Origin of the sequence: Collinsella sp. AM41-2BH (assembly GCF_003468085.1) — a bacterium.
Taxonomy (GTDB): Bacteria; Actinomycetota; Coriobacteriia; order Coriobacteriales; family Coriobacteriaceae; genus Collinsella.
On sequence record NZ_QSGH01000002.1, the window covers coordinates 114704 to 172374 of the forward strand.

The 57671-nt window shown below is 56.8% G+C and carries 53 protein-coding genes and 1 tRNA gene (1 of these 54 cut by a window edge); 13 read left to right on the forward strand and 41 right to left on the reverse strand.

The genetic code is table 11. The features are described 5' to 3' along the window. Positions 1-134: 134 nt before the first annotated feature. Positions 135-572, forward strand: a complete 438-nt coding sequence (locus tag DW899_RS01875) for a universal stress protein (protein WP_006235921.1) — start codon at positions 135-137, stop codon at positions 570-572. Positions 573-793: 221 nt separating this feature from the next. Here the strand turns inward: DW899_RS01875 and DW899_RS01880 are convergent, their stop codons facing one another. From DW899_RS01880 to purH, 4 genes are all read right to left on the reverse strand, one after another. Continuing rightward, positions 794-1837, reverse strand: a complete 1044-nt coding sequence (locus DW899_RS01880; protein ID WP_117799807.1) for a sensor histidine kinase — start codon at positions 1835-1837, stop codon at positions 794-796. A 9-nt stretch (positions 1838-1846) separates the two neighbouring features. Beyond that, positions 1847-2518: a response regulator transcription factor gene (locus DW899_RS01885; RefSeq protein WP_117799808.1), complete on the reverse strand. Its 672-nt coding sequence runs from the start codon at positions 2516-2518 to the stop codon at positions 1847-1849. A 180-nt stretch (positions 2519-2698) separates the two neighbouring features. Next, a complete protein-coding gene (locus DW899_RS01890) occupies positions 2699-3406 on the reverse strand; it encodes a hypothetical protein (protein ID WP_233524937.1) in 708 nt (235 codons plus the stop codon). A 247-nt stretch (positions 3407-3653) separates the two neighbouring features. Continuing rightward, positions 3654-5261: a bifunctional phosphoribosylaminoimidazolecarboxamide formyltransferase/IMP cyclohydrolase gene (gene purH / locus DW899_RS01895; RefSeq protein WP_117799809.1), complete on the reverse strand. Its 1608-nt coding sequence runs from the start codon at positions 5259-5261 to the stop codon at positions 3654-3656. Between the two features lie 265 nt (positions 5262-5526). On the opposite strand from purH, the gene DW899_RS01900 reads away from it, so the two are divergent. Next, positions 5527-6168, forward strand: coding sequence for a GNAT family N-acetyltransferase (locus DW899_RS01900; RefSeq protein ID WP_117746832.1), 642 nt, complete (start codon positions 5527-5529; stop codon positions 6166-6168). 452 nt (positions 6169-6620) lie between these two features. On the opposite strand, the gene DW899_RS01905 is transcribed toward DW899_RS01900, so the two are convergent. Then, the gene (locus DW899_RS01905) at positions 6621-8567 is read right to left on the reverse strand and encodes a DUF2207 domain-containing protein (protein ID WP_158566547.1); all 1947 of its coding nucleotides are present in this window, start codon (positions 8565-8567) and stop codon (positions 6621-6623) included. Positions 8568-9074: 507 nt separating this feature from the next. Between DW899_RS01905 and gluQRS the strand changes: the two genes are divergently transcribed. Continuing rightward, positions 9075-10256: a tRNA glutamyl-Q(34) synthetase GluQRS gene (gene gluQRS / locus DW899_RS01910; RefSeq protein ID WP_369832230.1), complete on the forward strand. Its 1182-nt coding sequence runs from the start codon at positions 9075-9077 to the stop codon at positions 10254-10256. A gap of 51 nt (positions 10257-10307) precedes the next feature. Here the strand turns inward: gluQRS and DW899_RS01915 are convergent, their stop codons facing one another. The 11 genes from DW899_RS01915 to DW899_RS01960 form a co-directional block, all read right to left on the reverse strand. After that, positions 10308-11033 (reverse strand): metallophosphoesterase, encoded by a 726-nt coding sequence (locus DW899_RS01915; protein ID WP_117799811.1) that lies wholly within the window; start codon positions 11031-11033, stop codon positions 10308-10310. Then, positions 11030-11668, reverse strand: coding sequence for a metallophosphoesterase (locus DW899_RS01920; protein ID WP_117799812.1), 639 nt, complete (start codon positions 11666-11668; stop codon positions 11030-11032). The genes DW899_RS01915 and DW899_RS01920 overlap by 4 nt, the downstream gene beginning before the upstream one ends. Positions 11669-11677: 9 nt before the next feature. Beyond that, on the reverse strand, positions 11678-12433 hold the full coding sequence (locus DW899_RS01925) for a metallophosphoesterase (protein ID WP_117799813.1): 756 nt from the start codon (positions 12431-12433) through the stop codon (positions 11678-11680). Between the two features lie 129 nt (positions 12434-12562). Beyond that, the gene (locus tag DW899_RS01930; RefSeq protein WP_147349712.1) at positions 12563-13003 is read right to left on the reverse strand and encodes a hypothetical protein; all 441 of its coding nucleotides are present in this window, start codon (positions 13001-13003) and stop codon (positions 12563-12565) included. A gap of 21 nt (positions 13004-13024) precedes the next feature. Next, positions 13025-16375, reverse strand: coding sequence for a CAP domain-containing protein (locus DW899_RS01935; protein WP_158551204.1), 3351 nt, complete (start codon positions 16373-16375; stop codon positions 13025-13027). Positions 16376-16461: 86 nt separating this feature from the next. After that, positions 16462-16692 carry a hypothetical protein gene (locus DW899_RS10435; RefSeq protein WP_117797533.1) on the reverse strand — a complete coding sequence of 77 codons (231 nt, stop codon included), beginning with the start codon at positions 16690-16692 and terminating at the stop codon, positions 16462-16464. A 149-nt stretch (positions 16693-16841) separates the two neighbouring features. Then, positions 16842-18737 carry a hypothetical protein gene (locus tag DW899_RS01940; protein WP_117799815.1) on the reverse strand — a complete coding sequence of 632 codons (1896 nt, stop codon included), beginning with the start codon at positions 18735-18737 and terminating at the stop codon, positions 16842-16844. Continuing rightward, positions 18721-22671, reverse strand: coding sequence for a hypothetical protein (locus tag DW899_RS01945; protein WP_147349713.1), 3951 nt, complete (start codon positions 22669-22671; stop codon positions 18721-18723). Before DW899_RS01945 ends, DW899_RS01940 begins: the two co-directional genes overlap by 17 nt. Before the next feature lie 126 nt (positions 22672-22797). Beyond that, on the reverse strand, positions 22798-24567 hold the full coding sequence (locus DW899_RS01950) for an AAA family ATPase (RefSeq protein ID WP_158566548.1): 1770 nt from the start codon (positions 24565-24567) through the stop codon (positions 22798-22800). A 60-nt stretch (positions 24568-24627) separates the two neighbouring features. Then, positions 24628-24834, reverse strand: a complete 207-nt coding sequence (locus DW899_RS01955; RefSeq protein WP_117637090.1) for a hypothetical protein — start codon at positions 24832-24834, stop codon at positions 24628-24630. Between the two features lie 44 nt (positions 24835-24878). Continuing rightward, entirely contained in the window at positions 24879-25616 is a 738-nt protein-coding gene (locus tag DW899_RS01960; RefSeq protein ID WP_118237164.1) for a hypothetical protein, read from the reverse strand. Positions 25617-25885: 269 nt separating this feature from the next. On the opposite strand from DW899_RS01960, the gene DW899_RS01965 reads away from it, so the two are divergent. Next, entirely contained in the window at positions 25886-27529 is a 1644-nt protein-coding gene (locus DW899_RS01965; RefSeq protein ID WP_117799819.1) for a hypothetical protein, read from the forward strand. Positions 27530-27601: 72 nt separating this feature from the next. Here the strand turns inward: DW899_RS01965 and DW899_RS01970 are convergent, their stop codons facing one another. From DW899_RS01970 to DW899_RS01980, 3 genes are all read right to left on the reverse strand, one after another. Further along, positions 27602-28363: a hypothetical protein gene (locus DW899_RS01970; RefSeq protein WP_158566549.1), complete on the reverse strand. Its 762-nt coding sequence runs from the start codon at positions 28361-28363 to the stop codon at positions 27602-27604. A gap of 30 nt (positions 28364-28393) precedes the next feature. Continuing rightward, complete coding sequence (locus DW899_RS01975) at positions 28394-29218, reverse strand: hypothetical protein (RefSeq protein WP_117799821.1); 825 nt, start codon at positions 29216-29218, stop codon at positions 28394-28396. A 113-nt stretch (positions 29219-29331) separates the two neighbouring features. After that, positions 29332-29658 carry a hypothetical protein gene (locus DW899_RS01980; protein WP_117799822.1) on the reverse strand — a complete coding sequence of 109 codons (327 nt, stop codon included), beginning with the start codon at positions 29656-29658 and terminating at the stop codon, positions 29332-29334. Positions 29659-29767: 109 nt separating this feature from the next. On the opposite strand from DW899_RS01980, the gene DW899_RS01985 reads away from it, so the two are divergent. After that, positions 29768-31927 carry a hypothetical protein gene (locus tag DW899_RS01985; protein WP_117799823.1) on the forward strand — a complete coding sequence of 720 codons (2160 nt, stop codon included), beginning with the start codon at positions 29768-29770 and terminating at the stop codon, positions 31925-31927. A 161-nt stretch (positions 31928-32088) separates the two neighbouring features. Here the strand turns inward: DW899_RS01985 and DW899_RS01990 are convergent, their stop codons facing one another. From DW899_RS01990 to DW899_RS02010, 5 genes are read right to left on the reverse strand one after another with little or no spacing between them, the layout of a single operon-like run. Further along, positions 32089-33225 (reverse strand): restriction endonuclease, encoded by a 1137-nt coding sequence (locus tag DW899_RS01990; RefSeq protein ID WP_117799824.1) that lies wholly within the window; start codon positions 33223-33225, stop codon positions 32089-32091. A gap of 1 nt (position 33226) precedes the next feature. Continuing rightward, on the reverse strand, positions 33227-34054 hold the full coding sequence (locus DW899_RS01995) for an McrB family protein (protein WP_199569846.1): 828 nt from the start codon (positions 34052-34054) through the stop codon (positions 33227-33229). A 59-nt stretch (positions 34055-34113) separates the two neighbouring features. Beyond that, the gene (locus DW899_RS02000; protein ID WP_147345470.1) at positions 34114-34749 is read right to left on the reverse strand and encodes a hypothetical protein; all 636 of its coding nucleotides are present in this window, start codon (positions 34747-34749) and stop codon (positions 34114-34116) included. A gap of 33 nt (positions 34750-34782) precedes the next feature. After that, positions 34783-35826: a DNA adenine methylase gene (locus tag DW899_RS02005; protein ID WP_117799827.1), complete on the reverse strand. Its 1044-nt coding sequence runs from the start codon at positions 35824-35826 to the stop codon at positions 34783-34785. A gap of 2 nt (positions 35827-35828) precedes the next feature. Then, positions 35829-37451: an N-6 DNA methylase gene (locus tag DW899_RS02010; RefSeq protein WP_117799828.1), complete on the reverse strand. Its 1623-nt coding sequence runs from the start codon at positions 37449-37451 to the stop codon at positions 35829-35831. Positions 37452-37980: 529 nt separating this feature from the next. Between DW899_RS02010 and DW899_RS02015 the strand changes: the two genes are divergently transcribed. Next, complete coding sequence (locus tag DW899_RS02015; protein WP_117799829.1) at positions 37981-38583, forward strand: helix-turn-helix transcriptional regulator; 603 nt, start codon at positions 37981-37983, stop codon at positions 38581-38583. A gap of 352 nt (positions 38584-38935) precedes the next feature. Here the strand turns inward: DW899_RS02015 and DW899_RS02020 are convergent, their stop codons facing one another. From DW899_RS02020 to DW899_RS10520, 3 genes are all read right to left on the reverse strand, one after another. Continuing rightward, the gene (locus DW899_RS02020) at positions 38936-39337 is read right to left on the reverse strand and encodes an HNH endonuclease (RefSeq protein ID WP_117799830.1); all 402 of its coding nucleotides are present in this window, start codon (positions 39335-39337) and stop codon (positions 38936-38938) included. A gap of 63 nt (positions 39338-39400) precedes the next feature. Beyond that, on the reverse strand, positions 39401-39553 hold the full coding sequence (locus DW899_RS10515) for a hypothetical protein (protein WP_158564416.1): 153 nt from the start codon (positions 39551-39553) through the stop codon (positions 39401-39403). A gap of 269 nt (positions 39554-39822) precedes the next feature. Then, positions 39823-39981 carry a hypothetical protein gene (locus DW899_RS10520; RefSeq protein WP_158566550.1) on the reverse strand — a complete coding sequence of 53 codons (159 nt, stop codon included), beginning with the start codon at positions 39979-39981 and terminating at the stop codon, positions 39823-39825. A gap of 165 nt (positions 39982-40146) precedes the next feature. Between DW899_RS10520 and DW899_RS02030 the strand changes: the two genes are divergently transcribed. After that, a complete protein-coding gene (locus DW899_RS02030; RefSeq protein WP_147349714.1) occupies positions 40147-40410 on the forward strand; it encodes a hypothetical protein in 264 nt (87 codons plus the stop codon). 72 nt (positions 40411-40482) lie between these two features. Here the strand turns inward: DW899_RS02030 and DW899_RS02035 are convergent, their stop codons facing one another. The 7 genes from DW899_RS02035 to DW899_RS02060 all read right to left on the reverse strand — a co-directional run bounded on the left by DW899_RS02035 (position 40483) and on the right by DW899_RS02060 (position 46023). Next, the gene (locus tag DW899_RS02035; protein ID WP_117799833.1) at positions 40483-41253 is read right to left on the reverse strand and encodes a hypothetical protein; all 771 of its coding nucleotides are present in this window, start codon (positions 41251-41253) and stop codon (positions 40483-40485) included. Positions 41254-41255: 2 nt separating this feature from the next. Next, positions 41256-41474, reverse strand: coding sequence for an HNH endonuclease (locus DW899_RS10875; RefSeq protein ID WP_346972609.1), 219 nt, complete (start codon positions 41472-41474; stop codon positions 41256-41258). Further along, entirely contained in the window at positions 41438-41875 is a 438-nt protein-coding gene (locus tag DW899_RS02040; RefSeq protein WP_117799834.1) for a hypothetical protein, read from the reverse strand. Before DW899_RS02040 ends, DW899_RS10875 begins: the two co-directional genes overlap by 37 nt. A 108-nt stretch (positions 41876-41983) precedes the next feature. Continuing rightward, positions 41984-42796: a hypothetical protein gene (locus DW899_RS02045; protein ID WP_117799835.1), complete on the reverse strand. Its 813-nt coding sequence runs from the start codon at positions 42794-42796 to the stop codon at positions 41984-41986. 74 nt (positions 42797-42870) lie between these two features. After that, positions 42871-43473 (reverse strand): ClpP family protease, encoded by a 603-nt coding sequence (locus DW899_RS02050; protein WP_117799836.1) that lies wholly within the window; start codon positions 43471-43473, stop codon positions 42871-42873. A 109-nt stretch (positions 43474-43582) separates the two neighbouring features. Further along, complete coding sequence (locus tag DW899_RS02055; RefSeq protein WP_117799837.1) at positions 43583-45067, reverse strand: VirD4-like conjugal transfer protein, CD1115 family; 1485 nt, start codon at positions 45065-45067, stop codon at positions 43583-43585. Between the two features lie 38 nt (positions 45068-45105). Beyond that, positions 45106-46023, reverse strand: coding sequence for a hypothetical protein (locus DW899_RS02060; protein ID WP_117799838.1), 918 nt, complete (start codon positions 46021-46023; stop codon positions 45106-45108). Between the two features lie 290 nt (positions 46024-46313). Here DW899_RS02060 and DW899_RS02065 point away from each other — a divergent pair, with 290 nt between their 5' ends. Continuing rightward, the gene (locus tag DW899_RS02065; RefSeq protein WP_117799839.1) at positions 46314-47750 is read left to right on the forward strand and encodes a hypothetical protein; all 1437 of its coding nucleotides are present in this window, start codon (positions 46314-46316) and stop codon (positions 47748-47750) included. Positions 47751-47819: 69 nt separating this feature from the next. On the opposite strand, the gene DW899_RS02070 is transcribed toward DW899_RS02065, so the two are convergent. Together DW899_RS02070 and DW899_RS02075 are read right to left on the reverse strand one after the other, a co-directional pair. After that, positions 47820-48710, reverse strand: a complete 891-nt coding sequence (locus DW899_RS02070; protein ID WP_199570243.1) for a nucleotidyl transferase AbiEii/AbiGii toxin family protein — start codon at positions 48708-48710, stop codon at positions 47820-47822. A gap of 15 nt (positions 48711-48725) precedes the next feature. After that, positions 48726-49400, reverse strand: a complete 675-nt coding sequence (locus tag DW899_RS02075) for a type IV toxin-antitoxin system AbiEi family antitoxin domain-containing protein (protein WP_199408775.1) — start codon at positions 49398-49400, stop codon at positions 48726-48728. A gap of 503 nt (positions 49401-49903) precedes the next feature. On the opposite strand from DW899_RS02075, the gene DW899_RS02080 reads away from it, so the two are divergent. The 3 genes from DW899_RS02080 to DW899_RS02090 are packed head-to-tail and all read left to right on the forward strand — an operon-like array spanning position 49904 to position 52529. Next, positions 49904-50446: a DUF4342 domain-containing protein gene (locus DW899_RS02080; protein WP_117799840.1), complete on the forward strand. Its 543-nt coding sequence runs from the start codon at positions 49904-49906 to the stop codon at positions 50444-50446. A gap of 18 nt (positions 50447-50464) precedes the next feature. After that, a complete protein-coding gene (locus tag DW899_RS02085) occupies positions 50465-51250 on the forward strand; it encodes a response regulator transcription factor (protein WP_117799841.1) in 786 nt (261 codons plus the stop codon). Next, positions 51234-52529 carry a cell wall metabolism sensor histidine kinase WalK gene (locus DW899_RS02090; protein ID WP_117799842.1) on the forward strand — a complete coding sequence of 432 codons (1296 nt, stop codon included), beginning with the start codon at positions 51234-51236 and terminating at the stop codon, positions 52527-52529. Before DW899_RS02085 ends, DW899_RS02090 begins: the two co-directional genes overlap by 17 nt. 295 nt (positions 52530-52824) lie before the next feature. Here DW899_RS02090 and DW899_RS02095 read toward each other — a convergent pair whose 3' ends face one another. Together DW899_RS02095 and DW899_RS02100 are read right to left on the reverse strand one after the other, a co-directional pair. Next, positions 52825-53199, reverse strand: coding sequence for a VOC family protein (locus DW899_RS02095; RefSeq protein WP_117799843.1), 375 nt, complete (start codon positions 53197-53199; stop codon positions 52825-52827). 11 nt (positions 53200-53210) lie between these two features. Next, the gene (locus DW899_RS02100; protein ID WP_055252380.1) at positions 53211-53498 is read right to left on the reverse strand and encodes a PTS sugar transporter subunit IIB; all 288 of its coding nucleotides are present in this window, start codon (positions 53496-53498) and stop codon (positions 53211-53213) included. A gap of 163 nt (positions 53499-53661) precedes the next feature. Between DW899_RS02100 and DW899_RS02105 the strand changes: the two genes are divergently transcribed. Continuing rightward, on the forward strand, positions 53662-54285 hold the full coding sequence (locus tag DW899_RS02105; protein WP_117799844.1) for a hypothetical protein: 624 nt from the start codon (positions 53662-53664) through the stop codon (positions 54283-54285). Positions 54286-54316: 31 nt separating this feature from the next. Next, positions 54317-54401: transfer RNA gene (locus tag DW899_RS02110), tRNA-Leu, on the forward strand. Positions 54402-54704: 303 nt separating this feature from the next. On the opposite strand, the gene DW899_RS02115 is transcribed toward DW899_RS02110, so the two are convergent. From DW899_RS02115 to eno, 3 genes are all read right to left on the reverse strand, one after another. Continuing rightward, the gene (locus DW899_RS02115) at positions 54705-55706 is read right to left on the reverse strand and encodes a hypothetical protein (protein ID WP_117799845.1); all 1002 of its coding nucleotides are present in this window, start codon (positions 55704-55706) and stop codon (positions 54705-54707) included. A 21-nt stretch (positions 55707-55727) separates the two neighbouring features. Continuing rightward, positions 55728-56498, reverse strand: a complete 771-nt coding sequence (locus DW899_RS10745) for a hypothetical protein (RefSeq protein WP_233539869.1) — start codon at positions 56496-56498, stop codon at positions 55728-55730. A 186-nt stretch (positions 56499-56684) separates the two neighbouring features. After that, positions 56685-57671 carry the 3' portion of a phosphopyruvate hydratase gene (eno, locus tag DW899_RS02125; protein ID WP_099432260.1) on the reverse strand. Its footprint extends 303 nt past the window's final position, so only the last 987 of its 1290 coding nucleotides appear in the window; its start codon lies beyond the right edge, outside the window — the gene reads right to left on this strand; the stop codon is at positions 56685-56687.

A 57671-nucleotide genomic window follows, 5' to 3' on the forward strand; every position in this document is an offset into this window, starting at 1 on the left:
TTCACAGAATTGCGAGCGGTCAAACCCAAATCCTTGGGTATAACTGCAACAAGATAAAGTGTCCGGCGGCCAACGCGCCCGCGCCCGCCCGATGCACGAGCCCCGTGCCCGTGCGATAGACCAAGGAGGAAACCATGAACGAGGGCTACACCAAGGTATTTGTTTCACTCGACGGTACTGAACAGCAGGATTTTGTGCTCGCACGCGCCATCAAGGTCGCCGCGAACAACGGCGCCAAGCTAATCATCGGCCACGTTATCGATTCCACGGCGCTCGAGAGCGCCGGTTCCTATCCGGTCGATCTGGTCAACGGCCTAGAGGAGGCATTTAAGAACTCCATCGCCAAGCAGCTCGAAGAGGCCAAGGCCAATCCCGACATTCCCGAGGTCGAAGTCATGATTCGCGCCGGCCGTATTCGTGAGACGCTCAAAGACGAGATGCTCGACGTGGTCAAGCCCGACCTGGTGCTCTGCGGCGCCCGCGGCCTGTCCTCGATCAAGTATGCGCTGCTGGGTTCGATTTCGACGTTCCTGCTGCGCAATACGGACTGCGACATTTTGGTCGTGAAGTAGCGTTGCTCCCACCGGCCGCGGGGCCTGCGGGGTTTCCACGGGCACGTCCTCGCCGCGTTGCGGCTGCGGGATGTGCCCTTAGGAAACCCCTCCCGGCCCCGCGGCCTTCGCAGCCTTACTTCAGCGAGTTGGCTGATAAAAGATAGCGTGCCGCCCCGTTTGGGGTGGCACGTTTTGTTTGGGCTGCACGTTTTTGTTTGGGTGGGCGTCTGCCGCGTGCGTTACTCGAAATATTGAAACTTATTCGTTGAAAACGCGAATGTTACGACGAAGCCTTCGCCGGGCTCGGATGCCGCGGTGACGTCGATGCCCATCTTGGAGCACAGGCGCGCCACCAGGTAGAGGCCGATGCCCGTTGCGCGCTTGGTGGTGCGGCCGTTGTCGCCGGTAAAACCTTTCTCGAACACGCGCGGCAGGTCGGCCGCGCTCACGCCGCAGCCGTTGTCCGCGACGGTAAGCTCGATGCGTTCGCTCGCCAGGCCCTCGTCCAGCAACGCGCCCGAAAACACGATCTTTGCGCCGTCCTCGCGCGCATATTTGATGCTGTTCTGAATAAGCTGGCCTAGAATAAACTCGAGCCACTTCTCGTCGGTAAAGACCTCAAAGTCGAGGTTCTCGCACACCGGAGCCACGTGCGCCGCGATAAGCTCGCGCGCGTTGGCTTTAATCGCGCCCGTCACCAAGGTCTTGAGATCCCAGCGACGAATCAGGTAGTCGCGCTCCACGACTTCCGAGCGCGCGTAGTACAGCGCCTGGTCGATATAGCGCTCCACGCGAGCCAGCTCGCGACCCAGGTCATCCACACGCGACAGGTCGTCTTCGCTGCCATCCAGGTTTTCCAAAATCAGATGGGCCGCCGCCAGGGGCAGCTTGGCCTCGTGGACCCAGCTCTCGATATAGTCGCGATAGTCATCGGTCTGACGCCGGCCTTCGGCAACCTCGTCGCATGCCGCCTTGCCCACCCGGCGCAAGACCTCGTACTCGAGCTCGCCCTCGGCATAGGTCGGGCATTGCACCATCTCCTGCACCCATGCGGGACTCTCGAGCTCCTCTGCCGCGCGCTCCAACTGACGCAGAAAACGGCGACGGCGAGCGTACTCGATCACGATGCCGAGCATACCGAAGATAAAGGACACGCCAACCGCCACGACCACGATAGAAACGGGTGCGCCGGCGACCGTCAGCACAAAGTAGCTCAGCAGCACGCCGCACGTCCACACGGCGACGGGAAGCAGTGCATCTTTAAAGAACTTGCCAAACGACATAGCCGGCCCCTAGACCGAATAGCCTTGGCCGCGATGCGTGGTCAAATACCCCTTGATGCCGATTTTTTCGAGCGTGGTGCGCAGGCGGTTGATGTTGACGGTGAGCGTATTGTCGTCCACGAAGGCGTCGGAGTCCCACAGGTCCTGCATGATGGCCGAGCGCGAAACGATCTTGCCCGCGCGGCTCAGAAGCAGCGAGAGGATACGCAGCTCGTTTTTGGTGAGCTCGGTGCTAGTGCCGGTTTGCGTGTTGGTGACCATGGAGCGGGCGAGGTCGAGCTCCAGCCCCTTGTGGACGAGCGTGCTGCGCTCGCCCGCCGCCGTGGTGCGGCGCATCAGCGCGTTGATGCGCGCCACGAGGACGCGGGCGCTATAGGGCTTGGAAACGAAGTCGTCCGCGCCGAGCGTCATGGCCATGACCTCGTCGATCTCGGTCGTGCGCGACGTGAGGACGATGATGGGAACCTCGGATTCGCGGCGGACTTCGTGGCAGATATGCTGGCCGTCTTTGACGGGAAGCGTCAGGTCGAGCAGTACCAAGTCGGGTGCAGCGGCCAGGATGTCACGCGAGACATGCTCGAACGACTCGCAGGCCTCGACCTCAAAACCGGCACGGGCAAGGATATCGGCAAGCTCACGACGAATGGGCTCGTCGTCCTCAACGATATAGATCAGCGCCATGGATTCCGTTCCCCCCTCTTGGTTGTCTTACTGCCATTATTGCCGCGAAGTCGCCGGTGCGCGCCTCGCGCGGCATTAAGATGACAGAACTGTTCGCGAACGAAAGCGTTCGAATCGCCCCTCGCTCGCAGCGGGCGCGGGGATCAAATGATTAAATAATCCCCGTCCCAGAAAAATCATTTAGCGGCGGGCGCGGAGCTTTTCGTAGCCTTCGGCGAAGAAGGCGACCGTGGCGGCGTCGGACTCGGCGGCATCGGTATCGTCGGCGGGGACCACGCCGTGCTCGTCGCTCACTAGGAACAGCGCGCCCTTGAGCTGAGCGGGAATGTCCACGCGCGCGACCGGGATGCCCTTGGTCTGGGCCAGCTGCTCAATAAGGGTCGCCGTGCCGCACAGGCACTCGTCCGCCGGCGCCACAAAGGCAAGCCTCCCGTCGTTGACGGCGGCAAGTAGCTCGGGCGCCACGCCGGTCTCGTCGGCCTCGGAGCGGGCCTCGGCGGAGCGGGCACGCAGCGCCTTGGCCGACGTATCGGCTAGCGGCTCGTACTCCCCCACCGTCATGGCAGCGTTGCCGTTGATGTCGATCACCAGCATGAGTACGCCGTCGCGCGCGGTGTAATCGCCCTCGGCAAGCGACCACTCAACGTGCTGTTTGGCCCAACTGAGCATGTTATGGGTAAGCGGTTCGCCCTGCACCAGACGCTCGGACAGCGCGCGGATGTGACGGTTGAGCATGGGCACCTTTTTGTTGGACATGCGCCAGCGGCAGATAAGCGCGGGCTTGTCGAGCGTGAACTTCTCGACCGCCTCCTGATTGGCGCAAAAGTCCTCGTACGCACGCTGATCCTCGGCATTGCCAAACAACTCGGCATCATCAATCTGGGGCATGGTTGTACCTTTCGTGTTAGTCATTCCGTCCTCTTATACCAAAAAGACGGCCCTCCAAACGGAGCGACCGTCTTTTGCAGAGATTATTTTGACGATATGGTCAGGCGACCGAACAGTTTAATGGGATAGAGAAACATCCCATTAAGGGTTTTCCAAGTGCCCGAGATTGCCCCGAAAGAGGAGCGCCGCGTACTAAATGTACGCAAGCGACGGTTTGAGGGGCAAGGTCGGGTGCTTGGGAAAGCCTCTAGTGCCTAAAATGCCTAGCTCCGGTGAAGACCATCGCAATACCATGCTCGTTGCAGGCCTGGATGCTCTCGTCGTCGCGTTTGGAGCCGCCGGGCTGGATGATGCAGGTCACACCATGTTCGGCAAGCACGTCGACGTTGTCGCGGAACGGGAAGAACGCGTCGCTTGCGCAAGCAAAGCCGCCCTTCTCCACGCCCTCGCGCTCGCAGAAGTCCTCGGCGCGCTCGCAGGCAAGCAGCGCGGAGTCAACGCGGTTGGGCTGACCCGGGCCCATGCCAATGCCGGCCTTACCCTTGGAGACCAAGATGGCGTTGGACTTGACGCCCTTACAGACCTTCCAGGCAAACTCGAGCTCGGCCATCTCGGCGTCGGTGGGCTTGCGGTCGGTGGGGAACGTAAAGGTCGCGGGATCCTCGGTCACGTGGTCGACCTCCTGCACCAGCATGCCGCCGTCGATGGAGCGCAGCTCCACTTGGGCACCGTGGTCCACGCCGCCGGTAGCCAGCACGCGCAGGTTGGGGCGCTTGGCCATGCGCTCGAGCGCCTCATCGGTGTAGCTCGGGGCGATGATGACCTCGACGAACTGCTTGTTCTGGTCGGCGAAGTGCTCAACCAGCTCAAAGGGAACCTCGCGGTTGCAGGCGATGATGCCGCCGAAGGCGCTCTTGGGATCGCAGGCGAAAGCGCGGTCGTAGGCGGCCGTGATGTCCTCGGCAACGGCGGAACCGCAGGGGTTCTGATGCTTGAGGATCACGCAGGCCGGCTCGTCGAACTCGCGGACCAGGTTCCAAGCGGCGTCGGCATCCAGATAGTTGTTGTAGCTGAGCGGCTTGCCCTGGATCTGCTCGGAGCCCACGAGCGGGAACTGCGAGCTCGCGGTGTTCTCGCAGCCCTCGGCAAAACGATAGACCGTGGCCTTCTGCTGTGGGTTCTCGCCATAGCGCAGGTCGTCGACCTTTTCCAGCGAAATCTCGAGCTTGGCAGAGGTGTCCGCCACGTCGCTTGCCTGGGCGGCAAGCCAACGGGAGATAGCCGTATCGTAGGCGGCGGTAGTCTGGTAGACCTTCACCTGCAGGCGACGACGGGTGGCAAGCGTGGTGCAGCCGCCGGTCTCGCGCATCTCGGCAAGGACAGCGTCATAGTCGGCCGGGTCAGAGATGACGGTAACGCTCGCAGCGTTCTTAGCGGCGGAGCGCAGCATGGAGGGACCGCCAATGTCGATGTGCTCGATGGCGTCCGCAAAGGTGACCTCGGGGTTGGCGACGGTCTTCTCGAACTCGTACAGGTTGACGACGACCAAGTCGATCAGCTTAATGCCGTGCTGAGCGGCCTCCTGCATGTGCTGCTCGGAATCGCGGCGGGCCAGCAGCGCGCCGTGAACCTTGGGGTGCAGGGTCTTAACGCGGCCGTCCATCATCTCGGGATAGCCCGTGAACTCCTCGATGGGGGTTACGGGAACGCCCGCGTCCTCGATGGCACGAGCCGTGCCGCCCGTAGAGATGATCTCGACGCCAAAGTCATCGACCAGCGTCCGTGCGAAATCGACGACACCCGTTTTATCGGTAACCGAGATCAACGCGCGTGCGATCTTCACATCAGATCCCATGCAGTCCTCCTGTCTGGTACGCCGCCGTGCTCTGTGAGTCGGTGATACGTCGATCTGTAGCGCTCGCGCAGCGGCATTGAAAATACTGATTCAATGTAGCGCATCGAGCGCATCGATGCACCCCGCAACGGGCGCATGTGCAGAAAAAGTTTGCGCGCGGAGGGGATGGGCACGGTGAGTTCATGGAACACAGGGGCACCATAATTAGATGCCAATAGCGTGGTAGAACTGTGCTCGATATGCATCCGCAAAAGAAAGAGGCACCATGGTCTCGCGGGTTCTCTACCGACCGTTTGATACCGAAGACTTCGACGCCATCGCGCTGATTCTGCAGCAGCTTTGGCATAACAATTCGGATAACGATGAGTACAACCGCCTTGAGGCCGCGTGCGACCTCGCCTATTGCCTTTCGTCATCGACGTTTTCGCAGGTTGCCGTAATCGACGGTCAGGCGCGTGGCATTTCGCTCGCGCGTGCGGGACAGAGCTCCGGCGCCACCGTTAAGGAACATTGGATGGATACCGAACGCGCGCTGCTATCGCAGATGCGTGAGCTGGAGCCTGATGCCTGCGCCGAGTATCTCTCGTTTGTGCGTGCAACCATCCGAACCAACAACCGCCTGCTCGAGAGCAGCCCGTTGCCGCACGACAACGAGGTCACGCTGCTTGCCGTGGATCGCGATGTCCATGGCCTGGGCGTTGGCACGGTTCTGCTCGATGCCGCAGTCTCGCACCTGTCCTCGCTTGGAGCGACGAGGGCGCACCTGTACACCGACTCCAACTGCTCGTGGAAGTTCTACGAGCTGCACGGCTTTAAGCGCACGGCCACGCACCGCGCCAACCGCGAAGAGCGTCGTCACGACATGCCGCGCGAAAGCTTTCTCTACGAACTCGACCTAACAGCCTAGCCCAAGCAGCCACACCTAGTCATTTAAGAACGTCCCCAATGACTGATCCCCAACAACCAGTCATTTAAGTCTGTCCCCAATGAGTGGCCTAGGGGGTTTGTAGATAGCCGTGGTCAAAATACATCAAATATGAGTAATGTTACCTTTTTAGTGGTAGCGATTCGGGGCATTTTTGATGCTTATAGGCATGACGACCAGCTGCACGAGCTGACGTAACTCCCCAAATATTCAATAAAATGGACTCCTAACGAGAAGTACTCTCATTAGGAGCCCATTATTATGTGCAAACATATGTGACCAACGCAGCAACAGTACTCATATTTGGCATTTATTGTCCACTGCCCCTTGCGCGAAGGTCCGCAGCGGAAAGTTTGACCCGTTTCGATGCACAAAAATGGGATGAATCTTCCCTGGCAACCGCCCAGAAAGATCCACCCCAAAGCAAGCGCTCGCTAGAACGTTCCGCCGCCGCCTCCGCCGACGCCGCCGCCTCCGCCGCCCGAGAAGCCGCCACCACCGCCGCCACTCGAGCTATCGGAGCTCGAAGCCAACTCGCGGATGGTCTCGTGATACACATCGTTGAACGAATCGAGCGGAGACTCGTTGCCGTAGTGATGGTAATACCACCAGTAGCAGGGGTAGTTGTCGTAGAAATCATCGCTGTTGCGCAGGTCCGCAGGCACGGCCTCGGCCAGCTGTCGCAGCACTTCTTTCGAAACGCCCAGGGCAACGCCCATCACCAGCAGCTTGTTCCACAGCACCAGATCGCCCGGGACGGCTTCCTTTAGGCGTGTGAAATCCTCGAGCCAATGCTTGAGCGCCTTGCAGCGAGCCGCCACCTCGGCGCCCTCCGGCGTGTAACGGCGGAAGGTGCAGCTCAGGACAAAGCCCACGATCGTAACGGGGATCGAGATCATAGCGGCACCGACGTTGGCGTCCGCAAAGTCGGTATAGAACAGAGAGCCCAGGATGCCAAAGACAATGATGATGCCGAGAACCAGGCCGGCCACCATCGCAATAGTGCCATCCGATGCAATAAGCTCGCGCGCCTCCAGCTTGCCCTTAACCGTGCTCTGATAGTCCTCGAGCTTGTCGCCAACAGATGTGGTGCGCTCGCTAGCGTACTCCTCCAGCTCGCTAAACGTGCGCGAACGGACTCCGTCCTTATCGGGCTTAACGCCGGCGAAGAAGACCTTGAGCACATCGCGATCGATGCCGTCCTTCTTGGCAGCCTTCCAGGCCTCGTCGGTCACTGTGATGCGATACGTCTGCTCCTCTTTTTCGCGACGGAGCAGACCCTTCTTCTTGGTCTCGGTCGCTTCTTCCAGCTTGATCACGCGGTCGTCGGTGAGCTTCATAAGCGTGGCGATATATGCCTGATCGGGCACGTCGTTCCAGCTCATGAGAGCTGCAAGCACAGCGGGATGGTCGGCCGAGGGCACATCGCGGAAGTACTCGTCCTGGAAGAGCGGCTTGGGCTTGGGCCTGCGCAGCTTAAGCATCACGATCACACCAGTATAGGCAACCGCCACGACAACACACACCACGGCAATCGCGCCGGCAACCGCACGCGCGTGCTCACGGCGAGCGTTAGCCTCGTCGGCCCATTCCTTCTCTTCGCTCAGAATCGTCGACATGCGCTTTTCGCCCGAGACGGCAAGCTGCGGCACCCAGTCGCTGGGGAAGGCGATGCGTGCCTCGGCGAATTCGCCCTCATGCACGCAGGGAATGGTATAGGTGACCATGGGCTCGTCCGCATCGAGCGACACGTCGCCCGTCAGCGGGCCGTGGCCCCATGCGCGGAAGTTATCGCCCTTGACGGCAGCCGTCCCGGCAGCGGCATTTGCAAAGTAGACTTCCATCTCGACGTCATCGGAGTCCGCCGACCAGCCGTCGCCGACGAATTTCCAGTAAAGCTCGGCGGTATCGGCCCAGTTCATAACCGCACCGGTCATGGTGTAGCTCACGTAATAGATCGCGCTGTCGCCGCTCTCGTGGGGGCTGAACACCTTAATCCTTACGCCGTCACCGGCCTGCTCGACCGTGTAGACGCCAGAATCGCCCTTGTTCGCGCTATCGACTTTGTTAAACGCGGTGTCCTCTTCCTCGACACTCAGCACGTCAACGCCCGCCGTGCCGCCCTGCTGGTTGGTGCCCGTATTGATCTCCCAAAACACGCCGTTGATGTCGTCGTCGAAATCAAACTGGCGTCCCTCGACAACGGTCAGCGATCCATCGGCCTCGACCGTGGCACCGATATAGGTTTGGGTCATGGAGTAGCCGTCGGCGTGCGCGGCGGCAGGCAGCAGCAACAACGCAAGCGCAACGAGCGCGCAGACGGAAGCGAATCGCGCAAACAGGCGGCGCTGCCGGCTGACTTTGGCGGCGAGGGTGTTCATAGGCACATCCTTTGTCTGTGATACCAGTAACGCCATTGTCCCACGTTTACGGGCGCACATGACGAACATCTAGGCCAGCGGAGTATCAAACGGGACGAAAGTCACGCCCGCGGCCGGCACCTGGGGACGTTCCTTATCTGCCGGCAATCTGGGACACTCCTTGGCATGACCTGCGCCAGCAATAGATACCACTTCACAGCTCCGTCACAGGTGTAGCGGCTTTGTGTGGGCGCGGTGCGCGCTGATTGAGCCACCAGTCGAGGGGCATAAAGCAGTTGAGCGAAAACGGTTTGCCCCTTTCCCGTTCGCTCGAGGATCATGTCCCCCTTTTCCGCGGAAACCCCGGCAGTTGCGAAGAGCTGCCGGGGTTTCTGTTGTCTAAGGTGCCAAGTTGATGGACAGGAATCAAGGCACCGAGCCTGCGACCCGCCATACGCAATGCGAGACCTCGGCAACTTGCGGACCACAGTGATGCCCCCCATCGCGCTCCGCGCTATACTCGTCCGCATGGATATCAAAACACGCAACATAGCAACGCCCACCGCGGACGCGCCAACGACGCCGCCCGCCTCCGCCCCCGCACCTGTCGTGGGTCGTTTTGCCCCGTCGCCCTCGGGCCGCATGCACCTGGGCAACGTGTTCAGCTGCCTGTGCGCGTGGCTTTCGGCCCGCAGCCAGGACGGCAGCATCGTGTTGCGCATCGAGGACCTGGACGATCGCTGCAAGCGCCCGGAACTTGCCGCTCAACTGATTGACGACCTGGCCTGGCTGGGACTCGAGTGGGACGAAGGCCCCTATTACCAGCACGATCGCCTGGATCTGTACGAGAGCGCCTTGCGCCGGCTGCAGGACGCCGGCCTCACCTACCCCTGTTTTTGTACGCGCGCCGAACTCCACGCAGCAAGCGCGCCGCATGCCAGCGACGGCACGCCCATCTACCGCGGCGCCTGCAGAGGCCTTTCTGCCGAAGAGATCGCCCGCCGCAGTGCCCTGCGCGCCCCGGCCACGCGCCTGCGCGTGCCCGACATCGACGACCTCGCGGGCGACGTGATCGAATTCGTGGACCGCACGTACGGGGCCCAATGCGAGGCGCTCGCCACCGAGTGCGGCGATTTTTTGGTGCGCCGCAGCGACGGCGTTTTTGCCTATCAGCTGGCCGTGGTGGTCGACGACGCTGCCATGGGCGTCACCGAGGTCGTGCGCGGATGCGACCTGCTGGGCTCCACGCCGCGCCAGGTCTATCTGCAGCATCTGCTGGGACTTCCCACGCCGCACTACGCGCACATTCCGCTGCTCATGTCGCCGGATGGCCGCCGCCTTTCCAAGCGCGACCGCGATCTGGACCTGGGCGAGCTCCGCACCCGCTTTGGCACACCCGAGGCACTGCTGGGCTGGCTCGCCGGGCAAACGGGCATCGCGCCGGACACCACGCCGCGCTCTGCCGAGCAACTGGTCGAGCACTTTAGCTGGGACGTCATCCACGCACACCGGGAGAACATCGTTATGGATGAAGGGACAAGCATGCAACAGACGGCAGCCCACCCTGACGAGTGCCTCGATAGCGACATTGCCAAAGAATCAACAACGCATCTTTCACCAGAGGGGTTCGATGCATTTTGCGAAATACTCGACTCCCCCATACCTGAAGCCGCGAGCACGTTACTCAAGCGCAAGTCAGCTTGGGAGTAAATCCCTAAGTAAGCCGGTTTTGCTTCGTCACGAAGCCCATGCGCCCCATCCCTACGCAACATCCCAGGGCTGGAGTTCGTCGCCCAGGCGAACGATGCAGTCGTAGAGCACGGTGTGGCGCTCGGCCGGGTTGGCATCCCGATGAAAATGCCCGTAATACCAGCGCTTGTAATCCAAGCGGTCTTCCAGCTCATCGAAAAATGCCGTAAGCCGATCAACGGCGGGGTAATTCCAGCCGGGTGCCGGATAAAGCGTGGATGAAAGCATCCGCGTAGAGCAGGTGTGGGTGATCACGTAGTCGACCTTCCAACCCACGCTGTCGAGCTTTGCCCGCGCTTCCTCAAAGTTGCGCTCACCCGGCAGCTCCTGCGGCCACCAGCTGGAATACGGGATGCGGTATTCCTTGTCCACACTCGTGGCACCGCCCATAGTAAAAATCGTTGAGCCGTCGAGCTCAAAAACCTCGCCGCGCGTTAGACGCCGTATGGGAGAGGTATCCGACAGGCGTTGCGTCAGCCCGCCGTGCCACAACTCCATGGGGCGCTCCGCCCAATGATCGTAGCGTTCGTGGTTGCCGTCGACGAACAGCGCGGTATAGGGGCGCGACTCTAGCCAGGCAATATCGGCGCATTCCTCGACAGAAAAATCCCACGGAAAGCCAAAGTCGCCCGCGATAATCAGATAGTCGTCGCTCGTCAGACTATCCCCAAGCTCCCAATCGCGGAGCTTTTGCATGTCGAGACCGCCGTGAATATCACCCGTCACATAGACCGTCATCGGATCACCACTTCCCTCTTATAGGCTTCGAGATCGCGCTCGATCTGCTCGTCGCCCGTGACGTTGACCCACCACGGCCATTTAACGCAACATACCGGCTCGTTTACCTGCGCAAACCACAACTTGAGCTCATCCAGACTTACTGGGGCGTAGCCGTTAGCGTCCACGCCCACGTCATAGCGCAGCAGCCCCTGTCTGAGGTTGAACTTGTTGTACACGCCGCCGCAGCTGTGGATATGTCCGTGAAGATGCCACCCGCCGTGCGACATGCCCTGCCAGTCGACCATGGGATAGTGGCTCAGCACGATTTTTTGGCAGTCGATCTTGAGCACGCAAATGGGCGGCTCGACGATAAAAGCGTCCGCCACCGCAGGCTGCGTCCAGTCTTTGTCGTGGTTGCCGGGCAGCAGATGGACACGCTTGCAGACAATGCTTTTGCGCAGCTCGTAGGCATCTTGGACTGTCATCTTAAAGCTAAAGTCGCCCAGGATGTAGAGCTCATCATCCGCAGCAACCTTGCCGTTAATGTTGGCGACCATGGCGTCGTTCATCTGCACAACAGTCGACCAAGGCCTATTGCTAAACCGTAGCATGTTCTCGTGCCCAAAGTGCGTATCGCTGGTAAACCAGATCACGGGGACCCCCTAACGCTCTTGCTCGGAATAGTTGCTCGTCGTCTCGCCGAATCCGTCGGCACATCGCGCTTCGATCCGCACGATATCTTGGTAGATAAGACGATGCTTGTCATCACGCCATTCATCGTTATGGTAATGGCCAAAGAACCAGGTGCGGTAGTCAAGCCGCCCGTCGAGCTCGCCCAAAAAGGCCTGCAGCGAATCGTCGTAGAACTCGCGATTGCACTCCATGCACAGCTCGTCCGCCAGATCGGATGGTGCCTCGTGAGTCACAACATAGTCGACCTTCCAGCCCACGCGATCGAGCGAGGCACGGCAGCGTTTCATCTCGCTCTCACTCGGCATTTCCTCGGGCCACCACGTCTTTCCCTCACGGCGCCACTGCTTGTCATGGCTCGCGGCGCCACCCATGGCGAGCACCGTGTTCCCCGCGATGTCGAACACCTTGCCGCGCATCAGGTGCAGCACGTGCGGGCGAGCCTCGTGAACGAGGCCCCCATTCCACTCTCGAATCGGCAGCCCCGCCAGCAGATGATGGTTCTCGTGATTGCCGTCGACAAAGCACGTGGTCCAGGGCTTGGACTCAAACCAATCGAGCCAGTATTTGTCGGTGTTCGAGCCGCTCCATATAAAACCAAAGTCGCCGGCAACGATCACTACGTCATCGCGCGTTAGCGTTCGACCCAGTGACCAAGCGCGCGACGAGAAGCGGCTCGCCCCGTACTCGGCAACACCGTGAACGTCTCCGGTAACGAAAATGGACATCAAGCGGCACCTCCGTGCTGTGCGACTCTAGACAAATCGATGGCAGAAATTGCGGATCAGCCCCGGCATCCGCACCCCTTAGGGCTTACCCCTCGTTCTTCCATCCAAACGGATCAAACACCCAAAAAACTAGATCGAGCACACTGTTGGCGGGCAGCATGTTGGGCAGGGCGTCTTGCCTCGCTTGAGTGCGGCCGCTAATGGTACGCTGGTTTTAATGGCGTTTTGAGGAAGGCTTTTGCACCCCGTAGAACGGTGGTAAATCTTGCCGTTCTTAGTGACGATTACCTTGATTTTTGAGGTATCCACACTGCGGGGCTCGATGGGCGCAGCCACCTCTTGACGAGCTGGCGCTGTTTTCCAAGGCTTGCCTCTCGAAAAACCAAAATCGCAGAATCGATTGATATAGCTGTCGAAACATCCATCGAACAGCAACCCCGTTGCCAGACCCGCCATGAATCCGCAGGCGATCGCGGCCTCTCCTCTTATTTGCATATATCCCTCCTTAATCAATCTTGAAGAAAAAGGCGGCGCGCGCCGCAGAGCCCATGCCCCTGCGGTGCGCGCCAAAAACAGCGCGCTTCCCTGTCCCTAACGGATCAGCTGGCGGCGCTTATCGGACAGGAATACGCCGGCGGCCACCAGGACCGTGCCGCCGATCACGAAGGTCTCACCCAGCAGCTCGGACGCATCGCCCGTGGCGGGCATCGCCGTCTGCCAAGTCGTGGCCTCGGTCTTTGCCTCCGCATGCTTGGCCTGGTACGTCACTTGCGTGACGGGCTGGGTCTGCTCGCCGTTTCCGCGGTCGGCGGCCTCTTGGCGAGCGATCTCGGCGTTAAGCTCGGCAATAGCCTGGTCGAGCTCGACCTTGGCGGCGGTGTAGTTGGCGAGCGCCTCCAAGTATGCCGGCGCCACGGCATCCGTCGCAGCCACGGCGTCATCGAGTTCGGCCTTGGCGGTCGCGGCACGCTCGGCGGCATCGTGGGCCGCAGCGATCTTGGCGTTAAGTACCTCGTCCGCATCGTCAGTGCTGCCGTTGACAATGGCTTCGGCAATATTGATTCTGCGCAGGCGGGCAACCGCGGCGGCAGAGGCGTCGCGCGCGACAGTCGCATCCACCACGGCATCGTCAGCCTCCACCACGTCATACTCGGCATCGCTCACGGCCATCGCCGCTGCATCGAGCGCGGCATCGGCAGTCGCTTTGTCCCCAGTGGCCTTGGCAAGTGCTGCGGCGGCATTCTTAAGCTGAGAGGCGCGGGCGGCAGCTGCATCAGATTTTGCCTGAGCCGTTGCCACGACGGCGTCGGCATCGCTTGCAGCCCGCTGCGCCATATCGAGCTCCACCTGAGTGGCAGCAGCATCGATGCCTGCCTGATCGGCATCGCCTTGGGTGGCAAGAAGTTCGGCCTCCGCCTCGCGCTGATTGGCACGCGCGCTTTCGAGTGCAGACGACGCCGCATCAAACGCACGCTGAGCAGCGGCGATATCGGCTGAGTACGCCGCTAGCTCATCCTGGGCCGCGGCAAGTGCATCCCGTTTGTCGCCAACACCGGCACGAGCGGCGTCCAGTGCGCGCTTGGCAGCAGCCACCTTGCCCTTGGCAATGTCGAGCTCGCCAGACTTGGCGGCCACGGCGTCCTGCGCTGCTGCAACAGCGGCGTTGGCAGCGCTCAAATCGGCGCGGGCATCGCTGACGGCACGCGCGGCGGCGTCAGCTGCAGCCTGCTTTTGCGCCACGGCAGCCTGGGCCTCCGAGGCCTTGGTTGCCGCGACATCAACGTTAGCGGCAGCGCGCTCAACCTGGGTTTGCTTTGCTGCAACGGCCTGCGATGCTGCACTCACCTTGCTGCCGGCATCGTCGGCAACGCCCTGCGCCACAGCAAGCTCCTTGCGTGCCGCATCCACGCCCTGCTCGGGATTTGCCAACGAGTCACACCACGCATTCAACGCAGCCTCATACTCTGCAACCGTCATCGGATTGAGGTTATACGGCTTATACCATTGACCAGAATATACAAATGTTTGCGCCTGTGTACTCCCGTACAGCGTCCCTCGCGTGCAAACGCCCATGCCCGTCACGGTGTAATCGGGGTTGATCACGTTGATGTAATGTCCGACCGAAGGGTTTGGTCCACCGTGCAGTGCGGCGTAGTTATCAATCTGGGAGCTATGCGCTGTATAGAAATCGTAAGCGGCCTTTCCCGTAAGGCCCGACGCGCCCAGCGAGGCGGCGGCAGCATCAAAGATGGCCTTCTCCTGATCGACCCACTGCTTAAACGGATTGCTTCCGTAGTTCCACGCCACATTCTCGCCCACGTTAAACTGCTGAGCGTGCGCGACCTTCGTATCGGAGAAGTTCGCGTCGGCGATGGCGGTCGCCATCATGGCATATGTCACCTTGAGCTCGCCTAGGCCAACGCTTGCGCGATACTCGTTGCACGCTTTGAGCCACACAACCGCCTGCTTCATATTGGTCAGGCTCGTCGCGTCGACTTCCTCGCCCACCTTGTTGTAGCCAGCGAGTTTGCAGTTGAGGATGATATCCGCCGCATCGTCGGCACCCACACTCTTAAAGAATGCGATGGCACCCTGGCGGTAGTTCTCCGCCGATGCATTCGCCGTTGCCTGAGCGGCATCGAGCTTTGCCTGGGCCTGAGCCACAGCCTGGTCGGCCTGCTGCTTTTGGGCCTTCGCCTGATCGAGCGCCTTGTCGGCAGCGTCTTTCTCGTCCTTGGCCGCCGAAAGCTTGGCCTGGGCATCGGCCAGCTCCGTGAGCGCACTGGCATGATCGGTCTTGGCCTGGTCAAGAGCGGCGTCGGCAGCGGTCTTGGCAGCAGCGGCGGCATCCAGCTTTGACTGGGCATCGGCAGCGGCCTGCTGCTGATCGGCAACTGCCTGCTGAGCAGTCTGAACCTCGCCCTCGGCGGCGGCAACGTCCTGCTCAGCGGCAGCAAGCTCGCTCTCGCACTTCGACTGCGCGGCCTTGGCGGCCGTCAGCGCTTCGGACGCAGCAGCCACCTTTGCCTTGGCGGCCTCGTACTCCGGGCCCGCGGCGCCCTGCTCGGCTCGATCCAGATCGGCCTTGGCCGCGTCATAGCTCGTCTGCGCGGCATCCACGTCCGCATCTGCCGCGGCCTTTGCCTGCTGAGCTGCCGAAAGCTTGCCCTGCGCGTCCTGCTGCTTGGCAGCGGCGGCAGTGGCAGCGTCTTGAGCATCCGAGAGCTTGGCCTGCGCATCAACGACCTGCTGCTTCGCCTGTTCCAGGTCACTCGCAGCCTGCCCTGCGGCAGCCTGGGCGGCAGCTACAGCCTCGGGCGTAGCATCGGATGCAGCAGCCTGTGCGGCCTCAAGCGCAGACTGGGCATCACGGGATGCCCTCTGGGCAGCAGTCAGGGCTTCATCCTTGTCCGCCAGCTCCTTCTTGGCAGCATCGAGCGCAGCCTGAGCGTCCTCAAACGCCTTGACATCCTGATCGGCCTTGTCCTGCGCAGCGCCCAGCTGCTTTTCCAGCTCGGCCGAAGCAGCGGAGGCCGCGCTATCGCTCGCACCGCGGGCCGCGTCATAGGCGCCCCGCGCCTGCTGCTGGTTGACGGCGGCAGCATCGTAGGGAGCGGCAGCCGCTTCCAGATCGGCCTTGGCGGTAGCAGCTTTAGCGCGCGCCGCATCAACTGCAGCCTGCAGGTCGGCGACCTTTTGCGCTGCAGACACGGCACCCGCGCCAGTACCGGCGGCCGCAGTACTCGTCAGCGGCGACATCACCGCAGCCGTTGCACCCGTGGCGCCAACGCCATCCGCATCCTGTGCCACCGCGACCAGGGGCGACAGCATCGAGCCGCCCGTCATGGCAATCGTCGCCGCAGCAACCGTCACCACGCGTCCAGCCGCCTTGGCCTTACCCAAAGCCTTGCCGTCCATGTCCTTGTTCATATTCTTGCTCATTGTCGATTCCTTCCCACGGTGAGCCGTTGTTTGACACAGATAGTCGATCCAACTTGCCCCATTAAAAAGAGGTGATAACGGGGTAATTAAATTGAGCGATTTGAATCGCGGCGAACCTGGCATTCGCAAAAGCCAAACTCATAGTTCCGCTCGCGCTCAATCTCATCCAAATACTCGAGATCTTCGCCACTTGGCGCCTCTTCACCTAGGCATACAGGCCAGTTCTCTGTGCGAGAACGGTCAGTACGGCCATAAATGGTCTCGAGATTAATGAAATCGATATTGCCGTTGTTAAAGGAGAAATTGCTGGTGCTCATGCTCAAGTCCCGTCCACATAAACTCAAATTGCTGTGCTTGGCCTCTTTTAGAGACCCCATCTCATACGCTATGACTGTAGTATATGCGCTCTGCTTGCATGTTGCAAGAACATTTTTATTTTTCTAGCGCTTATAGCTAATCTGTTTCCTCACGAGCAAATACCAGGCTCCCCCGCCGCGCCCTCACGCGCGGCACATTCGTTGAGATACTTCACCGGAATCGGCCACCTGGAGGGAGCTCCGTGGCGCGAAAGCCCCACATTGACCAGCTGAACCAGCAGCTCGGACAGATCGTCGCCTTCGAGCACCTCAATCGAGCGCACATGAATCGCCGTCGCCAGGTCCTCTTTGGTGCCGTTGTTGACGCCGACAAAGTAGCAGGTCATCCCTGCGCGTTCGAACGTTCCAATGCCGTAATAGGGCGAGTTGTAACTCTCGAAAAACTCCTTCTTACGACCCGCCTTACCCGTAAGCTGGTAATCGCGCACCAAGTTCACGAAGTCGCTAGAGAAGGTCGTCAAGCCCGTATCCCGCACGCGTGCGAGCATAGCGCGTCCGCCCGCCCGCACGTCAAAGATATAGGCGTCCTTGTCGAGCTTACCCTCGACCGTCAGCAGCTCAAGCTCCATCTCGTCCACGGGACCGTCCTCGATCGGATGTGAGGCGTAGTCCATGGCCCCGTCCGCACCGATCGTCAACGTCGCAAGGCGCTCATCCAGCTCAACCTTATCCTTCTCCTTACGCGGAACATTGACCACGCCGCAGACCGTCACCGACCCAACGCCAAAAGAGCCAAGGTCAAACGCCCTCACCCGTCCGTCGGCAACATCTTGCTTAACCAGCAGCTCTTTGAGCATGGCCCTCAGGATCCCCTCCTGTGCGCCGCGCACCTTTGCATTCGACGCCGCCTTAAACAGCGGCTCGCACACATCCGGCGTCACATGCTGTTCCACCACCCCAGCGTGCAGGGCATAGCCATCGTTCTCGGCAACCTCGTTAGGCACAACAACCAGATTCCAAGCCAACGGATCAACAACTCTGCCGTCATACGACGCGCGCACATCCCAGGAGGTATCGCTGAGTCGATCGGCGAGTTTGCGCGCGACCCCGGCAAGCCCTTTGCGCGCAAACGACACCACGACCCGCTGCCCCACCGAACGTTCCGCAACCACGCGGGCATATTGCTCGCTTTTCAAAACCTCGTAGAAGCTCTTACGCGGATACTCTCTGAGCGACACCTGGGCAAAATCGCTGTACCGACGCTCAAGAATCTGCAGCTCTCGGTACAGGATGCCCTTCTTGGTATAGGCGACCTTTTCCGCTTGGGCCGAAAACGTAAGATCACGGCGCTTGGACGGCTTATCGCCCTTGGTGCGGCGCAGGATGTACTCGTCACGTTGTCCGTGAGCCAGCACCACCGAAGCCACGGGCGACAGCCTGTAACCAACCTGGCTGTTAATCTTCTCGAGCTCCTTCTTGTCGCCTGCCGCACGACCGATGAGCACCCGTCGCTTGGTAAACGTTCGGATCTTAAGTTCGAAGGTGCAATCCTCGTTGATAACGGTCTCGACCGTCTCAATCTTGGCAGGGCCCGTTCCAGCTTCCTCAATGGCGTCGTGGCGAGCACCCTTGGCGCTTACAACATACAAGTGCCCCGTATCATTGGGAATCTCGTCCTCGATCCCCTCAAATTGCGAGCACGAGTTGAACAGCAGACGCAATGCGATGTAATCATCCAGCTCGTTCCAATGAGTTTTAATCGGAACCATTTGCTCATGGTCGAGCGAAGCGCTCAGGTCACCCGTCTGCGCGCCCGCCTTGACCATCAGAAAGACGCGGTTGTCCTCGAGCTGCGTAAGCGCGACGACCTTACCTGTCTGGCACACATCGACCATAAAGTTTGCCACGGCATGCTTGTCCGCATCGCCGACGTTGCACCAAAAGACCGAGTAGCGCTTCTCGGCAGCCGCGGCATCGAGCTGCAATACGAGCTCGGACACAGCGATGTCTCCCAGACCACACGGCTGGTTATGCTTCGATTGCACGGCCGATCGCCTCCATCATCTCCAGGTTGATTGCTCCATCAGTTGCCATATAGGGGAAGGAGAACACCATCCCCTCGTCATCGATTGGCTTTTGGCGGAGCTCCAGCGCCGCCTCGTCAGCCAAAACATTGACGATCAGCAGCCGCTTCGCCCCGACTTTTTGAGCCTTTGCCTTAAAGCGCTCTGCGTCCGTAGTCTCGCCGCCGCTGCGCCTGTAGGCCTCGTAGGCGCCGATGCGATAGTGCTTAAAGTCGATCCACACCCCGGTCTTGTTGCCGGCGGCATCGAGCACCTCAAAATCGCCGCCCGTCTCGGCATGGGCAGCGTCACCACGCGCAAGCAAATACCGGCCATCGTAATACGCCTCGAAGATGGCCCTACCGGCAGACTCTCCCAGTTCTCCCAGATACACCGCCTGGAACATATAGGGCGTCATGTGCGCCGTCGCCGCCGGTTGCAGCATCGCGGGCACCCCGTCGCGCGACCAACGCTCGCGCACCTCCCGAATCGACAACAGCTCGGGCACACGGGCCGCCGTCTGGCTTACCTGGCGAACCTTTGCGCCCTTAAAGCCCTCGTTATAGCGACAGCGCTCCTCCAGACGGGCGGCAATCTGCTCGACAGGCTCACCGTCGTAGCTGGGGAACCCAAAATGCGGCACCTTGCACGCTCCGCCCTGCGCATACGCATAGCCACTCGCAGCGAACGGCATGTGCAGCGCAGAGCTTTTGCGTGCAGGATAATGCGCGAGATCCTCCCATGGCAGGCAAAAATGATGCAGATAAAAATCGCGCTCGTCATCGAAAGCGGCCAGATCTTCCTCGCGCGCATCGAACGAGGTAACCTTCCACGCCAGCTTTTCGTGCTTCTCTTTCGCCAGGTTATTCCTAAAGGCAGCAAGGTTCTGCTGCTTGCTGGCAGCGTGCTGCTTCTTGTCCGCCATGTGATTGTTGACGGCCGCACAGGCGCCAACCACCTGCTCCAGCTCGTAGCCCATCGGCAAATCGTGCAAGAACGAAAAATCGCAATCGGCGGTGATTTCGCGATCGAGCATCACCTGCACGTGCGGCATCTTTACGCTCGTACGCATCAAGCGACCCACGGCCTGCGCCACGATGCGAGCGCCTTCGACCTGGTAAGAGAGGGTGTCGCGCACCGGCAGTTTTCCACCGACGCCCGCCAGTACCGTGCGCACGCGATGGCGCTTCTGGATAAACGGAATCTCGCCGCGCGCCACGAGCTCCTCCTGTTCGACCACGCCAAGCAGTGCCTGCTGGTCAAACTTCTTTGAGCTAATATCGACTCCCCAGGTCAAACGGCTCGTAGGCGACTCCACGTACAAAAAATCGAGGTCCATCTTGGGGTGTCGCTCAGCGTTGTCAAAACCACAATCGACCTGGCGCACCGCGTCACGCAGGCTCTCCGGCACCTCGTATTTAAGATTCTTGGAAAAGCCACCAGCGGCAAGGTTGATAAACATCAGGGTCGGCTCGCCATTCTTCAGACGTTCCTGAGCGGCGCGCCAGCCCTCCTCCCAGCCGGAGGCATTAAAGCACGGAACCATATCCTTGGCCTCCTCGAGCGACTTCTCGTACGACGCCTCGGGGTGCTTAACGTTCCTAATCACCAGTTCGGCAACGATTTCTCGGGCAAGATCCAGCGCCAAACTATTAAAGTCGCCATGGTTTCCCATGTGTCGTGTCGTAAAGATGGCTCCCGCCTGCTGCTCACTGCGCGCCACGCCACGCGCCCAGGCGCTCACGGCAACGAGCGTCTTGCTCAGACGCTTTAGTTCAAACTCGATGCTTTCGGCATCGCTCGTGGTCACCCTGTCGGCAATCTTTCGGCGAAGGCACACCGCAAGCCCTTCGCTCACGCCAATCTGGTCAAAGAATTCCATCGCACACTCGTACACCTCGTCGGGCGACACGATACCGCCGCCATAGGCGCCGCCGGCCACGGCCGCCATGCCGGCAAGCTTCTTGGACTCGTCGACCCAAACGACGTCGACGTCATACACCGTTGCCGCCTGCTTGTTGAACAGCCTGGTCTGTCGCACGATCTCCTGGTTGAGCTCGCCAATCCAAGCATCTTTACGAACCACGCCGTGCACTTCGTCCAGATAATCCAGGTCGAAGTTCTTAATGGTCGGCGCATTCCAGGTGGCGCTCATACATACGCAGGGAGCCTTGGCGGCAATGGACGCCAGATACGCCTCGGGCATGCGCTCAATGCCATGATTGGTCAGGTACGTGGTTAACATATGGTCGATGGTCGTTTCCATCACCAGGTAGTTAACACCGCGTGCGTATATCGAATCGTCAACGGCATCGATCTCGTCGTTCTTGCGATCCTTAAAGAACAGCGCCTGCATCAACGAATTCCAGAAGTTTTTCTCGTTGGTCTGTTCGTTCCTAACACCCAGAGCATCGATGATGTTCTTGCGCGAAAGATCGTCCTTGTACGAAATGCTGCCGTAGTACAGCTTGTCCATAAGCGTGGCGCAGCGGGCAAGATGGCCCACCACCATCCTGACGAGGCCGCGCGCACGTCGCACCGCCTTGTTAACGGTCTGCTGCTCGTCCGCCCCACATGACGTAATCATATTGCGGTTGCGGCGAGCATCGAACTCATAGCGCAAGGGTTTCGACAGGCCATCGCCCACCGAGACATCGTCGTTGCCAAACAGGCGACGACCGGCAAGCTGCTCGTCTTTCGCCTCGTCAGACAGGGCAAAAGGCTGCTGCAGCTCCATATCCTGAATACACGCAGCAATCATCTTTTGAATACGCTGGGCGCCCTTGGCAATCTCTTCGGCAGTCTCCTCGACACTCGCTCGCGAAACCTTGCCCGTTGCCGCATTTGACCCCTCGTGCTCGTCCGAGGTTGAGGCGTGCGTATAGACCGCCATCCACTGGTCTCGATTTCCCAGCAGCAAAGGATCCACCACGCCACCATTAAAATGACGGTCAAGGATGCGCAGCATCTCATCGGGCTGGAATTTCATATGGTCCGCCGCCAGCATCGACAGCATGTCGGCCTTCGCATGGTCGATCTCGTCAAAGATAAACAGGCACTCGTCGGCAACCGTTGCGTTAAAGAACACGACACCCGCGCCCGTCACCGTATCGATTCTATTGACGAGTTTTTGCGGCGTGCACGCGATCGCATGCGGCATGCGCTTATCGTTAAGCAATGCCGAGGGCCAAATCTGGGGAATCACCTCAAAGCCATGCGTGATGCTCTGACGTCCACGACTCACCGCTCGGCGTAAGCTCGCGTCTGCCAACGCCAGCTTATCCCACAGCCCTGGAGTGAGGCGGTCGACGACACTTCCCAGACGCTCCTTCTTGTCCAAAATGCCCAAAAGATCATCAGCGATCTCCATCGCGCTGTTCCACGCGTGCATAATGTCGCGAAGAACGACCTCGTCCTTCGCTCCAAAGGGGCAAGGAATGTCACGCGGCCTCATGCTGCCCTTGCCAAACGCGGTGTCAATCCAGTTTGTGATGTTCTCCCCAGCACGCGGAAGATCGAACACCATGCGTGCCGCTTCATCACAACTCATGCCCTGGCCAGCCAACAATTCACGCACGCTTGCAACATAGTTGTCGCGATTGTCTTTACCCGGAACAACAAACACCAAGGTACGGCGGCCGGGACACTTGTTAAAACAGCCCGACTCATCCCAGCCACCGGCGATCAGGTCCGCCGTGACCTGTTCGGCCGTGTAGTTTTTGCCCGAGCCCGTCGTGGCACCCAAAAAGTACAGGCCGTTGTTGTCCTGATCCTTAGCGTCGTTCTGGTCCTGGGGGACAAACAGCGCACGCTCAAAAAACTCGCGCATCGCCTTTTGGCGCGCAAGATAGGGGACAAGTTCCTTGTCGCTCGCAGACGACGGATTCGATTGACAGCTCAGTTCCCACGTAGCCATGGTCAAACCTCCGATTTAGTTGTTGCATGTGTTGAATATCATCCCGTGCGGACAAAAACTCACGCAGGGCGGTTGAGCGGCATCCATGCCGCTTGAGAAAAGAAAGGAAAGAGAAGCAGTCGGCGACTACTCGCACGAAGCGAGCAGCTTCTCAAGATCGCATTCCAACGCCTCGCGCTCCTCAGCGTCGATCACCGCGAGGGCGACACGCATCAGGGACACATCGGCGGCAAGCTCCTTTACCTGGTCGGGACGCTTGCTAAAGTGGTCGTAAATCCGCAGGGCCTCCCCGGCCGCCAGGTACTGCCACTTTTCCAACGAAGGCTTTTCGGACCTGCTCATGGCATCGACCCACTCGCCAAGACCCTGAAAACCGTTGCCCGTAGTCGTGCCGTTCATAACCACATCGAGCGGGCTCAGCAAGCAATCGGGCGTTTTTTTGTACACCAATTTGGTGAGCATAAGCACCTGGGCAAGGTTGCGATACTTGTCCTGATCGGCATAGAGCACGTCGTTGTAGCAGGCGCACGCCTTAAGCAGCTCGTGGGCGGCAATGCGCTCCGGCCCATCAAACGGAACGCCGCGCAACAACACCCCAGCAAGATCGAATGCCTTGCCGCCCTGCACGATCTTGTCGAGCGCCGAGCCGTCCACCAAATCCGCCAGCCAAGCAAACTCAGGCTGATACGGCTTATGCTCATCCTCGTCCTCATGCTCCATCCAGTTGTTCACCAGCGTCAGGGCTTCAATCTCCCTCCCGTTCAGAAAGGGCGAATTCTCCCCCATCTCTTCCTGCAAAAAGCCCCGCGGCTCATGAGAGCGCTCGTACGCAACCGCAAGTTCCCCGTCGCTCACGACCAAGGTCGCACGGGAAATATAGGTATCTTCCCGCATGTCCCTCCAGGCGTACATCATAAGGGGACGCAGCTGACGGAGCATGCCGCGCGCGCCGGCACCTTCCTTAACCGCGCGCTTCGCCGCAAGGCGAGCAGCATCTGCCATCAGCTCCATCTTGGCGCCATTTCCCATCATGTTGTTGTACTTGGGCAGGTACTGTTCATACGCAATCTGGACCAGATCGTCCACGCTCAAGACGTTAAAGTTAATCACCGAGCCAATGCGCCCGCACAGCTCGGACATAATACCCCAAGTCTCAACATCCTCGATGGTCGCACTGTCTCGCAGCTCGTTTGCCGATTTTGCGGCGGTGCGCACGGCGGCATACGAGGATCCGAAGCCGACCGTGGTGCCAGACTTGTCACTCAGGCGCTTGCGCACCAGAGCATCCAAGCCCATAAAGGCGCCGCCCAAAATGCAAACAACCTGATCGAGGTTGAGCGTCTTAATAGCCGCACTCTTGGAGGTATCACATTCAAACGGCATCTCCCCGCCTTCCAAGAGCTTAAGGAACGACTGCGATGGACTAAAGCTCGATGCAACTTCGCCCCCATCGGGCTCGGCACGAACCGCCTTGTCAAACTCGTCAAAGAGCACCAAGCAAATTTCGCCGGGATTGGCAGCCTGATAGTCCGCGACCTGCGACAGGCAGTTGCTCATGCTGGCACCGCGCCAGCCCTCGCCCGTCATGGTGGAGACATCGAACACGAACAGCTTGAGCCCCGCGGCATCCGCCACGGCTTTGATGGTGTGGGTCTTTCCCGTACCGGTAGAACCCATCACCAAAATGGCAGCGGGCGAAAGAACGTCGCGCGGGTCGGCGCCGCGTGCCAACATCACGCAGCGGTTGACCTCAAAGCTCAGCGCCGTCACAAAGGCCTCCAAGCTTCCTTCGTGGCCAATAACACTCTGACGCGTCTGCTCCACCAGACGCGTAGGCGCAATTCGATTGAGCAAGTCCTGGTAGCGATCGATGTTTCGATACTGCTTCTGAGTCATGGGCGCCTTCCTTTCCATATTGGTTTTCTTTCCTTCGATGTGGGCCGAGCCCTTAAACCACTACAGTGCCAGCGATGTCGCCGACTCCAGATAGATCACGTTGCCCGGCTGGGTAAAGACCGGAATGTGGTAGAGCAGCTGCAAAATGCCCTGCTTGAGCAGCGGAAACAGTGTGGGATGCAACACTTCGTACATCAGGGCACCAGCCATAAGAGCGGTAAGTACGGCAAGCAGCAGAAGCTTTTGAGCGTTAGAGAATACCGACATGGTCGTTCCTTTCTTTATGCGAGATATTTGGATTGCGTTGTGGGTTAGCGACTCATAGCGATGGCAATGCCAATAACCGTGATAACCACGGGGATCGCAAGCGATGCGAACACAATCCCGGCAAAAAGGCCTACCACCACCGCGCACACGACGATGACCAGTGCTGTGGGCACAAGCGCGAGCAGAGGAGTAACCACGCAGGCAGATGCAAAGCGAAGCCCGTGGAACAAGCACTCATGAGGGAATAAAGCCTTGAGAACTCCTTCGACAATTCGCCACTCGACAATCGTTCCGACTGTTAAGACAACAGCCCAAAGCAGATAATCATTGGCGCGGGAATCCGAAGCCATCTTTCCGGTAACGCCAGCCCACCAATCAAATGCGGCGGCACAGCCCAGCAAACAGACGATCGCGCAGACGACGGATGCAAATGCGCCCGCACCCTCAATTGCACCGAGCAGCTCGCACATGTCGGATTCGCGCTCTCCCGTTAACAGCACAATCCATTTGTGGGCAAGCGCCGCAACGACCGCCACGCCCAGCACAACCCAGTACGCCCTAAACGCCACCAGGCGCCACGAATGGAGCGGAATCACCGTGTTGCCCTCGCCAATCTCGAACATAAAGCCGCCGAGCCACGTCGTCAGCAAGCACATCATGTCGACGGCGACAACGTACAGCACAACCGCAAAGAGGGTTTGCAGAATCATGCCGAAAATATTCACTGTTGTTGGCTTCTTGAGAGCGTCTGGCTCGATCCTATACGTGTCGTATACGTTCATTAGCTGGCCTTTCGTTGCTGAAACAACTAGTTGGTTTATCCACTGTAGCTTGATACAACTAGGAGATATGCAAATCTCTTAGTGTTAGTATCTAGCGAAATATTACCCAATGCGTACGGCCTCATACGCACCATTCGATTTTTTTCTTTTTCATTTGAGTGCCCCGTCTGAAAAACGCCGCAACTGCTCTTCTTGTAGACTGAAGGCAATTGAGCCGCGACGGGCCAGTCAGCGAACCGCGCAATATAGGGAATATGCAGGAGGTGCGCATGCTCAAAACTAAAGCAGAATTTGCAACTCTTCGCTTAAACGAAGATCTCAAGCCATATATGAGCCGATATCTATCGGATCTTGTGTCTCATATGGTCGAGAAATATCAGCCTTCGTCGAGAACGAAAAGGCTCATTGAACTGTGCTGTCGCGATTTTGAGTTTTCGAGCGAGCACGTCGATGGCCCCTCGTGGTCTGTTTTGGGGATTGACCTCAAGCGACCTTCGGCCGCCTCGTTTGAGTTTGAGGACCGCGTTTACAACGAAGCAACCGACGAATGGGATTATGTGCCCGCTTGCGTTTGCAAAAACCGAGTCAAAGTCCCGACGTCGACGTTTACTGCCATCGAGGAGAATATCTTTTTATACGACTACGAGCAGGACGCAGCCTCTCACACGTACGAATCAGCACTCATTTACTGCAGGCCCCCCGAGCTACGACCGCTATCCCAATTCCCGGCATCTATCGATGCGGCAAATGCGCGAGTCCTGGATTTCCTCAGAACGCGCTCGAAGCAGCTGCAACGCAGCGCAGGCATCCCCGATCTGCTTTCGGTCACTGAGTGGTACTACATCTTTCTTGCGGCATCCATTGCCTGCTCACGGCCCCACGCTACGGCCGTCATTCAGATTTCTGACCGTCTGTTCAATCTGGCGCGAGCCGTAGATGGACGTCGCCTTCTTTGTGACCTCGGCCTGCTAAAGAGCATTGTGCTTCTTCCCAACACCATTGCCAAAAAGGCCGAGGGTCGCGCGCTGCTCTTTATTGGCGACGGCGAGCCCAATGATCCGTATTTCCTTTTTGACGGCAGGAGCTTTGACGACAAGCAAATGACCGATGAGATTCTGCACCAGCTCCTCGATTCCGTCGACCGAGCCTACGGCGATCAAAAGAATCCAGTCTATTGGCATCGGCTCGAGGATCAGGGCAACGGCATCTATCCCCTATTACCCAATACAAAGAGCGGATCGTTCGACGAGAGAATGTTCATCCCCCTTGGGTCGCTAGCGCCAATCTACCGCGGCACCGCCCGCAGCGTTGTAACCAAACTGCCCGAATCAGATCCGACAGACAGTTACCAACAGCACGACTGCTACTACCTGTCGCTAAAGCATCTTCATGATGGCGCAATCATTGCCGCAGAAGATGTACTTGAGCGTGTCCCCGATACAGATATCTACGATGTAAGCCGTGTAGACTACGAAGATTTTCGGAAGGCCAAACCGATCGACGCCCGCGAGGCGAGCCTTCTCATATCACGCGTCGGGCCTCCATTCAAGCTTGCCCTCATCACGCCAGGCCACTTTTCTGTCGGTTCTGAGCGCCCCGTGGAGCGCGGTCTTTTGTTTGAGAGCATTGTCCCCTGCGACGCCATGTTCTGCGCTACCTTTGAGGACGAGCTGCTTGCCCAGTTTGTCCTGGCATACCTGTCGTCCGATGAGGGGCAGAAGAAACTGGCGGACACCTCGCACGGAGACGCGCTTGTGCAACTTGCCCCAATGGACCTGCGAAGCATGACCGTGCCTGTTCCCGGGCGAGCGGAGCAGGAGCGCTACGCGCTAGAGTACGAAGCAAAGCAGCGCGCCTACGAGGACGCCCTTAAGCAGGCGGAACATTACGCCGCGAGTAAGGAAACGATGTAGCGACTGGGATCGGCAAGCTGTCTGAACTTTTGCCGACAGCCTGCCGATCAGGCGCGCCGTTCAATGCAGCGGCTAGAGATTCTCATCAGACTTCGAACTGGCCCTGGCCGCCTCTTCGTCCTCAATCAAATTTTTGACCGCTGTATAGGCGTCATACGTAGCGTCTTCGATCTTATCCAGGGCATCTGGGTCATGCATGCAACCGCCCTCCTGGAGTTTCTGGATCAAAAACCAGGCAGCAGTAAGCAAGTTGTCGACATCCTCAACATCCAGCTGATCAATCGAATACGCACTATCGTCGAGTTCCACCAAATATGAACTGGCGACGCGGATGGCCTTACTTACATATGGCTCAAGGTCGTATTGGGGGTAGCGGGCATCGAGGGCCGTTAACGGATCGGTCGGCTCAACCCAATAGAGCATCGTTGCGCTCTCGCGCTTCTCCAGCGGATACTGCTCGACCGCCTTTTCCCAGCTTACATACCAGGGATTGTCGTCCTTGTCTGCAAGCGATTTGCAGTAAAAAAGTGCCGTAGCAGCACTTGCGCAAGAATAGTAATGGCGCGCCCTGCTCTTCTTGAACTCATCGTTCAGCTCATCGTTGTAAAACAGCTCCGCCTCCATGACCAGGAACGGACCATCCTCATCCGTAATGCTCATGGGATAGTTGTTACGCTCATAGTCCGGATACATTTTGTCTCCAATCAACCGTTCGGACACATTAACAAGCAATATCGAACCCGCGCTCACGCGGAGAGTTGTCACCATCGCGCCAATCTGCAAGTTTTTCTCATCGCGTGAAAAGAGCTTGCGATTCTTGCATGTTTTTCTCACGTCGTGACAAGAACTTGCATGGTCGCCCCGCTACCTGCGCCACGAGGCAGCAAGGATAACGGGAATCCCGGCAAGGCACACCGCCAAGGCGACGGCTCCGAGCGCGAGCACGATGGCCACGCTTACGACGACATAGGCCACGGCAATGAAGGTCAGTGCCAGCAGGCAGGCAAGCAGTTCGGCCACGTAGCACAACACCAGGTTCGAGCTCGCGCGCTTCAGCAGGACGTCGGCGAGGCGGACAAGCTCGATAGCGAAGCCGCTGCCGAAATTGCGTCCGGGGCCCTTGGCAAGGAACCACTTGAACAGGCACATCAGGGCGCAGCCCAGCATGATCATGATGGAAACGGCCCATACATTGTGCCCCGACTCAACAAGGCTCTGGTCACCCATCGCGCTGCCGTTGATGAGCCAACTCGTTCCATAGCCCATGAACAGCATCGCCAGCAGCAGGCAGGCGCTCAGCGCGGCGAGAGAGCGCGACACGCGCCCGCTGAACACCGGAGCCTCGCAGCTGAGTCCAAGGCCCTCGCGAACGCGCCAGGCGGCATGGTAGGCAGGGTAGGCCGCGATGAGCGCGGCCACGAGCAGCGACGCCCAATCGGACCCGGGCACAGCCGACGCGTACTCCGCAATCGCGGAGATGGAGAAGGCAGCATGGAACGACTCGTTCAGGAACAGCGCGACCTCGCCCTTCCAGACGCAAAACGGGGCGGCGACGGAGGCGGTGCCGGCAGCGGCAACCGCGGCAACGGCAACGAGCAGCGCGCCCTGCACGAGTTTGACGACCTCGCCTCTGGCGGTGCGGGGCGCAGACTCAACGGCGCTGGACGAAATTTGAATAGAAGTGTTCATGATTTTCCTTTCAACAGAAATCAAACCGGAATCGCCGGCAACTAGGATGCAGCCTCTAGTCGGCTCCGATTAGAGATTGTTCGCCCCCATTGATACCAAGTCGTGCGGACACACTAACAAGCGATATCGAAACCGCGATCTCGTGGAGAGTTGTCGTCCTCAATCCATTCGAGCCCGACGCACTCATCGATCCCTGCATCGGGAACTGACGACCATCTGAACTCGAAACCAAGCTGGTCAAGCTCATCGACTCGCCCACGGATCACTCCGTAAACATCCAACGCATTCTCGAAATCCTCCGAAGACGCGTAGCCTCGCTCGCACTGCCTGCGCATCTGATGCAAGCGACCCATGGCGGCGGCGATAATCTCGCGAAGAGCGATAACCTCGCGCTCGCATACATCAATGTTTCCTTCGTTGAGTTTGATGCGATCGGACATAACGGCCTCCCTGGTTTTAACCCTTTTCGCTTGACTCCATTGAACAGCCGCAAACAGCCGCGTAATATGACTTTTATCGCGTTTTAAATTTTGGCTGTTTGGAGCATCAATGCTTAAGTCCGAAAAAGAAGCATTTAACTGGGGTTTTGAGGCTGGCTTTCTTCGCTCCCCTGTCAATCCCCGTATGCTACTTCTTAACAGGACGCCGGAGATTGATTGTGCCGGCGACGGAAACACATCCGGCAATGCAAGCGCATGGAGTCTCGTCTCCATAGCCAACGACCTATTGCGCGTCGACTTAAGCTCGCTTTTCAACGAGATTGCGTCCCATTTTCGTGAACGAGCAAACCGTCGCTTTTATATCGACCTGCAGAACGCCATGCGCCAGCCCCCTGCTGCTCCTCACCCTGCGCAACACACCTCGATGGACTGCGCAGCCGAGCCAGACCATGACGACTGGCTCGATCCAGACGATCCCGACCAAGAGCCCACCCAAGCAGAATTGAACGAAGCTGAAATCGCTATCAACCTTCAAAAACAAAAGGAACGCGACCTCGATTTCTTTGCTCCGATATTCGACAAAGCCATTACAAGCCATGCACACGGAGAGATTTCCGGCATGGCCAGATATCTCCTTGAAAATGTCTGTAGACAGTGTGTCATGAACATCACGGCGATTCCCGACTATCGCTATTACAGCTGCTGGATGAACAACAACGCTATTGAGTGCGACGAGATCAACCGCCTGTACCGCGCAGTGATTACAACATCGGGCCAACTCAACAAGCAAGAAATGGCGTCCCTCTTCAGCTCCTATCTGCAGCTCGAGTCGAACGACATGAGCATTAACGCTACCAACGGCGAGACCGATCTAACAGCACCGGTGCCGTATGACCGCGACAATCCTATACGCAACTTTCCCAAGGCGAAATCTCAGATAGAAACAGCTTGCGTCTGCACCAATATCGATCTCTTTCGAGCGCTTCTCATTGTTTTTTATCAGGAATGTCTGGAGCTTACCCCGCTGCTTAAAAACACCGAGGCACCTAGCCTGCTCGCGCAAAACGAAGAGTTTTTCCCAGCCGCCATCAAAACAAGCGACCCGCGACAATTTCGATTATTCGATGAGCAGCTGCCGGCAATCATCCGCTTTGGCGAAGCTTTTGTATACGCAGCCAAAAAACACTTGCCCGGAAACGAAACGGCTCAAAAGCTCGAAGAGCATTTGAATGGAATAAAGCACATGAACAGCGCCCCCTTTATGCAGGCGTTTCGTAAAAACTATCTCGAAGCTATGCGCGAGAACCAGATCTTCGCAAATGGAGACTTCCATACGCATGCAGAGCTTAACGACCAGGAAAACCTCAATAGGCTCGTTGGGCTTCAAGCCGTTATTTCAAAGGCAGGAGAGCTCTACTTCACCGAAGAGGAATGGTCCTTTGCAAGCCTTTATGCCCGCATCCTTCACGAGCTGCTGCTGTGCGGCATTATGCCGATATCATGCCAAACCTGCGGTTCGCTCTTTTTTCCGACCGGTCCTAACAGCAAGTACTGCGATCGATATAACGCGGCAACCAAGCTCTACTGCAACCCGCGATATAACGCCAAAAAACATCTTGGTCGCAAATCGCCCCGCGATGTCGCGCTCAATATGCAGAGAAAGACCGAAACGGCATATGAAAAGGGCCTAACGGATTGTGCCCACTATTTTGAGCGCCTCGGCAGCTTTGTCCTCGATGGTCTTGGCCCAGCATACCAAGCGAACGACCTCATTTCCGATGAACTCTATAGGACGTGGCTGTCTATCGTCAACCAGCCCAATTGTAGAGCGAAAATCAAGCGGCCGGATAGGCTCGAGTATCCATACCCCGTGCTGTGGTACGGATTTGTCCGCGATGGCAATCGGTATGTACAAGTCGAGTTTCCTGGAGCCGAGTACCCAACGCTTTTTGAATGTTTAAGCCAGCTCGCCGAAAGCCCACACTCAAAGTGCACGCTGGATTACAAGGGGCCAGGTGAGCATCCATACAGCTCATGGCATGTAAAACTGCACATGTTGTTGGAGATCATTGTACAGATAAATAACGCCGACCACGTGGCGAGGCCCATCCCATTGCTTGGAATCGATGGGCCCGAATATGTCTGGACTGACCCGACCGTCCAAGACACATGGAGCACGCCCGACGCATGCATCTACAGCACCGGAACGATTGAAGACCTTAGCTTTACCGTGTATACAAAGGGATATGGCCCGGAAAAGCAGAACTGAACCGGTCGACATGTGCAAGGGCTGCATGCGGAAGCGCCGAAGGGCAGACCGCTAGTAATAAAACAGAACCGATGAGCGCATAGGTCTCATACGCTGGAGCAACAGCAACGGCGACTTTTACGGTATTCTGCAGTATCCAAACGGATCAACACCCAAATTACTTAGTCTATCTGCCCCTTTTCGGCTTCAAGCAATTCCCGTTCCGAGACGTCTTTGGAATGCACAAATAGGCCCGACATCATACGGTCGCCAATTTCATTGAGTTGTTCAGCAATATTCTCGAATGGTTTATTCAAATCAAGAGTTTTAAGGTAGAACCAGTGGCCAAGTTCATACCAGCATTCATCCAGCGGACCCTCCATAGACGTTTGGGCATAGAGCAGCATTCCGGATACGCTCGCGTTTCGCTGCGCACAATGCATAACATAACTAAATATCTGATTTCTATGTTCAGGACTCAGTATCTTTTTCTCGCAGTGTGTTCCAAGAATTGTTCCATAGCACTTAGCATCTATCACTAGTTTATAGCTAGGCCCTGTTAGCACGACATCCGTGCGCAACCTTGGTAGGTATTGAGACCTTACGCCAATACCATAGTCAACGATAGGCGCAGCAGGCATTAACCGCGGAAAATGTCTGCGATAATATTCACGTATAAACTTCTCAAATAGAGAAGAGAGCCTCTGGCTGCTCAACATAGACGAAAATTCCGCATTACCGTTTTCATCATGAACAGGAATGCTCTTCTCCAAAACCATCCGGCAAACCGCCATCAAGAATCGATAACTCTGATTGAGTTTGTTGTACCTAACCAGTCTCCAATCAATCGAATTAGCCTCGAGTAAATCGACAGTAGATAGGTATAGTGCGCTTGCCCTGAGTCCCTTTCGCGTTCGCGGAGAAACATCATGGCTGCGGATTAATTGAATTATTGCAGTTTTAACAATTTGATTCATATAGGTATTGGCTGTGAAGCTGTCATATAGACACTGCAAACGCATTGTCCCCCGAGCTTTTAAAGCGATGCTTTTCTGAATCAGCGGCCGACCTCTCAGGACTGCAAGAGGCTCTTCATGAGGCGAATAGACACGCTCAAGCCCTCGCAAATACTCTCTTTTTACAGCATCATTCAAGATAATTGCAAAAAGCTCACCGAGTCCATCGAACGGCTCTTTGCCGACTGCCTTCAAGGTGTCCGCGAACACCGCTTCCGCATCACTACCGGAAATACCAGTCGCATACGCAATCATATATAAAATGTTACGGATTGCGACGTTGTTCGCAGCCGTATTGGACATCCTAATCTATAGCCTCATACAAAAGAGAAACCTGTTCATCTAAGATTTCCTTATCGGACGAATCAAACCAATACTCTTGAAGAAGAGGCCGCAGTTCATAGTCAACGATAGACTTGACCTCAATATCCGTAGGGGCAGAATCGAAACAAAAATAGCTATGCCCGATACAAAAACCCTCCCCAAGCGAAGAGTCATGCGAAATGACATCATTTAATCGACGAACAGCATCGACGAGCGAGGTTAGTCTATCGTTACCCAATGAATCAATATAGTCTATAAATGAGCGCTGATTGAGCGCCGGACTCATAGAGTAAAACGCGAATCTCCTTCGAAGCGCATAATCAACCAGCGCGAGACCGCGATCGGCGGTATTCATCATGCCAATTATAAATAGATTCTTCGGAACCGTTAACGGTTCTGGCAATCCCGGAACCACCAATGACTCACCACGATGGTCAGCTTCAATTAACATGAGCAGTTCTCCAAATACTTTTGAAAGATTTGCTCTATTAATTTCGTCGATTATGAGGTAATAATTTTCAAACCGATGGCTTCTATCTGACGCTCGACGAAAAAACTTGGTAAACAAACCCTCCTGAGCAGCGAAAAGCCCATCAGCCGTAGGTTTAAAACCGACTATATAATCCTCATAAGAAGATCCTTGATGAAATTGAACCTTCTCTATACACGTATTATCGGTAGCGCCCATGAGCGAATATGCCAATCGTGTAGCAGCAAAGGTTTTCCCCGTACCCGGCGCACCCTGGAGAATGATATTCTTTTTTCTCTTAAGCAACGAGACGATTGCATCGTAAGACGCTTCGTCCATATAGACTTCTTCAAGAAAATCGCTTTTGTTATATCTTGTAGCGTCGGTACTCCTAAACGTCATTTGGCACTCACGCTTTCTCGACGATTGACAAATTCTATGAGCCCACGGGGCTTGATAATTCCGGCTGCTTTTTCATTTTCGCTTGCTTTTAAGAGCTTTTCGAGACCAAAACCAAGAGGCCAGGCTTTTGGGATTTCAGCATCAGAGAGGTAGTCAGCAAAATATAACCGGTTAATGGTTCTAACAATATAAATCGTCAGATGTGCAATGATGGGCTGGACGTATGGGTCGGTTTCGTCATTATCATATGAACCACCAGCACAAAATGGTTTTCCCTCTCCGACTATAGTAGGAAAACCGGCTCGTACAGACCACCCCGGGAAACGATTATTGAACTGGTCGCGAATCGTATAGTTTTTAGGTCTTCGCTTATAGACCTGCATGTTATATTCGCAATCGACGCCGCCCGTCTGTATAAGGTCGACTCTGTAAGGGGGCGTACCCTCTTCAATCTCCTTTGCCTTCAGGTTGTCTTCGTCAATCTGGCAGTATTTGAAAAACTCCACGGCCTCATTTGGGTCAATACCGGAAAGGTCGATATAAGTCTGGCCACCGCCTCCATCAGGCTTTTTAATACCTTCGATATTGCGAAAGTCAGCGGCAGTCAGGTGACGGTACATAATCTCATCCACAAATAACATTCGACCGCCTCGTTCAATCGGTGCTTACCATTTTTCCAGCACTATTATGAACTCCTTTATTTCATTTGCCAACGAACTGCAATTTGACCTAAAACGTTTGTATGCAATTTCTTTAACCTCAATTTTTCCGTAAGCAGAAAATACGTCGCAAAGATCCTCGACAGGAAAGAGTCCATCTTCGCTATAGCTAATCAAACAAACAGGGCAATGGATATCCTCGATAATCTTAGCGAAGGAATCTTTTGATTTAGTTTTTGTACAAAGATCAGAGTACTGATCGCGCCAAGGACGTAACCCACTCTTGCCAGCAGCAACAGGCTCGTCACCACGTGCGACCGTTTCAAGAATATGATAATTCGCTGCATATTGGCGTTTGATATAAGGAGGGTCCAGATAGCAAAGGTCTGCAGTAACCCCAGCAGCAAGGTCTTCTGCCCTGCCCTGAAGAACCACATTATCAATTCTTCCAGTATTAATGGATACCGGAGCTAGATGGATGGCATTTTTCGCACTTGCGGTAAAATTTGCCAGGAAATAGCCATAGGTTCCAGATATATTTGCCACTTCGTTGACTGCCATAATCAGAGTGTGACGCAAAAGCGCCTCCTCCATTTGGCAAATCCTACCCTCATCGCGCCATTCGTTTATCTTAAGTCTAATTGCATCGATTTTTGCAGCGTTATCCGATGTAAAGTACTTCCTACTTGGACATCCATTTGCAGGAAGCCCTGAAGGAGAAAACTCGCGGAAGAAGTAGCCTTCGACCGGTTCAAGTTCATTTAAATAATTTAGCACTTGCACGTAATGGCACTCAGGTTCAACCGATAAATCGCTCAGCCCCTCGAAAGAAGGCGTACGATTCATGAGCAGCTGCACATAAAGATGCCACTTGCTGTACGTCATAATGTCAGAAGCGATGACGCGGTAGCCAAGTCGACGAAACTCAGCAGCTACGGACCCAGTCCCGGCCATTAAGTCGGCAACAGTTCCTCCGGGGCTTAGATAATTTGAAGCCAATGATGTTATCTGCTCTAACAGCTTTGTCTTATTGCCAATGTAGCGATACATGCCTATTGTTTCATTTCCCTCAGTGCGCCCAAATCGGGCAGCTCCGCCATCTCGTGCTTGATACGCTCGACCTCTTTTCTATCAAGGCCGTATGCTAGCGTAACAAGCAACTCAAGTTCCGCATCGATTGCCGCCGTGTAGTGAAGATTCAGTTTCCGAGCGCCGTCAGCAATTTGATGATGAAGTTCACTTTTGTTGTCAAATCTGATGATCGGTAGTTCCTGAAGAATCCGTTTTGTTAAGTAGGGGTGTGATTTCCACTCATTCTCACCATACAGCTTCATGTAGTAATAAAAAATAACCCTCGAGTTAAGCAGCGCATTGTAAAAGTACAATGCGTCCTCTCTCAACCCTTCGCCTGCGGTAAAGAAGTAGACAGCTTGATTTACCATCCTGCCGCTATCGTCAACAACGCTTTTAATTCCTAACCCAGTCTTTCTAACAAGAATCTTCATGGGCTTATAATCATCAAGGTCCTTGTAATTAATGCCCTCAACTCCAAGTTTCAAATACCGTTGGCATGACAACGAATATCGTCCAACAGATTCACCAACAAATATAGGAACAAAACCATCGGCGGGCCTGAACTGCATGACGGATTCAAGTTCCGAGCTCGACACTTCAACCTCGCGCCCGCAGCATTTACAACGCTTAAGAGCAAGGCCCGAAAATAACGCCGCGGTGTTTGCTCCACCACATTTCGGACAGTAAAAGACGGTTCCGCGCTTTGAGATTTCTACACCTCGATGGAAAGAAACGTCAAAAGACCATTTGCCTCCATGAGACCTAATTCTCTCAATAACCGCATGATCTTCACTTGCCACATCTATATCAAATAGGCAGTCTTCATTTCTTAGAAAATCCATCTGGCGTTTAACGCGATATTGTTCTTCAAAAACTGTCTCGAGCGTCTTGTCTCCACCTAAAACGGCCTTTCTATCCGATGTCGTAAGCCGGAAGCACTTTGTTAAACTGGCATCACTTGGTATACACTTGCGGACAACGACAACCGTTGTCGCACGATGAACCCCCTCGAAAAGTTTTTCTCCAAGACGCGCGATTACTTTTATCTCATATTTCGTAGCAATAAATCGACGTAAACCATAAGCTGTTGCCGAAAATAATGAATCGGGGAGAATAAAGGCAGCAAACCCATTCGCATGTAATATGGCCATGGAAAGCTCTACGAAGAGGGCGTAGCAATCATACTGTCCATCAACATTTTTATAGCCACGCAGCAGCAACTCATCACGATCGTAAATACGGTCGGAGCTCCAAGGTGGGTTAGCAATAATTGTGTCGACACGAGCCAAACGCTCCAGCCAATACGCTTTCGGATCCGTCTTTGCAGATGGACGCAGAAAATCTTTATAAATTATTTCCGAGCCTATTATTTCGGAATAAGTGCGTGAAATCTCTATGGCCTCAGGATCAACGTCAACGCCATAAAGTAACGAATGCCGAACATCACCGCGTGCAACGGCATTAAGTAAAGAAGAGCCCCCGCATGCCGGGTCCAAGCAAACGCCAAAAGACGGCGTGCGGGCAGAAGCGCGCTCGACCTTTAGCAGCGAAACAACAAAGTCAGCCAGAGAATTCGTTGTGTATACAGAACCGTATTTCACGAGCTAAAGCCCCCAATAATAGACAAGGGATGAGCATCGTTTATTACTACAAACCGAATAGTCCCAGCAGCGGTTTTCAGTTATGGATTTAACCATATGACCCTCCAGTCGCACCTCTGGTAATTGGCAAAAGCTAAATATTAACACCAGAAACTGGCGCATAAATCAGTTACGCAACTAAGCAGAAAAAGTATAGTGAACATCGCTTATGCCCCATTCAAGTCGAGCCCTTCCGCCCAAACCGCTTGCTCTTCCAGCAATAAACGCCAATCGTTGATATTGATAATCTAAGCCCCTCCTCGATGGTCGCATTGTCTTTGCTCAAGACCTCTTATTGGACAGGGAGCTCGAATAGTTCCATAATGTAAAATTCAATATAAATTAATTATCTTTATTTGGTATTATCTCATAATTTAATAATTATTATCAAACATATATATCAGATTATGAAATATATGTTTGATGCATTATCATCGATTTATATCAATGCGCATTATTCCGTAGACACAGTCAGAGAAAGCCGACGACTATGAAAGACAATCTACAGGAGCTGAGAAAAGAGGCTGGATACAAGTCTGCGAAAAGCTTCGCCAAGGCCCTGAGCATTCCATTTACTACGTACGCACGATATGAAAGTCGGCCTGATAAAATTCCACTTGCTGCTGCATGGCGTCTTGCAGATGTATTTGACGTATCCATAGACATCATTGTTGGACGTACTGAACCAGACCCCGCGATCGCACCTGGAGCAATTCAATCTCGGTACGACAAGCTATTGCCCGAATTCAAACAATCGCTCAGCGATTACCTCGATTATTTACTAACGAAGAATTCGAAAGTGGCAAGCCACGCCTTCCGCCAGGAATCCCGCCGCATTGAAGCCATATGCGCAAGGCTGGACACCATCTTCTTGGCCGAACTCGAAAAACAAGATCCCGACTTTTTCATTCACGCAACAGCCAAGCAGCTTCGCGCCAGATTTAATGATTTCCTAGAGCAGCGTGTCGACCTGTGCCAAGCAATTGGGGCCGTAAACGCTATTGACGTTATCATGGCTGCATACGACCGCACGCGCGGACCATTTGATTTCAATGGAATTCCAGCCGACGTGGATGCTGACGTAGACGGCTGAAATTCCACATGCACCAGGTGCAACAAAGGCAGGCACTAGGCGACCGAATTGCAGAACGCATAAAAGACGGCGGGCGAATATTTCGCCGCACTCTAATATTTGCTGGAATTTTCCTCATTCCTCAATACCGACTTAGCTGGAAGGGCTAAGGCAATTATGTGAGAAACGCACTGAAAGCAGACGAGTTAAACCCTACCCTTTAAACACCATATAATTGTGATACTCAATAAACTCAGCTCGTGGGGCGAATCGCTTCGGAAGCGTTGTCGGCTCTCCGTTGTAGTGTCACAAATACTTGTCTTCAGGCGTCTCGTGTCCGACCACGCCGAACATTACTGCCTTCAGGTCCTTTTTAATGGTGAGTAGTCCCCCGATCGAACGCTTTGTCGTGTAGCGCATTTAGAAGCAAACCGTTGTCGGGCGCAGGTCCTTCCGTTTTTGAATCAGAGGCTGTCCAGGGCTTGATATGGCTGGCGACCAACAGCGCCTCGTTCGATAGCCCCGTCAAGCAACACCTTGAATTGTAATTGGTAAGCAAGGTATTTCGAAAGAACTCCTGGTTCACTCGCATCGAGACAATTGCTTCGCGCTCTTCGCCCTCTGGCAAATCAAAGCCAATCGCCTCTTTCAACTCATCGCTTAGCGCTTCTTCAAAATCAAAGCGATTAAGGAAAACCTCGGTCGCCTCCTCGACGAGTTCATCTCCAGCAAAGGAATACTTGGCCCAGACTAGCTTGTCCATTTTTGTTTGCATGGATCATTCCAACCTTGCCGCGAGCGCGTCGACGCTCATCGAAAGATGCGAGATTCCAGATTTTTAAGCAACTACGCCCGGCGTTCTGCCAATGGCCTTGGCTAACGCCTGGACATCCTCGCTTTTGTCATCAACCATTTTTGACGGCAGGGCGAGGTATAGGAACAGAACCGCAAGGGTTTCTTCCCTCGACCATTTGTCTCCACGGCCGGCCATGATTGCTCCTCGCCCGCGCACCGCTCACTCAATAGGTCCAGGATAATCATGCAGGAGACCGCACTCACCGCCTTTTCTCATTCGTCGGTGAATAGTTGAGACAACGGCACTTCCCCGCGCTTCTCACACCCGCGCCCAAGCTTCTTCCCAAGCTCCGCAGCACAGCGCTACTTTTCCTCGGCAAACAGGTCATCGATAGCCCTGTCGATCCGCGCGCAAGTCTGCCGATGCTCATCCTTCCAGGGCAGGTTGAGTCCCAGGCTCGCATCTCAAGAGCCGCCGAGCTTGGCGTTGATTACTTCCTCGGGATACAGCGCGTCGCGGCGAACACCTTCAATCGCCTCGTCCTCGTCCATATCACAGGCTGCATCGCCCCCCCCCTCGAGGCACTGGCGCAGCTCCTTTTGCTCGCGGATGCGATTCAGCACGCTGGCACACACCACGGCCAAAAAGCGCAATCTCGGGGGCTAGTCGGATACATCTGGGCCGCGATCCGGCACCGGCGGTAGTATCCGATTGTCACGCCACTTCTAGAATAAAACTAGATTGGCTATAATCAAAATATATTATCGTATATTTGAAAGAGGTATTCAGTGCTTGAACGGATCGGATCATCGGACGCTATTCGTTATATGGTGCAGGATTGCGGCATGACTCTGCAGGATGCATCCGTTAAAACCGGTAAGCAGAAGGGTAGCCTGTCTACTCGCCTGCATAACAACACGCGGTTCACCATCGATGAATTCGTCAAAATCTGCGATGCGTGCGGCTGGCAGCTCGTGCTTAAACGGGGTAGCAAGCAGTTCGACCTGCGCGGGATTGATGAGAACAAGCCGCGCGGCGATGCGAAGAAGTAGGGCCTGGCTATTCGCATGCCTCACCTGCGGTCCATCCATCAGGGTGCAATTGCCTATGGCCGCCGGACGGCTTTAGACATATACGAAATCGACTACGACCTTACCGTCGCCCATGATTTGTCTAGCCGCCGCCTGCGCCGCACGGTTGTCGATTCTCTGCTGTTTCGTTAGGGTTCCGAGGCGAGTCATAGGATGGTACGGCATCGGGTTCGGCATGATTTCGAGGAGTTCGGCCGTGCGGATATCAAGCGCCTCGGCGTATTCATCCAGAAAGTCCCATGCCTCGTCTACCGGCAGCATCGTGTCCCGCTTGGGGTTTTTCCAGTCCTTAACTGATCGGTTTGTAATACCCAATGCTGCCGCGATCTCGGACGTCGGTACTCCCAAGGCGTCCGCTTGCGCGGCAAATGCAGCCTTGAGATCGATATCGGGGGAAAAGTCCAGGTTCTGCTCGATCCACTCGCCGTCGCGGGATGCATAGACAGTAGAGCACTCTATACCCTTCGCGGCGAGTTGGTCGGCGGCAAGGCGGCTCGCGAGATTGTAAAGGCCTCCCGGTTCAGTATCGGGCAGATCTTCATCTCGGTACCAGCGAACGATATGCTGGCCGAACTTCTCGTAGGAATCGTTCGCGTCATTCAAGCATTGCAGTGTGAGGTCGCCGAGCTTTTCGATCTGGTCGCTTATCCAGTCGAAGGCATCCTTGACCGGCATACAGTCGAGCTCGGGGTCGAGCCATTTTCGGACGCTCGAGACGCGAATGCCGAGACCTCCTGCAAGATCTTCCGGCTTGAGCCATAGGTTATCGAGCTGGGCCTGCATCGAGCATTTGAGATCGAACATGGTCATTCCTTCCTGTAATCGTGCAATGCGTTCAAGAGTAATCCGTTGTCGGGCGCGAGGCGCTCCGTCATTGGGTCAGAGACTATACAGGACTTGATATGGCTAGCGACCAACAGCGCCTTGTTCGATAGTCCCGTCAAGCAACATCTTGAATCGTAATTGATGAGTCTTTCGCCCTTATGGGCTATGGTTGAAGCGTCTTTATGTGATTCAACGCACACAATAGCACGGTCCTATTTCGCTCAAAGCAATACCGGAACCACGCATATATTCCCAAGGCAACCAGGAATAGCACCATGAAAATCTCGGCTAAAGTTGGATTACTGGCTATCAGCGCAGACAAATATCCTCCAGCCATAAGAGAGGCAATGATGCCAATCAGGCTAAGGGCCCAGCTCGTATAATGCGTCTCAGCAACCGCCCGTTCGATTATTTTGCATTTCTTTTCCAGGCTAATGTCCCCATCAGCTCCAGCGAGAGAGAAGTCCATTCCTGAAATTAAATCGAGTAATTCAGCCTCGCTGTATCCGCTTTTCTTGAATCTTTTAATGAAGAAACCTCCTGGTCCAGGACCGTAGATAGGACGGTTTACACGAAACAGTTCCTTATAGGCGATTTCCATTGTTAACTCCTTAAAGTACGGGTGCTATTTACGCTATCGTTCTATCATTTCGTTCGGACAGTTTATTGCCGAGCCGCCACCGATCATTCACAGGAACCACTCTTGCAGTCAATCTCCGTCCAACCACTCCCCGCACCCCTCATACCCACGCCCAAGCTTCCTCCCAAGCTCCGCGGCATTGCGCTTCGTCTCCTCGGCAAACAGGTCATCGATTGCCCTGTCGATCCGTACGCAGGTCTCGAAATGCTCGTCCTTCCAGGGCAGATTGAGCCCCAGGCTCGTATCCCAATAGCCGCCGAGCTTTGCGTTGATTACCTCCTCGGGATACAGCACGTCCTGGCGAACACCTTCGATCACCTCATCCTCGCCCATGTCACAGGCTGCATCGTCCTTCTTGAGACACTTGCGCAGCTCCTTTTGCTCGCGGAAGCGATGCAGCGCGCTGGCGCACGCCACAGCCAAAAAGCGATAACGTTCGCATAGGTCCCATTCGCCGCCGAGCCATACGCGATAGCCCAGAACGACGCTTGTGGGCTCCTCGTTGAGCAGGAACAGGTCCCACGGATACACTTCAGCGCACGCGTCCTCTCCCAGCTTTTGCGCGCCACCGCGCGTAAAAGCGCACGGCTCTACGTCGTAATAGCCAAAGCCGTGGTCCGCATTGCGACGATTGATGACATGCTTGGGCAACAGGACGATCTTGTCGCTGGGCTCGGGATCTATCTTCCGCAGCTTTTTGATCTTGCGGCGGGCGCGCTTTAGGTCGCGCTCGTTATCGACACGGCCACGGTCATCCGGCTTGCCGCCGTATCGCAGGGCAACCTCGGGTGCCAGGATCTTTGTGTCAGCAGCGCACAGCAGGTCGCTCACGGTGGGCAGATCTTCCCACTCAATACCGTCGACATCCCAAATCCTACTCATGTTCAACCTCTTTCTGGCTGTTCAACTACGTGCTCATTCGCCCTGTTTAACGTGCTTGTAGGGCATATGCCCCGCTAGAGCGCCTTCTTACTCGGAGCAATCACCTCGTCCACCAGGCCCAGCTCCAGGGCGCGCTTGGCGTTGCACCAGCAGTCGCGCTCGGTGAGCTCGTGGAACTCCTGCGCGCTCAGGTTGCCATGCTCGGCCAGCAGCTCGTCCAGCTCGGCGCGCATGGCCGCTGTATGCTGGGCCACAATCTCGATATCGGTCTGCTGCGCCATGCCTGTGCCGCCCATCAGTTGGTGGATGAGCACCTGCGTGTGGCGGTACACCTGGCGGTGGTCGCCGCAGGCCAGGATCACCGCGGCCATCGAGGCCACGACGCCCTCGCCCACCGTGATCACGGGGCAGTCGAGCGACTGCATGGTGTCGATGAGCGCCAGCCCCGCCGTAACGCTGCCGCCCGGGCTGTTGATGATGAGGGTGATGGGCTCGGCCGCGCTTTGATGTTCCAGCACCAGCATGGACTTAATGAGGCCGTTGCAGGTTAGGTCGTTGACCTCGCCCTCCAGCAGCAGCACGCGACTGTTGAGCAGCTCGCTTGCCATATCTACGGCGGCAACGCGACCGTCCTTAGACTTCTTGATGATGCTGGGTTCACGATACATAACGGACATGGTCAATTCCTCTCTAGATGGAATCGATAAGGGAAACTGGCCGCACGGCACATGGCAAACAGAGGCCGTGCAGCCAAAATACAGGTCAGAATGCGCGAGGCTGCAAGGGTTAATCCCTCAGCCACTTGGCCGCGTTGGGATGGTCGCCGCAGAAGTACTTCTTGGCGCGGAAGGGACGCATGCCGGTCACCTTGACCAGGCAATCGGTGCGCGGCATAAGCCCCACCTCGCCCGGGGTTATCACGCAACCGCGCACATCGACGGCAGTGCGCTCGGCGCCCACGTAATTGGTGCCCAAAACCGACTCGCCGCACAGATTGCTTATGTATTCCTGTGTCGCGATGTTGCTGCCACCACCCATATAGATCAAGCTGTCGCAGTTATCGAGGATGGTAAGCGCTGCGGATTTGCCATACACACCATCGAGCTGACTCAGCGATTGCGCGCACATCAAAAAGCTAATACCACGGCTGCGCACGGTCGCAATACTCCGCTCAAAATCGGGAATGCGACCCACGTTGGGAAACTCATCCAGAATAAACTGCACGCGGCGCTGCAAATGCCCGCTGGGATTGGCGTCGGCGCGGCGCTGGGCCAGGTTAAACAGCTGCTTAAGGGCAACGTTCGCAAGCCATGCATTGGTCGAGTCGTTGTCGCTCACCTTAAGATCGATCACGCGCTTGCCCTCGTCGATACGGTCGAGGCGCATCTCATCTTTCTCAAAGACGCGCATGAGCTGGGGAGTCTTAAGCCGCGAGATGGTCGCGTTGAGCGTGATCAGAATGCTCTTAAGCGTCCTATCGGCAGCTCCGCGAAAATCACGATACTGCTCAACGCCATACAGGTCCGCGTTCGCAGCATCATACTTGCCAAGAAATTCCTTGGACTCCACCTGCTCCACAAGGTGATCCAGCGGGAATCGTCCCTCGCCATCTCCCGTAACCTTGATGAGTGCCGCCAGCTTAAAGACGTTGTTCATCTTAAGATAGCGTCGCGGAGCTGCGGGATCCCCGTCCGGCGCAAATGTGCCGGCAAGGCACTCTAAGAGGAACAGGATTCCAATAATCGCTCGAAGTAGCAGATCGCTCGCATTGTCCCAAAACGGATCGTCCCTAAAGCTATGCCTGTCAGGATCGACCCCCTCCATGATTGACGCCACTGTGGTGGGGATGTCCTCGACATCCATCACGTAGCGCAAAGGATCGTACCCGGACGACTGCTCGGGATTGATGGTGTCGAGAACCGTTACCTCGTAGCCGTCCTCCTCGAAGCCCTTCCCCGTACGGCGCAGCAGCTCGCCCTTGGTGTCCGTGACCACATAGCAGCACTCGTGGTGATTGAGCAGGTTGGGCAAAACGAAGCTCGCCGTCTTGCCGCTGCCGGTACCGCCAAAGGCAAACACATTGTTGGACACGCTCGTCTCCCAATGCTTGTCGTCCTCGTAGAACGCCACCGTGGCACCCTTAGCCAGGATCACATCGCGCTGCTCATCGCCAGACGACAGCGCCTGCATCTCCTCCTTAGTCGCCCACTTCTTGGTCTGATACTCCGTTTGCTGCGCGGCCTCGTAGCCGTACATCTTAATGACCGACATGGCACGGCCCCTTTCTTGTCGATAGTTCTGCGTGATTGCTAGGAAATACGGTCGACGCCGGTGCCCTCCTTGGGGCTCGTCGCACACGGCAACTTGACCGCACCGTCAATCAGACGCTCGGTTTGCGCCACATAGCTCTCACGCGCCGCGATTGAGACTGACCCGTCGCGCAGATATGCAAGCAATGCATCAATCATCAGCTTGTCGAGCAGGTCATACTCTTTGGCCTGAGCGAAGTTGAGGGTGTAGCGGTCCTGGAGCTCCCGTACCTTAGTTGCCAAATCGATTTCCATCTTTTCCTCCATGCAATAAAAGTTCTCCCGATTGTCCGAAAGTGCCTCAAACGGGCGTTTGACGCATAACTCAAAGTTGAAACGCGGACTGGTATCGAAGACGCGTCTCTGCACCTTGAGATAGCGCTTATAAAACATGACGGCATCGTCCTCGTCCGCCGTAAAACCGCGCGACCCATCGCGATGCACGTGGTCGCAGGGTCTTTTGTAGTCGATGCTTCGCACAAAGCGAGACAGAATATATCCACCTTGTTCGGACGAGTACTTCATACCTGTCGTAACCTGCTCGAACATGCGCACACCGCTCGACTTAAAGCGCGGATTGTTTCCGTGCTCAAACATGCCAATTAAGATGGCCATGCAGTGCGCGCAGTTATCGCGCTGGGGAAAATACAGCGACAGCAAAGCGAGCGACGCTGCGGCCAAAAGCTCGCGGGCCTCGTGCACATCGTCTCGATACTGCTCGGGCACCAGCCCGGGAATATCGGGCGAGTGCTTTTCCAGCACGTCAACGAGTGCCTTGGCCAAGCGCTCGGTATCCCGCTCGCCGCAGTACGGATACGGAAACGGCATCTCTGCCTTCCCGTTCTTTTTGCACATGCTGCGGAGATCTTCGTCGATCGTGTTGAGGAACACCTCGTAAATGCTGTCTTCATTCTTCATGAATGCTTCTTCCTATCCGGTTGCGGATGTTTGTCGATAAGTCTGTTCTAGGTTTTAGAATGGTCTGAGGCATGGACGATGACAATCGACCTAACCTGTAGCTTCGTTAGTGAAATCACCCTGCTTGACAGCGCAGTTTACCTAAAGGCTGTGTAGCGATTGCATCAAGCAGTTTGTATTGAGTTGGTTTTGGATTGCTTCGAGGATAGCACAGTACTTTGTTCTCGTCATTAGAAATTTTCAAATTTTTCTGCTAATATATAACCCACTAAGAAGAAAGGGCTCTATACATGCGTGAAACAACATCATTGCCACGTCTCACCGCCGCCGCCCTCTCACGCGCGCTTAATCTGGAGCAGGGCAGCCGTCTACTCACCGTCCGTCTGCCTGGCGCCATCGACTGTAAGGCGCTTCGTGAATGTTTCAGCCTGAACAGCAACGGCGTACCCGATATTTGCGAGCTTGAACCCGGCAGGCAGGGCGCGGGCAATGGCGATGAGGCTCCGGTGTTTATCGACGCATCGGGGTATTACTGTACGGGCAAACACGACATCGAAAAAGAATGTATCGCCTTGATCGATTACTTAGAGCCTGGCTACCTCGATTTCTGTGACTGGGGTCCCTTTATTTGGTGTCTGTATGCGCTCGCCCTTTCGAATCGCACTCGCGCAGCCGTAGTGCTGCCCGCCGACCTACTCGATAAAGCCGAGCAGGCGCGCACGATCCTGATACGCGAAGGACTCATCGAGAGCGTCGTGTATTTGCCGCTTTCTGAACCCAGGCCCTACATGACAAGCGCGCTTCTCATATTGTCTTCAGGAAATCGCAGCGTTGCATTTCGCAGCGCAATCGAATCCAGACCGCGTTTTCGATATGTGACAGAAACATCGTATTACTCAAATATCACCTTTGCTATCTCCCCCGACTGGGCCCGCATTGATACCAATACGCCCAGATCAACGCCTATCGAAACGTCCACTTTTGCCACGCGTAAATTGCTACTGCATCGCGCAGCCCTCTCAAAAGGCAAAATCAGCCTTATCAGCCTCACCCGAAACTACAGGGCTACGCTCGGTGACGCTTTTACGCGAGTAGCTCCATTTATGCCCCGCGAGAGTACCACATCAAACGACATTGATGCAATCGAGGTACGCCGCATCTCATCTCAGGATTTTCAAGACGGCAACCTTCTACCCGCAGATGCTGTGGAGAGTGCAAATAGCTCGGATTCTAAATTCGTAAAGGTGGACCCCAGCGTTCTCGATCGTTATGAGCTCCGCGCTGGAGATATCGTCATGCCGCGCATGCTGGGTCGCTACGGCGCGTCCAACCTGCTCGTCGTCAGCTCCGATGACGCTAAGCAGCATCTGGTTGCTTCGCATAACACCACCGTCATTCGCCCGTCATTCCAAACGATGACCGAAGATGAGCGCGTAGTGTTTTCGGAGATAATTGTTGGATACCTTACCGAAGGCCACGGGGCGCAGCTGATTCAAGCATTAACTGAAGCAGCCAGCATCCGCGCCATCCGTCCTAGCGACCTGTTTGAGATCGAAGTCCCGCCGGCGCTCGACCCGCGCACACGCGAGTATAGCGAATCCATCAATCGCTTTGCCGAGGTCGTAAGGACAAAGAAACAAGCCGAGGCCACTGTCGCCCAAGCCCAGCGCGACCTCGAAGGCGCAAAAAAGGCCGTCACCCAGGTGGTCGACCAGACCTGCGAATAGCGCATAGGCAGTAGAAACGTCTTAAGCCGGCGACAGGAACTAATTCTGCCGCCGGCTTAACTATCTAGCCTATTCCCATCCCGTGGTCTGAGGATTCCATTTGCACACATTCGCCGAATGATTAAAGCACGGTGTATACAACCGATTGACGACCTCTTCTGCCCCAGCAATGTTCCCCGCGAGATCAAGTACCCCCGCCTGCCTCGCCATCTTTACGTACTGTGCAGAACCATTTTGTTTCCACCAGAGAGGCGCCACGAACTCTTCCGGCATTGCCACTTTGCGGGCAGACGCTTCTTTCTCGACCCTCTCGACAAGCGTAGCCCCATCGACGAAGCAAGTTTTCGCGTACACCAAGATGTCGACTATATCCTTGATTCGCGATGAAGCACGGCCCTCATGCATCTCTATCATTGCGAGCAATTTATCTGCAAGGGCACTCTCCACTCGGCATACTCGATAGTCGCAGACTGGGAGCCCCTCGATATTCAGACGATCGATCGGCGCAAGAACCTCAGGCTCAAGTCCCCGCACTTCATCAATTACCAAGTCAATTGAAATTGGCTGTAGCTTCTTGGTTCCCATAAAGGGGGTGAACCACACCTTCGCACCGCACCGATACTCATCTTCTTCTTTGATTTGCTCTGCACGATCAAAGACGAACGAAACGAAATCCTCCAGATCAATCGAAGCAGCCTGCACCAGATCGACAATAGCCTCTTCGAGACTCTCCTCTTGAGCAACCAAGTCAATATCTCTTGTGACACGTGCATCGAGTGTTCGCGCCAGGACGCTTTGACCGCCCTTGAGCACAAAGCTGCCGTCATCTTCTGAAAAAACGCGACATAGGAAGCGATGAAAGTAGAAACCGACGATTGCCCGATTAGTATCCATTGGTGATTCTCTTGCGGCATTCCTAACAGCCATCTCCAATGCGGCAGGCGTTTTGTACTTCACCATGTCCTCCGTTTCGCATTACCCGTTCAGTACCATCAGCAAAGGCGCCATCAGCTCGCGTCGTTTGGCGGTTTTAGAGTTCTCCTCTACAAGATCCTTCAGCCGTTGTATATCGAGTCCACGTCCAAGCGCGTCGTGATAGGCATCGATAATTAATGAGGGATCCTCGCAATCGAGGCAAAGATCGACAAGCGTGCGCTCGGGTTTAGTTACCGGCAGGCCGTCGAGCCAAACGATGTCCCGCTCAGCAATCTCGCGCTTTACAAAAGAAAGGGATTCGTTTCTTGTATTGATACGCATGGGCGCGGTCATCCTGTAGGGGGACAGATAGAAATCGCCCATTTGCTGCAGGTTCGCCGCTGTCGTACCGCTCACGGCGATGCCATCCCACTGACGTTTTCTCTCCCACGCGCAAAGGGAGGGATTGGTGAGCTTCCAAAAGGCGTTGAGTTCGTCGGTGTCTCGGCGCTGCGTTCCAGACATCCGGTAGGCGCCGTGGCATATCCGTTCAAGACGCCCTGCGCGGCATGAGTGCGCCAGCGCATCTCGAGAGATGTCCATGCGAGCCGCCTGGGCTGTGGTGAACACGCCCTCGCTCTCGGAAAGCTCGCTTATCGCCGCTATGTTACTAAAGTACTTCATGCTGCAATTGTAGGATATTTTCATACTTTTGCAACGTGATTTTTGATCCATTAGATCCGTTTGCCTTGTTTACCCCATTTCTGACGCCGTTTTGCACCGGCACCCCATCCCCCGCTATTGAGGTCTAATACTTTTCCGCGAAGTGAACGGCTGTTTTTGGACCCCTGAAACATCCGCATTTTTCGGCGGCAAAATCGTGGGATTTCAGCATTGAAACCGCAGGAAGCGGCACCTCTAAAGTGTCGATGCTTCGGGGGTCCGTTTTCACTCATTCACTTCTCGGAAAAGTATTAGACCTCGCTATCAGCTATCCCAAAGATCAGACCGCCCCTCCTTCACGCCACGCAAAACCTGCCTTTTCTGCCCCTGCCCGCCTCCGCACCACCCAAAAACTCATCCAACATTAATCTTGGCTCAAGAATCGCTTAATCTATAACCTGCACTATAGAGTTCGACCAAGGGCGGGCGGGACCGCGCAACGCAGGCCGACGAACGCAACGCTCGCGCCCGGGCAGGTCGCCCGGCGTCGCGCCCATCGAACGAAAGGACAGGTCATGGACGACCTCGAAAAAGTTGAAACCATCCGCACCAAGTGCAACGCGAGTTACACCGATGCCAAGGCGGCGCTCGACGCTGCCGACGGCAACGTTTTGGATGCCATCATTTGGCTCGAGTCGCAGGGCAAGACCCAGACCACGTCGGCGCATGCCGCCACCGAGTCCGCGCCAGTCGATGAGCCCTCGGCCGAGATGGTCGCCGCGCAGGCAGCCTACGAAAAGTCGAGTGAAAAGACCGACTTCTCCAAGAAGATGGACAGCGTGTGGGAGTACCTCAAAAAGCTCTTCCGCCTGAGTCTGGACACCAAGTTTATCGCCACGCGCCGCGATGCGATCATCCTCAACATCCCCATCCTGATTCCCATCGTCGCGCTGTTTGCCTGGGGCGCCACGATATGGCTGATGCTGATTGGCCTGTTCTTTGGCATGCGCTACCGCATCGACAGCGACGGCGACGTGCCCGGCAGCATCAACAACCTTATGGATAGCGCTGCTAACGCCGCGGACGACATCAAGCAAAATCTCAACGACGACAAGTAATCGCAGACGGGGGCACGCATGGCACGAATCCTGATCGTAGAGGACGAGGAGAAAATCGCCCGCTTTGTGACACTCGAGCTGGAGCACGAGGGCTACCAGGTGGAGCACGCCGCCGACGGACGCACCGCCGTTGACCTGGCGTTGGAGCGCGACTACGATCTGATTCTGCTCGATGTACTGTTGCCGCAGCTCAACGGCATGGAGGTGCTGCGGCGCATACGCAAGCACAAGGATGCGCCAGTGATCATGGTCACCGCGCGCGATGCCGTGATGGACAAGGTTGCCGGGCTCGACGCCGGCGCCGACGATTACCTGACCAAGCCGTTTGCGATCGAGGAGCTGTTCGCACGGATCCGCGTGGCGCTGAAGCGCTCGGAAGCCGTGCGGGCGGCTTCGGGCGTTGGCGGCGGCGGGGCCGGGGCTGGCGTAGCGAGCGGCACGGCCGCCGGTATCGCCACAATGTCCCCGGCAACCGACACGGCCCAGACCGCTGCCGTGCCCTCCCCCGCTGCGCTCGCCGTGGGCTCGGTTGCGCTCGACCCCGACCGCCGCGAAGTCACGGTCGGCGGCTCGCCCATCGCGCTCACGGCCCGCGAGTTCGATGTCCTCGCCCTGCTTATGGCGCATGCCGAGACCGTACTCACGCGCGAGCGCATCGCGCACGAGGCGCTGGGCTACGACTACGTAGGCGACACCAACAACGTCGACGTGCACATCGCGCACCTGCGCGCCAAGATTGAGGACGCCGGCGGCGCCCGCATCATCCAGACCGTGCGCGGGGTGGGCTATGTCTGCCGTGCGTAACGCCGAGGTCAAGCGCGTCACCTCCATCGCCCGCGCCATCAACTGGAGCTATATGTGGCGCCGCTTGATGAGCCACATCTGGCTCGATCTGTTACTGTTGGTTATTGCGGCGGCGATCCTCGTCTATGGATACAACCAGACGCTGCCCAACGGCGCGTTTACCGCAGGATGGATCCCCAGCGCCACCGTTCGCGGCATGTCGCTGACGCCCGCGCGCGGCTGGGACCTGATAACGCTCACCTATACCGTCGAGCTTGCGCGTACCACCAAGACTTTCCCCCTCGCGCAGGACCTCGTCACGCTATGGCCTCTCTACCTTGTCGTTGTGGGTTGGCAGGTCATCAGCGTGCTCAACATGCTCGGCGGCGCCCGCCGCGTGCGCCGCACCATGGCGCCGCTCAACGATCTGGCCCTGCGCGTGGACGAACTCGGCCGCATGCAGCTCTCCGGCGGCAAGATGGAAACGCTGGAGCAGGCCATCGAGCGCGCAAGCGTCGACTCGCCGAGCGTCACCACCGGCGACGCCGACCTGGCAAGCATCGAGGTCGCGCTCAACCGCCTGCTGCGCCAGATGCAAGAGGCAAAGCTGCAGCAGATGCGCTTTGTCAACGATGCAAGCCACGAGCTACGAACGCCCATCGCGGTGATTCAGGGCTACGTGAACATGCTCGACCGCTGGGGCAAAGACGACCCGGACGTGCTGGCAGAATCCATCGCGTCCCTCAAGGCCGAAAGCGAGCACATGCAAGAGCTCGTGGAACAGCTGCTGTTTTTGGCACGCGGCGACGCCGGACGCACGGTCCTGCGGCGTGCGAATACCAACCTGGCCGCGCTGGTCGGCGAGGTATGCGAGGAGTCACAGATGATCGATGCCGCGCACACGTATCGACTGGCGTACGACGCTGCGCTTGTCAGCGACCCGCGCTGCGACGCGCCCGTTGACGTGGCGCTCGTGAAGCAGGCTCTGCGCGTGATCGTGCAAAACGCCGCCAAGTATTCGGACGCGGGCACGCCCATCTCGTTTGGCGTAGCGCCGGATGCGGGCGCAGGCACGATCGACATAAGTGTTGAGGACGAGGGTATCGGCATGAACCAGGAATCCGCAGCTCACGCGTTTGAACGGTTCTACCGCGCCGACAACGCACGCGATGCCGGCGCGCAGGGCTCGGGTCTGGGGCTTGCCATTGCCAAGTGGATCGTCGATAGCCATGGTGGTGTCATTGGCGTGACCTCAGTCGAGGGCGTCGGCAGCCGCTTTACGATTCGCCTGCCGCGGTAGGGGCGTCTCTCACGAATCGAAGGTGAATGCTTTTCCGCGAAGTGAACGACCTATTTTGGACCCCCGAAGCATCCACACTTTTTGACGCCAAAACTGCAGGAAAAACCTTACGAAACCGCAGGAAACGGTGCCTCCAAAGTGTCGATGCTCCAGAGGTCCGATTTCACTCGTTCACTTCATGGGAAACCATTCACCTTCGTTTTACGGCAGCCCGTCAGTCACCCTCTCGGCATTAAAAATGGGGTAAGGCCACGTAGCCTTACCCCATTTTTCGTTAGCTATGGCAGCTTGTACGCTACTCGCGGCACAGGTGCACGGCGAAACCGGCGAACTCACGCTTAAAGTACACGAGCTTGGTGCCGCCGTCGGGCAGCAGCACGCGCGACTCCTCGTTAACCTCGAGCCCGCGCTCGGCAAACCACTTCTCGGCCGCATCGATGTCGTTGACGGCAAAGCCGATGTGGCCCTTGGCGCCACGACCGTTCTGCTTCATGACCTCGACCAGCGAATCGTTAAAGTACGAAACCGGGGTCTCGATGACGGGCAGGCCCATCATCGTCGAGAACAGCTCCGCGATCTCCAGGGCGTCTGCCGGGTCAGTGGCGTTAATGCCCACATGGGCAACGCGCATGCCAAAGAGCTCGACCGGATTGGCGTTCTGCTCACTCATACAGTCAGCGCCTACTGAGCCATAACGTCGAGGACGGCCTTCTCGGCAGCAACGCGGTTCATGCCGGTCATGAAGGGCACGCCGCTCACGTACGGGCAGGTGAGGCCCTCGGGGGCAACAGTGGTGGCGATCAGCAGGTCGGCGCCCTCGTCGCAAGCGTCCTTGGCCTCGGAGATGGCGCACTGCACGATCTCGTACTTGCCGGCGTAGCCGTTGGCGTCGAGCATGGTGGCGACCTTCTGGGCAACGAGCGTGGAAGTAGCAGCGCCAGCACCGCAAGCCAAAACGATCTTCTTCATAGGTGATGTCTCCCTTCATGGTTTACTTTAAGTAAGTGTACCGCAGCGAGCGATGGTGCTCGGCCTCGATGCACTTTTGTGCCAGTTTGCTTGCACGCTGCGTATAATACATCTAGCACGCATTGTCATACCGCTTGTTTTACGAGCGACCGAGGAGCTCAATATGCCCGATTCCCGCACACTCTGGACCGCCGTCGTCATCATCTGTATCGCCGTGTCGGTGTTCTTTAGCGTCAAAAAACGCACCACGTTTAAACGCCTGCAGCAGCTTATGGCTGCCAAGCAGTGGGACGAGTTCGATCGTTTGCTCGACAGCAAGCTCACCAGCATGCTGTACCCGCGCTACAACCGCGACTACCTGCGCCTGAACTCCTATCTGCTGCGCGAGGACCACAAGCGCGCCGACGAGATGTTCGATTTGCTGCTGGGGCTTAACCTGCCCAAAATGCAGCGCGTCGACCTGGTGATCAAAGCTTTTAACTACTACGTTGGTCAGGAGGACCGCAAAAAGTCCAAGGAGCTGCTGCACGAGATCAAGGGCTTTGAGGGCGGCCAGGCCGAGTCAGTCGCGCACGAATGCCAACTGATGTACGACACGATGATCTTGAAGCGCCACAACGACATTCCCGAGCTGGAGCGCATGCTCGAAGATGCCGGCGACGATAAGATTAAGGGTTGCCGCTTGGAGTACCTGCTGGCCCTACAGTACAAGAACAAGGGCGACGAGGCCAAGTTTGCCGAGTACTTGGAAAAGTCGGGCCGGCACTCGATGGCTGTCAACGCGTAACGGGCGGCTTGTGCTAGACTTCTAGTCTCACGGGGGCGTGGCGGAATTGGCATACGCAGGAGACTTAAAATCTCTCGCCGCAAGGATTGTGGGTTCGAGTCCCACCGCCCCTACCACGTATTGTTTACGAGCCCGTGTCCCCCCAGGGATGCGGGCTCGTTTCTTTTGGACGCCGGTGGGACTCGAACCCGCGAGGGGGCGAGCGTCAAGCGGACGCGCAGCGTCCGTAGCGAGCCGGCGAGGGCGCCGGCAGGCGGCCGAAGCCGGTGCGGATTTGCGCAGCAAATACGCAGACATCCCACCGCCCCTACCATATGGAGCTTTCGAGCCCGTGTCCCCCCCAGGGATGCGGGCTCGTTTCTTTTGGACGCCGTCAACTGCCGAGCAGCTCATTTGGGACAGAGCTTTTTTGACTACTTTTAAAAGGCGCTCAGGCTCGGGGTCCAGCCGATGGTAGGGGTGGCGCCGTCGAGAGTCTCGTTGATGGTGGCGGCCATGCCGGCGAGCAGGCTGTTCTCGCTTACAGTGAGCGTCTTGTAGCCACCGGCTCGCATGAGCTCGCGAATCACCACAGCACCAGCCAGGATCACGCCCGCACGCTTGGGTTGCACGCCTGGCAACGCGGCGATGCCCGCAACATCCAGCGAGGACATGCGCTCGATAGCGGCCGAGACCTGCTCCAGCGACAGCTCGCGTAGGTGCACAAAGCTCGAATCGTACGGTTCCAGCTCGTGGACCAGAGCCACCAGCGTAGTCACCGTGCCGCCCACTGCGACCAAGCGTTCGGCGCGCTCAAAGTCGCTGGGCAGGCCTTCAAAATAGGCGGTGAACTGCTCGCCTGCCCACGCGGCAGCGGCAGCAAGCTCGCCGCGCGAGGGTGGCAGCGCCGAGAAAAACCGCTCTGTCACACGGCGACAACCGATGTCCAGCGAGCGCGTCCCTTCCAGCGCAAAGACCCCGCGCTCCGGCGCGTACACGCCAGTCGCGAGCTCCGTGGATCCGCCGCCCGAATCGGCAACAATGATACGCTCGCCGGCAAAGTCGTGTGCCACGCCAAAAAATGTCAGACGTGCCTCGACCTCGCCCGGAATCACCTGTGGCTCAAGCCCCAGATCGCGCAGGCCGTCCAGCAGCAGTGCGGCGTTGGACGCATCGCGCGCGGCGCTCGTGCAGGTGGTGCAGACGCACGCGGCCCCAAAGGTACGCGCCTCGTCCACAAACATCCGGCACGCAGCGAGCACGCGCTCAACGGCCGCCTCGCAAAAGCGTCCCGTCGCGTCCACGCCCTCGCCCAAATCGGTAATCTCGGTATGCTTGGACGATTCCACGATCGCCCCGCTCTCCACCTGGGCCAGAACCAGTCGCGACGACACCGTTCCCAGGTCAATCGCCGCCACCTTATATCGTTTGCAATTTGTCATTGCGGGCTCCCCTTCCGGGCGCTACTTGCCGTTGGACACGACCGTCTGGCCCTCGACACCGTTAAATCCAAACAGCATATCGAGCGTCTGGATGTACCACGGCGCATCCTTGCCGACTTCTTCGATTTCCTTGGCAACTTCGCTGGCCTTCTTGGCGTTTGAGGACTTTTTGCTCGACGAGGCATCAGAATCGTCGTCCAGGCCCTGCACTTCAATCCTCTTCTCGCCGGGCATCACCAGGCCCAGGTCCTCGGATGCCGCGTCCTTGATACCCTCCTCCGAGAGCAGCTTGTCGACGCTTTTTTGCAGGTCGTCGTTATATTGCTCGCGAATCTCGACCTGCTTGGCCAAGATGTCGCTCGAGCGTTTTGCCACATACAGGTCGCGCACGGGGAAGTACAGGCTCACGAGCGCCAGGGCGACGACAATGCCAACAAACAGCCCTCGCTGGGGACCGTGGGTAAAGTCGTAGATTGCCTTGACCACCGCGTTATCGTTGGCGTAATGCATGAAGTCCGAGCCCGAAAGACGGTTCGAGGGCCTACTCGGCTTTTCATGCGTTTGATCCGAGGAACGCTGAGCATGCTCCGAATGCGCCGGGCGCACCGAACGTGGCGGACGGTCCGTCGGTGTATTCATTTGAGCACGGGAGCGTGAGGCACTTGTCGGTCGCTGCATGGAGCGGTCGGCGCCGGCGTAATCGGACCCGCCGAGCTGCACCGTGCGCGCACGGCGAGGTGACGGCTCACGCGAACCGGCGGAATAGTACCTGTTGTCGTAAATCTGATCCATGTGCGCCTTGTGCGGTTGAGGTTTGTTTGCGCTAAGTCTTTTAGTTATAGCACGAGCATGCGCACCGTCTTCGCCAGCCTTTGCTCGACATAAAAAAGGCGCTGAGCCGTGTGGCCCAGCGCCCAATGGCGGCCATCAGAAGTGGAGCGGAGCCGAGTCAACCCCGCCCCCGCGAGCACCGCTTGTTTAGCGAATGTTGTAGAACGCAGACTTGCCGGCGTAGCGCGCGCTGCCCTCCAGCTCGTCCTCGATGCGGATGAGCTGGTTGTACTTGGCGATACGGTCGCTGCGGCACGGGGCGCCCGACTTGATCTGGCCGGCGTTGACGCCCACGACCAGGTCGGCGATCGTGGAGTCCTCGGTCTCGCCGGAGCGGTGGCTCACGATGCAAGCGTAGCCGGCCTCCTTGGCGGTCTCGATGGCCTCGAGCGACTCGGTGAGCGTGCCGATCTGGTTGACCTTGACCAGGATCGCGTTGGCGGCGCCCAGCTCGATGCCCTTCTTGAGGCGCTCGGTGTTGGTGACGAACAGGTCGTCGCCCACCAGCTGCACTTTGTTGCCAATGCGACGGGTGAGCTCAACCCAGCCGTCCCAGTCCTCCTCGGCCATGCCGTCCTCGATGGAGATGATGGGATAGGTGTCGACGAGCTTCTCCCAGTAATCGACCATCTGGGCGCTCGTGTACTCAACACCCTCGCCCTTGAGCTCGTACATGCCGGTCTCGGCGTTGTAGAACTCGGTCGAGGCCGGATCCATGGCGTACATGAAGTCGACACCGGGCTTAAAGCCGGCCTTCTCGACGGCCTTGGTGATGTACTCGAATGGCTCGGCGTTGGTCTTGAGGTTGGGCGCAAAGCCGCCCTCGTCGCCCACGCCGCCGCCCAAGCCGGCCTCGTGCAGCACGCCCTTGAGGGTGTGGTAGACCTCGGCGCACCAGCGCAGACCCTCGGCAAAGCTCGGGGCGCCCACCGGCATGATCATGAACTCCTGGAAGTCGACGTTGTTATCGGCGTGCACGCCGCCGTTGAGGATGTTCATCATGGGCGTGGGCAGCAGATGGGCGTTGACACCGCCCAGGTACTGGTACAGCGACAGGCCCGCCGACTCGGCAGCGGCGCGGGCGACGGCCAGCGACACGCCCAGGATGGCGTTAGCGCCGAGCTTGGTCTTGTT

Bases quoted from the DNA above. Each gene is read 5' to 3' on its own strand.
- DW899_RS02070 (WP_199570243.1), bottom strand. From the start codon at position 48,710: ATGGTGAAGTACAAAACGCCTGCCGCATTGGAGATGGCTGTTAGGAAT.
- DW899_RS01995 (WP_199569846.1), bottom strand. From the start codon at position 34,054: ATGGACGAAGCGTCTTACGATGCAATCGTCTCGTTGCTTAAGAGAAAA.
- DW899_RS01905 (WP_158566547.1), bottom strand. From the start codon at position 8,567: ATGAACACCCTCGCCGCCAAAGTCAGCCGGCAGCGCCGCCTGTTTGCG.
- DW899_RS02075 (WP_199408775.1), bottom strand. From the start codon at position 49,400: ATGGATCAAAAATCACGTTGCAAAAGTATGAAAATATCCTACAATTGC.
- DW899_RS02095 (WP_117799843.1), bottom strand. From the start codon at position 53,199: ATGAGTGAGCAGAACGCCAATCCGGTCGAGCTCTTTGGCATGCGCGTT.
- DW899_RS02090 (WP_117799842.1), top strand. From the start codon at position 51,234: ATGTCTGCCGTGCGTAACGCCGAGGTCAAGCGCGTCACCTCCATCGCC.
- DW899_RS02045 (WP_117799835.1), bottom strand. From the start codon at position 42,796: ATGAGTAGGATTTGGGATGTCGACGGTATTGAGTGGGAAGATCTGCCC.
- DW899_RS01915 (WP_117799811.1), bottom strand. From the start codon at position 11,033: ATGACGGTCTATGTGACGGGTGATATTCACGGCGGTCTCGACATGCAA.
- DW899_RS02060 (WP_117799838.1), bottom strand. From the start codon at position 46,023: ATGAAGAATGAAGACAGCATTTACGAGGTGTTCCTCAACACGATCGAC.
- DW899_RS02005 (WP_117799827.1), bottom strand. From the start codon at position 35,826: ATGTATCGCTACATTGGCAATAAGACAAAGCTGTTAGAGCAGATAACA.
- DW899_RS01955 (WP_117637090.1), bottom strand. From the start codon at position 24,834: ATGTCGGTATTCTCTAACGCTCAAAAGCTTCTGCTGCTTGCCGTACTT.
- DW899_RS02065 (WP_117799839.1), top strand. From the start codon at position 46,314: ATGCGTGAAACAACATCATTGCCACGTCTCACCGCCGCCGCCCTCTCA.
- DW899_RS10745 (WP_233539869.1), bottom strand. From the start codon at position 56,498: ATGGATCAGATTTACGACAACAGGTACTATTCCGCCGGTTCGCGTGAG.
- purH (WP_117799809.1), bottom strand. From the start codon at position 5,261: ATGGGATCTGATGTGAAGATCGCACGCGCGTTGATCTCGGTTACCGAT.
- DW899_RS01875 (WP_006235921.1), top strand. From the start codon at position 135: ATGAACGAGGGCTACACCAAGGTATTTGTTTCACTCGACGGTACTGAA.
- DW899_RS02080 (WP_117799840.1), top strand. From the start codon at position 49,904: ATGGACGACCTCGAAAAAGTTGAAACCATCCGCACCAAGTGCAACGCG.
- DW899_RS01960 (WP_118237164.1), bottom strand. From the start codon at position 25,616: ATGAACGTATACGACACGTATAGGATCGAGCCAGACGCTCTCAAGAAG.
- DW899_RS02105 (WP_117799844.1), top strand. From the start codon at position 53,662: ATGCCCGATTCCCGCACACTCTGGACCGCCGTCGTCATCATCTGTATC.
- DW899_RS01980 (WP_117799822.1), bottom strand. From the start codon at position 29,658: ATGTCCGATCGCATCAAACTCAACGAAGGAAACATTGATGTATGCGAG.
- DW899_RS01900 (WP_117746832.1), top strand. From the start codon at position 5,527: ATGGTCTCGCGGGTTCTCTACCGACCGTTTGATACCGAAGACTTCGAC.
- DW899_RS02100 (WP_055252380.1), bottom strand. From the start codon at position 53,498: ATGAAGAAGATCGTTTTGGCTTGCGGTGCTGGCGCTGCTACTTCCACG.
- DW899_RS02020 (WP_117799830.1), bottom strand. From the start codon at position 39,337: ATGCAAACAAAAATGGACAAGCTAGTCTGGGCCAAGTATTCCTTTGCT.
- DW899_RS01975 (WP_117799821.1), bottom strand. From the start codon at position 29,218: ATGAACACTTCTATTCAAATTTCGTCCAGCGCCGTTGAGTCTGCGCCC.
- DW899_RS01925 (WP_117799813.1), bottom strand. From the start codon at position 12,433: ATGTCCATTTTCGTTACCGGAGACGTTCACGGTGTTGCCGAGTACGGG.
- DW899_RS01890 (WP_233524937.1), bottom strand. From the start codon at position 3,406: ATGCCCCAGATTGATGATGCCGAGTTGTTTGGCAATGCCGAGGATCAG.
- DW899_RS02055 (WP_117799837.1), bottom strand. From the start codon at position 45,067: ATGTCGGTCATTAAGATGTACGGCTACGAGGCCGCGCAGCAAACGGAG.
- DW899_RS01885 (WP_117799808.1), bottom strand. From the start codon at position 2,518: ATGGCGCTGATCTATATCGTTGAGGACGACGAGCCCATTCGTCGTGAG.
- DW899_RS02050 (WP_117799836.1), bottom strand. From the start codon at position 43,473: ATGTCCGTTATGTATCGTGAACCCAGCATCATCAAGAAGTCTAAGGAC.
- DW899_RS10435 (WP_117797533.1), bottom strand. From the start codon at position 16,692: ATGAGCACCAGCAATTTCTCCTTTAACAACGGCAATATCGATTTCATT.
- DW899_RS01945 (WP_147349713.1), bottom strand. From the start codon at position 22,671: ATGGCTACGTGGGAACTGAGCTGTCAATCGAATCCGTCGTCTGCGAGC.
- DW899_RS01965 (WP_117799819.1), top strand. From the start codon at position 25,886: ATGCTCAAAACTAAAGCAGAATTTGCAACTCTTCGCTTAAACGAAGAT.
- DW899_RS02040 (WP_117799834.1), bottom strand. From the start codon at position 41,875: ATGGAAATCGCCTATAAGGAACTGTTTCGTGTAAACCGTCCTATCTAC.
- DW899_RS02035 (WP_117799833.1), bottom strand. From the start codon at position 41,253: ATGTTCGATCTCAAATGCTCGATGCAGGCCCAGCTCGATAACCTATGG.
- DW899_RS01950 (WP_158566548.1), bottom strand. From the start codon at position 24,567: ATGACTCAGAAGCAGTATCGAAACATCGATCGCTACCAGGACTTGCTC.
- DW899_RS02015 (WP_117799829.1), top strand. From the start codon at position 37,981: ATGAAAGACAATCTACAGGAGCTGAGAAAAGAGGCTGGATACAAGTCT.
- DW899_RS02085 (WP_117799841.1), top strand. From the start codon at position 50,465: ATGGCACGAATCCTGATCGTAGAGGACGAGGAGAAAATCGCCCGCTTT.
- DW899_RS01990 (WP_117799824.1), bottom strand. From the start codon at position 33,225: ATGTCCAATACGGCTGCGAACAACGTCGCAATCCGTAACATTTTATAT.
- DW899_RS01880 (WP_117799807.1), bottom strand. From the start codon at position 1,837: ATGTCGTTTGGCAAGTTCTTTAAAGATGCACTGCTTCCCGTCGCCGTG.
- gluQRS (WP_369832230.1), top strand. From the start codon at position 9,075: ATGGATATCAAAACACGCAACATAGCAACGCCCACCGCGGACGCGCCA.
- DW899_RS01985 (WP_117799823.1), top strand. From the start codon at position 29,768: ATGCTTAAGTCCGAAAAAGAAGCATTTAACTGGGGTTTTGAGGCTGGC.
- DW899_RS10515 (WP_158564416.1), bottom strand. From the start codon at position 39,553: ATGGCCGGCCGTGGAGACAAATGGTCGAGGGAAGAAACCCTTGCGGTT.
- DW899_RS01935 (WP_158551204.1), bottom strand. From the start codon at position 16,375: ATGAGCAAGAATATGAACAAGGACATGGACGGCAAGGCTTTGGGTAAG.
- DW899_RS02115 (WP_117799845.1), bottom strand. From the start codon at position 55,706: ATGACAAATTGCAAACGATATAAGGTGGCGGCGATTGACCTGGGAACG.